Below are 56157 nucleotides of genomic sequence, written 5' to 3'. Positions count from 1 at the left end.
ATAGCCATGCACATGTCATATGTGAGTGCATTCAGTGCCTTGGGGCGGGTGAGGGTGATCCGCCCCGCACGTCCGACGATGCGAATATCTATATCACTCATATCTAGTTCCTTAACGGTTTTTCAGCATGTCGCGGGCCACGATGACGCGCATGATTTCATTGGTGCCTTCAAGGATTTGATGCACACGCAGGTCGCGCACCAGCTTTTCAATCCCGTAATCCGCCAGATAGCCATAGCCGCCGTGCAATTGCAGACATTGATCCACCACGCGGCTGCCTGCTTCGGTCACAAACTTCTTGGCCATAGCGCAATACTTGGTTGCATCAGGTGCGCCTGTGTCCAGCTTCCATGCGGCTTGACGCAGGAAAACACGTGCGGCGGAGAGTTCGATTTCCATATCGGCAAGGCGGAATTGTAAGCCTTGGAACTGGTCGATAGGCTGTCCAAAGGCTTGGCGTTCGCCCATATATTCCAGCGTTTTGGTCAAGGCCGACTGTGCGGCACCCAAGGAACAGGCCGAGATGTTCAAACGCCCGCCATCAAGGCCTTTCATCGCATATTTGAAACCTTGACCCTCATCTCCCACCAGATTTCCGGCAGGAATGTTGCAATCGTCAAACTGTACTTGGGAGGTCGGTTGGCTGCGCCAGCCCATTTTGTCCTCTAGCCCGCCAAAACTCAGACCCGCAGTGCCGTCTTCGACATAGACGGTCGATACACCACCCGCGCCGCTATCGCCTGTGCGTACCATGCACACGTAGGCGTCAGAATATCCGCCACCCGATATGAACGCTTTGGTCCCGTTGATCGAATAACCTTCGTTGGTCCGCTCTGCGCGGGTCTTCAACGCTGCCGCATCCGATCCTGAACCGGGTTCGGTCAGGCAATAGCTGAGCACGGTGTTCATCGACAAAACGTCGCCCATGATACGGGCTTTCAACTCATCTGAGGCAAAGCTGTCCAACATCTTGGCGCACATGTTGTGAATGGACAAAAACGCTGCAACGGAAGGGCACGCCATGGAGAGGGCTTCGAAAACCAATGTCGCGTCCAGCCGCGACAGGCCAGATCCGCCTGCATCCTCGGACACATAAAGCCCGCCAAAGCCCAACTCGCCGATTTGCGGCCAAAGCTCTTTGGGGATTGTTTCGGCTTTCTCCCAAGCCTGCGCATTTGGCGCGATATGCTCTTGGCCAAAGGCATAAGCCATATCAAAAATTGCTGTTTGTTCTTCGGTTAATGAAAAATCCATGTCGTCCTCCCACAGGTATCTACCGCAACGGTAGATGAAAAACCTTTCAGGAATTTGTCAAAGATACATACCCCTGAAACAGTCGGGACGGCGCGCATGTTACGCCGTCCCGTTTTTCAATTTACCCCCAATTCCAGCCTCACAGGCGCTCCCTGCACTGTGGTAGAAATCGGGGCAAACGGTAGGTCTTTATTCCATAACCGGAATAGAGAATTCGCCGCCTTCTTTGATGCCCGAGGGCCAGCGCGATGTCACGGTTTTGGTGCGTGTGTAGAACTTGAACGAATCTGGACCGTGCTGGTTCAGGTCACCAAAGGCAGATTTCTTCCAGCCACCAAAGGTGTGGTAGGCCAGTGGCACAGGGATTGGCACGTTGATGCCAACCATGCCTACGTTCACACGGTTCGCAAAGTCACGCGCCGCATCGCCATCACGGGTATAGATCGCGGTGCCGTTGCCGTATTCGTGATCCATCGCCAGTTTCAGGGCTTCTTCGTAGGTTTCAGCACGTACACAGGTCAGGACAGGGCCAAAGATTTCTTGCTTGTAGATATCCATGTCCTTGGTCGCGTGGTCAAAGAGGTGGGGACCGACAAAAAAACCTTCTTCATAGCCTTGCAGCTTGAAGCCACGGCCATCCACAACCAGTTTCGCACCTTGATCGATGCCGGTTTGAACCAGACGCTCGATGTTGGCTTTGGCAGCAGCAGTCACAACCGGACCATAATCCACGTCTTTGCCTGAAGTATAAGGCCCAACTTTCAACGCTTCGACGCGTGGGATCAGTTTCTCGATCAGACGATCTGCGGTTTCTTGGCCAACAGGTACAGCCACGGAAATCGCCATGCAGCGTTCGCCCGCAGCGCCGTAACCCGCGCCGATCAGCGCATCGGCAGCTTGGTCCAGATCGGCGTCTGGCATGATGATCATGTGGTTTTTCGCGCCGCCAAAGCACTGGACGCGTTTGCCCTGTGCACAGCCCGTGCCATAGATGTATTCGGCGATCGGTGTGGAACCGACAAAACCAACGGATTGGATTGTGTCGTCATACAAAATCGCGTCAACGGCTTCTTTATCGCCGTTCACAACTTGCAAGATGCCTTTGGGCAGGCCCGCTTCAGCGGCCAGTTCGGCCAGCATGAAGGGCACAGAAGGTGCGCGCTCGGATGGTTTCAGGATGAAGGCGTTGCCGCAAGCGATGGCAGGGGCGAACATCCACATCGGGATCATCGCAGGGAAGTTGAACGGCGTGATACCCGCGCAAACACCCAGCGCCTGACGCATGGAATACATATCAATGCCGGGGCCTGCGCTGTCGGTGAATTCACCTTTCAGCAGCTGTGGCGCGCCGATGCAGTATTCAACGACTTCAAGGCCACGCTGAACGTCACCCGCCGCATCGGGCAGGGTTTTGCCATGCTCGCTGCTCAGCGCTTCGGCCAGTTTGTCCATGTCGCGGTTGATCAGGTCAACCAGCTTCATCAGCACACGTGCGCGGCGTTGTGGGTTGGTCGCGGCCCATTTTGGCTGTGCTGCTGCGGCGAAAGCAACGGCTTTGTCCATCTCTTCTTTGGTGGCCAGCGGGCATTTCGCCTGAACTTCGCCTGTGGCAGGGTTCATCACGTCTGCAAAACGGCCCGACGTGCCTTTGACGTGTTCGCCATTGATGTAGTGGGTAAGCTCTTTCATGGGATTCTCCTGTTGCGTTGGACGTACTGTAGTATTGCAAAAACGTATGTGGTAGGGGCAAGATGCCAAAATTGCTTTGCGTTTTTGTCGGTATATGTCGGCGGTAAGGCTGGTTGCAGGTTCAGCAATAATAAAGGAGTAGCGCAAGCATGCAAAACTGGGATGACATGCGTTTGTTTCTGGCTGTCGCACGTGAGCAGAGCCTCTCGGCGGCGGGCAAGATTTTACGGCTTGATCCTGCGACCCTTGGGCGGCGTATGGCACGGCTGGAAAAGGCGATGCAGGTTGTGCTTTTTATGAAGTCGCCGCAAGGTTACGCCTTGACCCAAGCGGGTGAGCAATTGCTAGAGCGTGCAGGCGCAGTAGAGCAGGCAATGCGTGGCGCGGCTGTGGGTGATCTGGTGCAGAGCGAGACATTGAGCGGCCAAATCCGTTTGGGCGCGCCAGACGGATGTGCGAATTTTCTATTGCCTCAGGTTTGCACTGCGATCAGCCGTGAAAATCCGGGGTTGGACATCCAGATTGTGGCCTTGCCCCGTGTCGTCAACCTGACACGGCGCGAAGCGGATATGGCCATCGGTGTGAGTGCCCCGACAGCGGGGCGGTTGGTTGTACGGCAAGTGACCGAATATCAATTACACCTCGCGGCCTCGGAAACCTATCTCGCTCAGCAGCGCGAAATCTGTGGCTTGGCGGACCTCAAAGAGCACCGCATGGTGGGGTATATTTCAGATATGATCTTTGACCGAGAGCTGGATTATCTGGCTGATCTGGGGGCAGGGCGCGTTGCCTTGGCGTCAAATTCCGTCTCGGTCCAAGTGAACATGCTGCGCCAGGGGGCTGGCGTGGGGGTTGTGCATGACTTTAGTTTGCCTTTTGCCCCCGGGTTGCGGCGCGTTCTTATAAATGAGGTTAGCCTGACGCGGGCCTTCTACCTTATTCGCCATGCGGATGACGCGCGGAATGCGCGTCTGGCGCGGTTTGCGGGGCTTTTGTCCGCAGGGTTGAAGGCAGAGGTTGCACGGTTGGAGGAATTAGTTACGTGAAATCAGCACACTTGACAGATGCGGGTTGCGCCGTAACGATATGAATACTGCAACAACCGAGCATGGGAGGATGATCAATGTTGGTGTCTCATATTTTGCATTCCAAAGCGGATGACAGTGTGGAAACGATTTTGCCGTCCATTACGATCGCGCAAGCCGCACAGCTGCTATCGCAAAAACGGATCGGTACATTGATTGTGTCGCGTGATGGTAAAACAGCAGATGGCATTTTGTCTGAGCGTGACATCGTTCGGCAACTGGGCGAAGCAGGGGCCGACTGCCTGACTGCACCGGTGAGCGACATCATGACCACAGAACTGGTGATCTGCACCCGCGACGTGCGCGCTGATGCCGTTCTAAAGCTGATGACCGAAGGCCGGTTCCGTCACATGCCCGTGGTCGAAGAGGGCGTTTTGGTTGGTTTGATTTCTCTGGGCGACGTTGTTAAGGCGCGGCTGCTGGAGCTTGCTATGCATAAAGATGCGCTGGAAGGCATGATCCGCGGTCATTAACCTCTCACGTAAATACGAGCTATGCATCTTGCAAATACGCGCTATGCATGTTTGCTTGGCATTAACTTAAAGTCTGATCCAAGGAGCGCCGCCCATGCGCGTTGGCCTATACCCCGGCACATTCGACCCCATTACTTTGGGACATATTGATATTATTCGTCGTGCAGCTTCGCTGGTGGATAAACTGGTGATCGGGGTTGCTATCAACCGTGATAAAGGGCCGTTGTTCCGGTTGGAAGAGCGGGTGGCGCTGATCGAAGCGGAATGTGCGGCGCTTGCACAAGAGACGGGTATCGAAATTGTTGTTCACCCGTTTGAAAACCTGTTGATCCATTGCGCCGAGGAAGTTGATGCAACTCTCATCATCCGTGGTTTGCGCGCTGTGGCCGATTTTGAGTATGAATATCAAATGGTTGGCATGAACCGTCAGCTCAATAAAGAAATCGAAACCGTGTTTCTCATGGCAGAAGCATCGCGTCAGGCGATTGCCAGCAAACTGGTCAAAGAGATTGCCCGACTGGGCGGTGACGTCAGCAAATTCGTGACCCCGCGTGTCAACGCGGAGCTTTTGTCGCGGTTCCCAAAGAAGTAAACTTGCGGTGCAGGGGATTTAACCCTGCACCCTTTCTGCTGTCTGGCTTGGAGCTAGAGGCGCGCCAATAGGGCTGCTGTGTCGAGCATCCGGTTGGAAAATCCCCATTCGTTGTCATACCATGCCAAAACGCGGGCCAGATTCCCTTGCTGCAGATCTGTTTGATCCAGTGCCACAATAGTGCTGCGCGCATCGTGGTTAAAATCAATCGAGACAAGCTGGCGTGCAGTCACCCCCATGACGCCATGCATGGTTTTGGTGGCCTCTGTTAAGGCAGCGTTGATACCGTCAATAGTTGTGTCACGGTCCAGTTCGACCACCAGATCAACACAGGAGACGTTTGGCGTGGGCACACGGATCGCTGTGCCTGAAATGCGCCCTGAAATTTCGGGCATCACAAGGTCAAGCGCCGCAGCTGCGCCTGTGGTTGTGGGGATCATCGACAGGGCCGCAGCCCGCGCACGGTGAAGATCGCTGTGCGCTGTGTCGTGTACGGGTTGGCCGCCCGTATAGCTGTGCACGGTGGTCATATGGCCACGTTTAATGCCAAAGGCACTGTGCAACGCATGGGTCAGCGGGGCGAGGCAATTTGTCGTGCAGGAGGCATTTGAGACGATCACATCATCTGCGGTCAGGATGCCATCGTTCACGCCGTAAACGATGGTTTTCATGTCGCCTTTGCCCGGAGCCGAGATCAACACTTTGCTCGAGCCGTTTTTGAGGTGGCGGGCTGCATCCTCGCGGCTGCGGAATATCCCTGTGCATTCCAGTGCAATATCTACATCCGCCCATGGCAGCGTCTCTGCTGTGCGTTCGGACGTCACGCGAATGGGGCCATGGCCCACATCCATCATCCCGTCTCCCCACGTGACCTCACGGCCATAGCGCCCGTGTACACTGTCGAATTCGAACAAATGCGCATTGGTTTCCAAAGGGGCCAGATCGTTAATGGCAACCACTTCGATATCGTCACGGCCGCTCTCGATAACGGCGCGCAATATGTTACGGCCAATGCGACCGAAACCGTTAATTCCAATTTTGATGGTCATTTCAAACCCCATGCGGACCTATTTGATCAAACCTAGGAGCGTGCAGGGGATTGTGCAAGCCGAAGCGCGGCAGGCGGGTGGAAAGAATGATGGGGGAGCGTTGAGGCTTAGCGCCAGAAGGCCAGCCATTCGATCAGTTCGTTCATTTTCTTGGCAAGGAAAATACCATGTTCATTGCCGTAATAGATAAAATCGACAGCGATGACAGCGATGATCAGGAGGCCCAGCACAAAGGCGATACGGTTTGTCATGACGGGTCTGTCCTTTGCGAATTGCCTGCCCCTTTTAGAGCAGGCAAGGGATTCAAGCAAGGCTTAGACCAGTTTGCCCATCGCAGCAGCAACATCTGCCATGCGCACAGAGAAGGCCCATTCGTTGTCGTACCACGCCAGAACACGCACTGTGCGACCCGCGACAACAATTGTCTGGTCAGGGGCAAAGATGCAGCTGTGTTCAGTATGGCTAAAGTCGATGGAGACCTTCTTCTCGGGGTCATAGGCCATTACGCGTTTCATATGGCCTTCGGAAGCGGTTTTGGCAGCCAGATTGATCTCTTCAACGGTCACATCGCGTGAGGCGGTAAAGGTCAGGTCAACGGCGCTGACGTTTGGTGTTGGGACGCGCATGGCGGTGCCATCCAGCTTGCCTTTCAGCTCGGGCAATACTTCACCCAAGGCTTTTGCCGCACCTGTTGAGGTCGGGATGATTGCCATGGCGGCAGCGCGTGCGCGGTAAAGGTCTTTGTGGCGGCGGTCCAGCGTTGGTTGGTCGCCTGTATAGCTGTGAATGGTGGTCATCAGGCCACTTTCAATGCCTACCGCATCATTCATCACCTTCGCCAGCGGGGCAAGGCAGTTGGTGGTACAGGAACCGTTAGAGATCATCGTGTCTGACGCCAGCATCTCATGGTCATTCACACCAAAGACAATCGTGCGATCCACGTTTTTACCCGGTGCCGACAGAAGCACTTTCTTTGCGCCTTGTTCGATGTGGGTACGGGCTTTGTTGCCATCGTTAAACTGGCCAGTACATTCCAACACAACGTCACAACCGGACCAGTCCAGTTCTTCTAGGTTGTAGGTGGACATCACTTCGATGTCGTTCTGGCCAAGGTTCATATAGCCGTCATCAAGAGTGATGGTGTTCGGGAAACGCCCGTGCACAGAATCGTATTTCAGCATATGCGCTGCGGTCTCAATCGGGCCGGTGGCGTTCAGCTTGATCACCTGAATATCTTCGCGTGCAGATTGTGCGATGTGTGAAAGGGTGCAACGGCCGATGCGGCCAAATCCGTTGATGCCGACTTTGATGGTCATGAGGAGGCTCCTATGGCTCATAGTTTGAGCCTGCTATAGACGCCTGCTACCCCTTGGGGCTAGGGGCAATGCTGCGGAAAGCTTTCATGTTAGCGTTAAATGTTTAGGATAGCGGTAACATTTGACTACTGGGTCACATTGGCAATCCCCGCACACTGCACTAGCTTAGCACTCAAAGAAATACGGAGCGAATGAATGAGCGGATTGATTGCCTTGCTGGATGATGTGGCTGCCATTGCAAAAGTGGCGGCCTCCTCGATTGATGACGTCATTGGGCAGGCGACGAAAGCCTCGGCCAAAGCGGCGGGGGCGGTGATTGATGATGCTGCTGTAACGCCCAAATATGTGCAGGGTTTTGAGGCCTCGCGTGAATTGCCGATCATCTGGCGGATCACCAAAGGATCATTGCGCAACAAGCTGCTGTTTTTGCTGCCTGCGGGGCTGGCGTTGTCTGCTTTTGCGCCTTGGGCCATCGCGCCGCTGTTGATGCTGGGCGGCGCTTATCTGTGTTTTGAGGGCGCAGAGAAAATCGCGCATGTGCTGGGGTGGAGCAAAGGCCACGAAGATCATCCGGGCAAAGAAGAAACAATTTCCGATCCCGCCAAACTGGAAGAAGAAAAGGCCAAAGGCGCGATTAAAACCGACTTTATCCTGTCTGCCGAGATCATGACGATCTCGCTTGCCGCGATTCCCGATTCCAGTTTTTGGATGGAGGCCGCCACGTTGGCAGCCGTGGCCGTAATCATCACAATCGCAGTTTACGGGTCAGTTGCACTGATTGTAAAAATGGATGATCTGGGACTTGCCATGGCAAATCGCGGACGTCTGTCTGGCACCCGTGCCTTCGGGCGTGGTTTGGTCAAAGCCATGCCAGGATTTTTGCGCTTGCTGACGGTAGTTGGCACAGCCGCGATGCTATGGGTCGGCGGGTCAATTATCGTGCATGGGCTTGAAGTGATCGGTTTCGCCACACCTGCGCATATCATCAATGATGTTGCTGCTGCTGTTGCTGTGAAAGTACCCGAGGCGATGGCAGGATTTTCAGCTTGGTTGGCAAAAGCGGCGATAGACGGGGTGCTGGGAGTGGCTCTTGGCCTGTTGCTGATCCCACTGGGGGAAAAGCTGGTTACGCCATTGTGGCGCAAGGTTTTTTCCAAGTAATGTAGGAAAAGAAGTAAAAAGAAAACGTAAAACAGGCACCCGAGCGATCAGGGTGCCTGTTTTTATGTGTGGATTAGCTTTTGCGATCAACCATCTTGGCGGTCATGGTTGCAACGGCGAGGGCAGCCATGCCCAAATGTCCGTAGAGAACGTAGTTCAGAGCGATCTGGCCAAATGATTCACCAGCAAAAAGAGAGAGAATTGCGGCAACGCCGCCTGTCATAATTGCTGTCATCAAGTAGGCCATATTGTAACTCCATCGCTCGTTTAGGTTCATTGTCTAATTCTGTGCCTTAATCGTTAAGAATGAATTAATCCCGATCAAGACAAGCTTGTTTCTAGGAGGGTGGTATGGCCGAAGATGGCCCGAAATGTGGCGGAACTGGTACGAATTAAGTGTTTTACAGGATCAGACTGTTTTTTATTTGGAAACGAAAACGGCGGAACCTTGGAAAAGGTCCCGCCGATATCGTCAATCGTTTCCGATTTGGATTTAATGTGCTTATTACAGTAGGGCTTTTGCCTTTTCGGCAACATTGGCTGCCGTAATTCCGAACTTTTCAAACAGCTCTTCTGCCGGGGCAGAGGCGCCAAAACGGTCCATGCCGACAAAATCTGCTTTGCCCCATTTGCCGCGCTCACCCAGCAGCCATTGGTCCCAACCCTGACGTACGCCAGCTTCAACACCAACACGTACCGCACCACCGGGCAGAACCCGCTTGCGGTATGATTCGTCTTGCTGTGCGAACAGCTCCATACACGGCATGGACACCACACGTGTGCCGATGCCTTGGGCATGCAGCAGTTCGCGGGCTTCCATAGCGATGGACACTTCAGAACCAGTGGCGATCAGGATGACCTGACGTTTGCCCTCGGAATCCGCCAGCGTATAGGCGCCCATGGAGGTCAGGTTGTTGTTCTTATGCTCAAGGCGCACAGTCGGCAGTCCTTGGCGTGTCAAAGACAGAACAGAAGGTGTGCCTGTCTGGGTCAGGGCCACTTCCCAGGCTTCGGCGGTCTCAATTGTATCCGCAGGGCGGAACACCAGCGTGTTGGGCGTGGCGCGGCTGATTGCCAGATGCTCAACGGGTTGGTGGGTTGGGCCATCTTCGCCCAGACCGATGCTGTCATGAGTCATGACATAGACAACAGGCACCTGCATCAACGCCGACAGGCGCATTGCAGGGCGCGCGTAATCGGTGAAACACATGAACGTACCAGAATAGGGGCGTACACCGCCGTGCAGCGCCATACCGTTCATAGCAGAGGCCATACCGTGCTCGCGGATGCCCCAATAGACATAACGCCCGCCACGGTTGTCCAGATCGAACACACCCAGATCAGCAGTCTTGGTGTTGTTGGAGCCTGTAAGGTCAGCCGAGCCGCCCACAGTTTCGGGCATGATCGGGTTGATCACTTCCAACACTTTTTCCGAGGCGGCACGGGTGGCCAGCTTGGGCGCTGTTTCGGTGATCTGCTTTTTGAACGCTTTGATGGTCGCGCTCAGTTTCTTGGGGGCTTCCAGCGCCAAGGCACGGTTGAACGTTTCGCGTTTGTTGCCAGCGATTTTGGCAAAACGCTCTTGCCAATCTGCGCGAGCTTCGGACCCACGGCTGCCGATGGCTTCCCATGCGGATTTGATATCGGCAGGGATGTCGAAAGGTGCTGCTGTCCAGCCCCATGCTTCTTTCGCAGCAACCATCTGGGCGGGATCGGTCAACGCGCCGTGGCCCTTTGAGGTATCCTGCGCCGCGTGGCCCAAAGCGATATGCGTTTTGCAGGCAATCATGCTGGGCGTGTCGGTTTTCTTGGCAGCGGTCAGCGCGGCGTCGATCTGATCGGGGTTGTGGCCGTCGATTTCCTGAACATCCCATCCCGCAGCACGGAAACGCGCAACTTGGTCGGATGTATCGGAGAGGGTCACAGGACCGTCGATGGTGATATTGTTATTGTCCCACATGACAATCAGCTTGCTCAGCTTGTGACGGCCCGCAAGGGTGATTGCCTCTTGGCTAACACCTTCCATCAGGCAACCATCGCCCGCGATGACATATGTATGGTGATCCACAATCTTGGAGCCATAAGTGGCGCGCTGGATTTCCTCGGCCATGGCAAAGCCAACCGAATTGGCAATACCCTGACCCAGCGGGCCCGTGGTGGTTTCAATCGCATCCGCAAGGAAGTTCTCGGGGTGGCCCGCTGTGCGTGCGCCCATTTGGCGGAAGTTGCGGATTTGCTCGATCGGGAATTGGGCGTCGCCGACAAGGTGCAGCAGGGAGTAGATCAACATCGATCCGTGGCCTGCAGACAGGATAAAGCGGTCACGGTCAGGCCATGTCGGTGTGGCCGCATCAAATTTCAGGTGGTTCTGAAATAGCACTGTGGCAACATCCGCCATGCCGATGGGCATGCCAGAGTGGCCAGAGTTTGCTTGGGCAACGGCATCCAGTGTCAGCGCACGAATTGCGGTGGCTTTGGACCAGTGATCGGGGTTGGCTGTTTGAAGGGCTTTAAGATCCACGCGGCAGGGCTCCTGTGCAAGGTGAAATGCGTTTGCAAGGGTCAATATCAGGGTAGGGCGAAAGATCAAGCACGGCAGATGCGGGCGGCACGATGGTTTGGGTGAAGTTTCAACGGCAAGTTGCTGTTCTCAAAGGGGGGCAGTATTTTACTGCTGCTTTAGGTAGGATTGCAGGAATATCTGGCATGAACCGATTCGCGTGTTGTAAAGATCGGTGTGCAAGACAGTGAGTGAGAGAGGCATATGAGCGATATCGAAGAACTTCAGCGGCGCATCACCGCTGCAATGGATCAAGTCGCGTTTGGTTTGGCAAAATTGGGTACTGCGGCACCCGCAGGCCCCGATGAGGAAACCACACGCCTTCTGGAAGAAGAACGGACTGCCAATGCGCAGCTTCAAGAACGTGTGCGCAGCTTGCGGACCAAATCCGAAGCAGAGAATGCCGCTTTGCGTGCACAACTGGACGAAAGGGAGGCCCGTATGGGCCAACTGGACATCGAGCTGCAACGTGTGCGCCGCGCGAATGCAGAGTTGGCCAACGCCTGTGCTGCCTTACGCGATGCAAATGCCGAAGGCGTAGGTGACGCGGATTTGATCAACAAAGCGCTGCTGGCAGAGCTGGAAGGCCTTCGTGCGTCCCGAGCTGCCGATGTGGCAGAAGCATCTGCTATTCTAGCCAGCCTGCAACCGCTTGTGGATGCCGGATCAACTGCCCAGAGCCAACAGGAGGACGTGTAATGCCAGAGATCAAGATTGCTATTGGCGGACGTTATTTTGACGTGGCCTGTCAGGAGGGCGAGGAAAGCTATCTGCATTCCGCAGCCAAAATGCTGGACGACGAAGCGCAGGTTTTGGCAGATGCTGTCGGGCGTATGCCAGAGGCACGGATGCTGCTGATGGCGGGTTTGATGCTGGCCGATAAAACCGCAAGCGTCGAAGACAAGATCGCGGAAGTGCGGGCAGAGTTGGCCGAGCGTGAAGCCGAGCTTGAAGGGCTACGCAATGTTGTTGTTGAGCCTGAGCGGATTGAAGTGCCCGTTGTGCCGCAATCGGTGACGGACACTTTGGCAGAGATCGCAGCACGCGCCGAATCTCTTGCCGCTGAAGTAGACGAAAAGCTCGGCGGTTAGCCGAGCTTTTGTCAAATAACCAAGTAGGGAGGATGTAATTCCCCGTCCTCCCTAAGTAACCAGTTAAAAAACTCGTTAACTCTCCCCCTTGGCATTGCTGGGCAACAGGATGCCGAGGAGGAGTACTCGTTACTATCTCTTAACTCTTAGAAGCCGAGAACCAGTGACACACCAAGGGTGTTGTCTGTGGATTTCAGGCCCGCTGCTGGGTCAGAGTTATACTCGGTGCGATAGCTCACACGTGTGGACAGGTTGTTGGACATTTTAAAGTTCACGCCTGCATCGTTAGATACGATTGTGTTGATGTCCGACCCCAAAACATCAGTGTCCATTGTGAAGGATACAGTGTCGTTGATGCCGTGGAAGTAACGCGATGTGGCGATGAAGCCGACTTCGGTTTCAGATGTGCCGGTCACGTCTTTGAAGTAACGCACACCGGGGCCTGCTTGAACGCGCCATGTTTGGTTCGGGTTGTTCAACACACGGTAACCGGGACCAAAGCCCAAGAACGCGTCAGTTGTCGAACCGTCATACCCAACGCCAGCAGCGTCTGTCAGATAGCCGTCATATTCGAAACGCGCCACGCCAAAAGCATAGAGGCTTGGTGTGAAGTAGCGGCTACCTTCATAGGTCGCAAAGAATTTTTCTTCGCTTTTGGTGCCATTGGATTCGCCATATTCAGCAGCAAAGCCAAACAGGTGGTTCCAGTCCCCTACGCCATATGTCAAACGGCCCGCGCCAGAGACTTCGCCGGTGTCAGTATTGCCGGATGTGCCAGAAGCCGTCAGAGCGAAAGACCCGCGCCAGCCTTGTGCCACACCATTGGGGCCAAAGCGGTCGGCGTCATTGCCGCGTGCGATGTCTGTGTTTACGTCATCTGTGATGTCGTCAATCTGATCATTCAGCGCTTCAACGCCTGTGATGCGGTTTTGCGCCATTGCAGGTGCGGCAACCATGAGTGCCAGTGCAGATACAGTGGCGAATTTCATGAGAGTGTTCATAGATCATTCCCTTTCGAGAGTTTGTTCCGTCATCTGGCCTAGTGCCCTACGATCGGCAGCATCTCTGCTAAGGGTGGTCTAAATGAGTTGTTTAGATGAGTGAAATTCGAATAAATCATGTATAAGATGAGTATTTAGAATTTGTAATTGATTAGATGAGACCAGTTTGCTGCCTTCACATCAGGCTAAGCAGTTCCGTCATAGAACCTTGTTCTTTTTCAGTAGTTTGCGCGACTTGCACCAAGGCGCGGCGTGCAGCTTCGGCCAATTCGACATCAATGTCGTCGCGCCAGACGACCCACGCAGGGTAGGGGAAATGTGGTGCATCCGCCACAACATGTAGATTTCCGCTGTCCAAGCGGCGCTTGATTACACGCGCAGGTAGATATGCTTTGGCATGGCGGTTCATGATATAGTCGGCAGCCAGCGCCCCGAGACCCATGGTCAGGCCTGAATTGGTCAAATGGGGCAGGGATAATGCGTGGGCATGGGTGAATTCCGCGCCCCAATCGACAAAAACATAATCGCTCGCATCTGCTGCGGTGGCATTGGGATAAGACGAAACCATAATCAAATCATCCTCCAGCGCCTCTTCGATGATTAATCCGGGGCGCAGTTGTGGCGTGTACATCACCGCCACTTGAATAAGCCCCTCGACAAGAAAACGTGTCAAACGGTCTGGCATCCCCAATTCCGTACGCAAACTCAGATCAGGCAGATCGGCCTGCAAGCGGTCCAACCATTGGAATCCCAAGCGCGGCCAAAGCGAATATTGCGCGCCAATGGTCAAGGCACGGCTATAGCCTTCGGGAATCGCAATTTGCTGGCGCGCTTCCTCCCAGATTTTGATGAGGCTGAGAGCATAAGTTTTGAACTGTTCGCCCGCAGGCGTCAGAATCGCCCCTGATTTTGAACGGGTGAATAGGGGATGACCCAGACTGTCTTCTAATCGTTGGATGCGCAGACTGACCGCTGATTGGGTGACAAACAACCGGTCACAGGCGGCGATAAAGGAACCCGTATTTGCGACTTCGATGAAGGTTCTGATTAAGGTGATATCCATTCGGCACATCCTTGAGTAACTGTCGTTTCAAGGGGCAGTCATATGGGATTCACTGCATTCACGATAGCTGCAATCTGAACGTGGCTGAAATCTGAAGATGACAATGCGCATAAAAAAACGCACCCCAAAGTGAGGTGCGTTTCAGAATGTTATGTTGCGAAGGGGCTTTAGGCGTTGGCTTCGCGAATCTTTTCTGCAGCGTCTTTATCAAACTCAACGCCGTTTTCGGTGAACAGCGTATCCAGCTCGCCTGACATGGTCATCTCGGTGATGATGTCACAGCCGCCGACAAATTCACCTTTGACATAAAGCTGCGGGATCGTCGGCCAATCAGAAAAATCCTTGATGCCTTGGCGCAGGGTTTCATCCGCCAGCACGTTTACATCGGCAAAGTTCACGCCCATGTAGTTCAGCACACCAGCCACACGTGACGAAAACCCGCATTGCGGCATTTCTTTGGTGCCTTTCATAAACAGGACCACATCATTGCTGGCCACAGTGTCTTTGATTTGCGTGGAAGCGTCGCTCATTTGGTTTTCCTTACAGGTACGGTGCGTTTTTGGGGTGTCATCGCTTTATGCGCCACTGCGATCAGGGCCAGCGATACAAGTGATACGAATGTGGTGAGGATCAGGGGCATTATTCTGGTACCTTTGTTGTCAGGGCTAGGGCGTGAAGGTCGCCGCTGCTGCCGTCCATTTTACCTTTCAGGGCTGCATAAACAGCACGCTGTTGCTGAACGCGGTTTTTGCCGCGAAAGCTCTCGTCTACTACCATGGCCGACATATGCACGCCGTCATTCCCCTCGACCACGATCTGCGCATCGGGAAAGGTTTCGCGCAAAAGCGTTTCAATCTCGCGGGCGTCCATTGGCATGTCGGGTCTCCATTTCCGGTGTCGTTGTGTAAGATGTAGTAGGCGTAGGCGCTGCGTGCAAGGGAGCAAGATGTCTCCTTGCACATATGCGCGGATTGTCAGACCCTATGTAGGACATTCGTTGAGGAAGGCCAGACAGATGCAAATGATTTCAGGCGCCCCCGAACAGGCGCTGGCATGGATCGCAGACGGGCAGGGCGCAGCCCTTGCCACGGTGGTTAACACATGGGGATCGGCGCCGCGCCGTGTGGGCGCGCAAATGGTTGTTTCATCCAGCGGTGCCATGGAGGGGTCTGTGTCAGGTGGCTGTGTCGAAGGCGCTGTTGTGCTCGAAGCGCTGGAGGCGTTGGAAGACGGCACACCCAAACTGTTGGAATACGGAGTTAGTGATGGCGATGCTTTTGCCGTGGGTTTGGCCTGTGGCGGCACCATCCGCGTGTTGGTGGAACCTGTGGGTGCAGGCGGTATGCCTTTGGAGATGCTGCGCGATTTGGTCACTGAACGTGCGGCGCGCAGGCCCGTTGCCTATGAGGTTGCATTGGATGGCAGCCACCGTGCGTTGGTTGATGTGGGGCATGAAGTGCGCTTTCGGATGGACCGCTCTGGCATAGAAGAAGACGGCAACACCTTTGTTGCTATTCACAATCCGCCTTTGCGGCTGGTGGTGGTTGGCGGCGTGCATATCGCCCAAGCCTTGGTGCCGATGGCGCGGCTGGCGGGGTTTGATCCTATTGTCGTGGACCCGCGTGAGGCGTTTGGATCAGCGGCACGGTTCCCTGACGCAAAAGTGATCAATGATTGGCCGGACGTCGCGCTGGAAACCATAGGCGTAGACAGCCGCTGTGCGTTGGTGCTGTTGACCCATGATCCGAAACTGGATGATCCTGCGCTGCACATCGGCTTGCGTTCACAGGCATTTTACATCGGGGTGCTGGGATCAAAGCGCACCCATGCGTCGCGCTGTGATCGTCTGGCCGAGGCGGGGTTTGACGCGGCTGCAATCGCGCGCATCAACGGACCTGTTGGTGTGAACATCGGGGCATCTGGTCCTGCGGAAATTGCCGTGGCGGTCTTGGCGCAGATGATCGAAACCCTGCGCATAGCATGAGGTTTGGTCCACGCCCTACTGCTGATGCGCTTGGCTGTGTGCTGGCCCATTCCGTGGCGTTGCCCGACGGGCGCCTGCGCAAGGGATTGGTGTTGGAGGCGGACCATATCGCCACGCTTGAGGCGGCTGGGATTGCCGAAGTCATCGTTGCCGCGCTGGAGCAAGGTGATGTGGCCGAAGATGCCGCCGCTGATGCGTTGGCAGATGCGTTGATGCAGGGCAGCACAGGCCTGCGGCGCAGCAAAGCCTTCACGGGGCGCGTGAACCTGATTGCACATGGCGCAGGTGTGGCTGTTTTGGATGTCGCGGCTTTGGATGCGGTCAATGGTGGGGACCCGATGATCACGGTCGCAACCGTTCCACCGCATCACCAGTTGCGCAAAGGCGATCTGGTCGCAACGATCAAGATTATTTCTTATGCGGTGCCTCAGGTCGGGCTGGATGCTGCGGTGCGTGCTGCCAGCGGTGCCATCCAATTGGCCGCCCCTGCCTTGGACCGCGCCACATTGATCATCACCGAAATCGCGGGCGGTGCAGGTGATAAGGGCCGCGCCGCGATAGAAGACCGCCTGACCGCCCTTGATGTGGCGCTGGACGCCGTGGAGGTGGTGCCCCACCGCACCGCTGATTTATGCACTGCGATCAAACGCGCGAAAACGCCGCTGATCTTGGTTCTTACAGGGTCGGCCACCTCTGATATTCATGATGTCGCGCCCAGTGCGCTGGTGGCTGCGGGAGGCGAAATCGTCCGTTTTGGCATGCCTGTTGATCCGGGGAATCTGTTATTCTTGGGTCGGCGTGGCACGCAGCAGGTCATCGGCCTGCCGGGCTGTGCACGCTCGCCTGCGTTGAATGGGGCAGATTGGGTGCTGGCGCGGGTGGTCTGCGGCATAGACGTCACTGCACGTGATGTTGCGGCTATGGGCGTGGGGGGCTTGCTCAAAGAAATACCCTCGCGGCCGCAACCGCGCAGACCGCGCCGCTAGATAGCGGCCTCTAATCTTGTAACATATTGCGTCAAGATAAAATTTTTGTTCTCAACTTGGCGTTGTCGTGTTTAACTTGTCCCATGGATACCGAAATGGGAAGCCTAGGAGGATACGAATGACCGAAGTAAAGATGACCGTGAACGGCAAAGCCGCATCGGGCAATGTGGAGGGGCGCACCTTGCTGGTGCAGTTCCTGCGCGAAGACATGGGCCTGACAGGCACGCATGTGGGCTGTGACACAAGCCAATGTGGCGCTTGTGTGGTGCACGTGAACGGCGAAGCTGTGAAATCTTGCACCATGCTGGCGGTCGAAGCGCAAGGCGCCGAAGTTTCCACCATCGAGGGGCAAGCAGCACCAGATGGCACGTTGAACACCATCCAGCAGGCGTTTCAGGATCACCACGGTCTGCAATGTGGTTTTTGTACTCCGGGCATGGTGATGTCTGCGGCGGCGCTGCTCAAAGATAACCCAAAGCCGACAGAATCCGATGTGCGCCACTATCTAGACGGCAATATCTGCCGCTGCACGGGCTACCATAACATCGTCAAGGCGATCATGGCGGCATCCGGTCAGGACGTCAGCGCAATCGCTGGCGAATAATCAGCCAGTTGCCCGCGGGGAGGCGGGCGGCAAGCTTGGCGGAATTTTCCGCAGATTATGCTTGGTGTGTCAGGGACATGCCGTTTAGGGAGGAATTGAAATGCCAAAGGACAGTGGAATCGGCGCCAGCAGCAAGCGGCGCGAAGACATCCGGTTTTTGACCGGAGAAGGCAACTATACCGATGATATCAACGTAAACGGGCAGGCCTATGTCTATTTCCTGCGCTCCGATATCGCACATGGCACGCTGGACAGCGTAGACACTTCTGCTGCTGAAGGCATGGAAGGCGTTGTGCGCATTTTCACAGGCGCGGATTTTGAGGCGGTCGGGTCGGTCCCTTGCGGATGGCAGATCACCGACAAACACGGCGAACCAATGCAAGAGCCGCGCCATCCGGTGCTGGCCCATGGCAAAGTCCGCCATGTAGGGGAACCGATTGCCGCTGTGGTTGCTGAAACCCTTGAGCAAGCCCGCGATGCCGCCGAGGCGATTGAAGTAGAAATTTCCGAGCTGCCAGCCGTTGTGAATATGAAAGACGCGGTGAAAGCCGATGCGCCCAAAGTCCACGATGATCTGACATCAAACCTATGTTATGATTGGGGTTTCGTTGAGGAAAACAAAGGCGCGGTGGATCAGGCGTTTAAAGAGGCGGCCCATGTGACCACTCTGGAACTGGTCAACAACCGCCTTGTCGCCAACCCGATGGAGCCGCGCGTGGCCGTGGGGGATTATTCACGCGGTACGGGCGATTATACACTCTTCACCACCAGCCAGAACCCCCATGTGATCCGTCTGCTGATGGGCGCGTTTGTCTTAGGCATCCCTGAGCACAAGCTGCGGGTTGTAGCACCCGATGTGGGCGGCGGATTTGGCACCAAAATCTTCCACTATCAGGAAGAAGCATTTGTCACCTTTGCGGCAAAAGCCTGTAACCGCGCTGTTAAATGGACGTCGTCGCGCTCAGAGGCGTTTATGTCAGACGCCCATGGCCGCGATCACGTCACCAAGATCGAACTGGCGCTGGATGCGGAACACAACTTTACCGCCCTGCGCACGGATACCTATGCCAACATGGGCGCGTATCTGAGCACCTTCGCGCCGTCGGTGCCCACATGGCTGCACGGCACGTTGATGGCGGGGAACTATAAGACGCCGCTGATCTATGTGAACGTCAAGGCGGTGTTTACCAATACCGTGCCAGTGGATGCTTACCGTGGCGCTGGCCGTCCCGAGGCGACGTATCAATTGGAACGTCTGGTGGATAAGGCTGCGCATGAGTTGGGTGTTGATCCGATCAAACTGCGCCGCCAGAATTTCATCATGGAGTTCCCCTATGCCACGCCTGTCGCCGTCGAATATGACACGGGCGATTATGTGGCCACGATGGACAAGCTGGAAGAGATGGCCGACATTGGTGGGTTCGCCGCACGGCGCAAAGCGTCTGAGGCCAAGGGCAAACTGCGCGGCTTTGGCGTGAACTGCTACATTGAGGCTTGTGGCATCGCGCCGTCAAACCTTGTGGGGCAGTTGGGCGCACGTGCGGGCCTGTTCGAAAGCTGCACAGTGCGTGTGAATGCCACGGGTGGTTTGGTGGTCATGACAGGCAGCCACAGCCACGGGCAGGGGCATGAGACGTCCTTTTCCCAAGTGGTCGCCGATATGATCGGTATCCCCGAAGACATGGTTGAGGTGGTGCACGGTGATACAGCAAATACGCCGATGGGCATGGGCACCTACGGGTCACGGTCTTTGGCTGTTGGTGGCTCTGCCATGGTTCGCGCAACCGAGAAAATCATCGCCAAAGCCAAAAAGATCGCCAGCCATTTGCTGGAAGCCTCGGAAGGGGATGTCGAGCTGAAGGATGGCGCATTCACGGTCGCTGGTACGGATAAATCCGTGGCTTGGGGGGATGTGACGTTGGCCGCCTATGTGCCGCATAACTATCCTCTGGAAGAGATTGAGCCCGGTTTGGAAGAGACCGCGTTTTATGATCCGTCCAACTTCACCTATCCGTCTGGCGCCTATGCTTGCGAAGTTGAGCTGGACCCTGAAACGGGTCAGGTCACGATTGAGCGGTTCTCGGCTGCGGATGATTTTGGCAATATCGTCAATCCGATGATTGTGACAGGCCAGGTGCATGGCGGTCTGGCGCAGGGCATCGGGCAGGCATTGCTGGAAAATTGTGCGTATGACAGCGATGGCCAGTTGTTGAGCGCAAGTTACATGGATTATGCCATGCCGCGTGCGACGGATGTGCCATTCTATGATGTGGATCATTCGTGCCAGACACCTTGCACGCACAACCCCTTGGGGGTGAAAGGCTGTGGCGAGGCAGGGGCCATCGGATCGCCGCCAGCGGTGGTTAACGCGGTTCTGGATGCGATGCGGTCAGGGGGCAGTACTGTTGATCACATCGACATGCCCGTATCACCACACCGAGTGTGGGAGGCGATGAACGGTTCTGGCGTTTGAACGGGGCTGTGCCCTCCTTCAGGCCATGTGCCAAATGAAAAGTTGGAGGGCGCAAGCGCTCATGAGTTTAGAGGCAAAATGAAGCAAGGGGTCAGGGCCTGAAGGGGCTGACCACCGAGCTGAAAGGAAAAGAAGATGTATAATTTTGACGTTGAAATGCCTTCTACGATTGCGGATGCAGTCACGGCACTGGCGCGCGACGAAGCGCAACCGCTGAGCGGCGGGCAGACTTTGATCCCGACGCTAAAGGCGCGGCTGGCGGCACCCTCTGTATTGGTATCGCTGCACGGGATCGCCGAGATGAAGGGAGTGTCGGCGCAAGACGGTACTGTCACGATTGGCGGCGCCACCACGCATGCGACTGTGGCGGGCGAGGTGGCGGATGCCTATCCTGCGTTGGCATCGCTGGCAGGGCGGATCGGCGATCCTGCCGTGCGCAACCGGGGCACCATTGGCGGGTCTGTCGCCAACAATGATCCTTCTGCGTGCTACCCTGCCGGTGTCTTGGCTTCGAACGGAACGGTTGTGACCAACACCCGCGAAATCGCGGCGGATGACTATTTTCTAGGCATGTTTGAGACCGCTTTGGAAGAGGGCGAGATCGTCACAGCGGTGAAGTTCAAAATTCCTGAGGCCGCGCACTATGAAAAGCACTTGCAGCCTGCATCGCGGTTTCCGCTGGTGGCTGTGTTTGTCGCCAAGTTTGCCGATGGCGTGCGCGTAGCAGTCACGGGCGCTTCGGAAAACGGTGTGTTCCGTTGGACCGAAGCCGAGACCGCGCTGAGCGCTGATTTCTCGGTTGAGGCTGTGGCGGGTTTGAAGGCCGACGGGTCCAGCATGATCAGTGATCTGCACGGGTCAGGTGCCTACCGTGCGCATCTGGTGGGGGTGATGACCAAACGCGCGGTTGCTGCGATCAACGCCTAACCAAAGTCGCGGCCATGCAGGGATGTGTGGCCGCACGTTGGCTGAAATGAAAAATATACTGGCACAAATGCAAAACGCCCCGAACCAAAAGGAACGAGGCGTTTGAAGATAAACTGCGTTTAACAGGTTATTTGGCGGGCAGCGGGCCGATCAGCATGACCATTTGGCGACCTTCCATTTTCGGAAAGTTTTCAACTTTGCCAAAGTCTTTGGTGTCGGCTGCAACACGTTCCAGCAGCTCGCGGCCGAGGTTCTGGTGTGCCATTTCGCGGCCACGGAAACGCAGGGTGATTTTCACCTTGTCGCCGTTTGCCAGAAATTTGAAAACGTTACGCATTTTGATTTCATAGTCGCCGCTGTCGGTATTCGGGCGGAACTTGATTTCTTTGATCTCAATGATCTTTTGCTTTTTACGCGCTTCGGCTTCGCGTTTTTGCGTCTCGTATTTGAACTTGCCGAAATCCATGATTTTACACACGGGCGGGTTGGCATTGGGAGAAATCTCTACCAGATCCAGTCCTGCCTCTTCCGCCATGACCATAGCGCGCGTAGGCGTCACGACGCCGACGTTTTCGCCGTCTGCGCCAATCAGGCGAATTTCGTTTGAGCGGATGTTTTCATTGACGCGCGGGCCGGTGTCACGTTGCGGCGGTGCGTTATGGGGTCTGCGAGCGATGATGATCGTCCTTTGATAGTTGAATTACAGATTTCACAAGGTAGCCATCTGTTAGCGGTCCTTCAAGTTCAAAATCACCTTGTGTTGCTGCGATTTTGTACGTTTTCCCCTTGTGCTAGGGTAAACTGTTGCGCATTTGGGCTGTAATGGTGTGAATGTAGGCAGCCATGTTACGTTATGCCGCTACAAAAGGGGAAATATAATGAAGAATCTTGTTTGGGTTGTTGTTGCAGCTATTATCGCAGTTGGGGGCTATGTCCTTTATTCTGGTCGCAGTGTGCAAGACATTGCAAGCGATGTAAGCGCAACTGCGACATCCGCTGCAGCTGAAGTTGCGGAAACCACATCGGAAGTTGCCGAAGCAGCAGCAGATGTTGCATCTGAAGCGGCAGAAGCTGTTACAGAAACAGCAAACGACGCGGCAACAGCGACTGCTGATGCGGCCTCCGACGCTGTTGCAGCAACCACAGAAGCAGCAAACGACGCGGCTACAGCGGTGACAGAAGCAGCATCTGACGCGGTAACTGCAACAAGCGATGCAGCAACAGCCGCAACAGAAGCAGCCTCTGACGCAGTAGCTGCGACAACAGAAGCAGCAAACGATGCCGCAACAGCAGCGACCGAAGCGACTACAGCTACCGTTGATGCCGCCACACAAGCGGGCTCCGATGCAGCAGCTGCTACAACGCAAGCCGCAAGCGATGCAGCAACAGCCGTAACGGATACTGCCACAGCCGCGACAGACGCAGCTGCTGATGCTGTAACCGCGACAACAGACGCTGCAACGGCAACTGCCGAAACTGCAACTGAAACCGCCGCCGCAACAACTGAAGCTGCCGCCGATACAGCAGCCCAAGCTGCAGACGCCGCGACAGACACAGCAACAGCTGCAACTGATGCGGCTGCAGACACCACTGCGGCAGCAACCGATGCGGCGAGCACGTCCATGACCGATCTGCTGACAGTTGATGGTTTCAACATGGAAAAAGTTTCAGAAATGCTGAACAACTCCGATCTGGGTTCCATGCAGAAAACTATGCTGACTACTGGTCTGGAAGCTGCCAAAAACAACCCTGAGGTTCTCAAGGTTGCGCTTGAAAAAGTACGCGAAGCGCTTGGCATGTAAGTCAATCGACTGAAGCAAAGGAAAAGCCGCTCCATTCGGGGCGGCTTTTTTTATGGAGCACAGTTTTTATAGGGTTTTGCGGAAATCTATGTTGGATCGGGTGCCCAGGATTTGCCGCAGGCAAAGGGCGATGACAGCCAGACTGATCAGCAACCAAAGCCCGCCCCAGAATACTGTTGGGCCGCCGAACTCTGCCGCCAACATATAAGCATCCGACTGCGCGCTGGAACGTGCAATGGTATCGTCAAAAATATCATAAGGCACATAGATCAGGCTGCTCAGCCCGATCACCCGTAAAACCATATCATTTGCGCTGTGGCCCAGAAAGCGCGCCATCGACAGCAGGACCAGCCCTGTGGCAATACAGAAACCTGCGGCAAACAGATCACGCACATAAAGCGCTGTGACAAGCAGCATCAGGCCCCCCAGAAGGGCGGTAATCATTCGGTCTGCGGTGCTGCGCATCGCGAGCATCAGCAAACCCGCCCCCATCACCAGTGATCCCAGATACCCCGCCGACAGGATCACAAAGCGGCTGCCGCCACGGGTGATGGCAAAGCCACCTTGGGCGGGGGAGAGGGATATCTGCTCAACCGAACCCCCTGTCAGCCACGCGGCTGTAGCATGGGACAGTTCATGCAAAAACACGATGAGGATTTTCAGCGGGACAACCACAGGCGTTTGCCACAGGGCAAAGACAAGGGCAGTGAGGGCAAGCAATTGCCAATGGGATTTGATAAAAGTCATGCTCTGATCACGCATGCGGGCGCTGCAAATGTCAATTCACAGCGCCCGATCAATGTGTTGGGAGTGGGCGAATTTAGCCGACAAAGGCCTTTTCAACCACATAGTGCTTGGGATCAGAGTTTGCGCCTTCCTCAAGGCCGAAACCTTCCAGCACTGCTTTGATATCCGTGTTCAACCCGATGGAACCACAGACCATGGCACGGTCGGTTTCGACGTTGATGCCCTCAATGCCCAGATCTCGGAATACAGTGCCGTCTTGCAGCAGCGTGGTGATGCGGCCCATCTTGGGGCTTTGTTCGCGTGTGGTGGTGGGGTAATAGCGGATTTTTGCAAGGTTCTCGGGGCCGATCAATTCCTGCATCATCTCATCCGCCAGCAGATCATCGATCAACTTGCGCGAATAATCCAGCTCGGCGGCATTGCGGCAGGTATGGGTGACAATGACCTCATCGAATTTTTCATAGGTTTCGGGTTCACGCAGCAGCGATGCGAAAGGGGCAAAGCCAGTGCCAGTGGCGAAAAACCAGATGCGTTTGCCGGGCAGCAAGGCGTCATGCACCAAAGTGCCCACAGGTTTGGGGCGCAAAATGATCTCGTCGCCGACCTTGATGTGTTGCAAACGCGATGTCAGCGGGCCGTCTTGCACTTTGATTGAATAAAACTCCAACTCATCGTCCCACGCAGGTGAGGCAATGGAATAGGCGCGCAGCAAGGGTTTGACCTTGCCCGTTTCAGGATGCGGTTCGCCCATCAACCCGATCATCACAAATTCACCCGAGCGAAAGCGCATGGTCGCAGGGCGCGTCACGCGGAAGGAAAACAGGTGGTCAGTCCAATGGGTGACAGCGGTGACCGTCTGGGCATCGGGTAGGGTGGGAACGGCTTTGGCGGTGTCTGTGGTCACTGGTTTTTGCTCGGTCATGGTTTCTCCGTAGAGCGATGCTCCACGGTCCTTTTCTTAGACAGGGGAAAGGCTGTGCGCAATGCACACAGTTTTGTTCAGGGGGAACTGTGCGGATTAGCCGCGCAAACGGGCCTGATAATCATGCGCATTCCAATCGGCGCGGAACTGCCATTGATCCGCAGGTTGGCGGGCGGCAAGGGCTTCGTCGATCTCGACCTCGTCAAAACCGCTGCGCCGCGCCATGGCGTATTGATCGGCCAACACATGACCGCGCGCGCGCAGGCGGCCTGTGTATCCGCGCAGGCGCAGCGCCTTGGCGATGGTAAACCCGCGCCCGTCCGCAGAGGAGGGGAAATCAATGCGGATCATTTTGAGCGCCTCAGTCAATGCAACCTCTTCGGGTTGCGCATCCGAGGCCAGATCAAGGGCCGCGCAATCATTCGCTGCCCCCTCGGCGCAAAAGCCGCCTGTCCAATCGTCTGTGGTAAATCCGCTGTCGTTTACGATCACGCTCATGTTGTTGCTCCTACTCGCACCATTTTGCCGTTCACAAAGTGGATGCCGCATTCATCTTTTTCCTGACCGCGCCAGCGGCCTGATCTGGGGTCTTCGCCGTCGGCCACGGGGGTGGTGCAGGGCGCACAGCCAATGGATGGATACCCCCGCGCCACCAAGGGATGGCGGGGCAGGTTGTTTTCGGCCATGTATTCTTTCACGTCCTCAGAGGCCCAATGGGCCAAAGGGTTCACTTTGATGCGCCCTGTGCCGTCTTCCACCTCAAAGGCGGGTAGCTCGGCGCGTTGGCCGGATTGAAACCGTTTGCGGCCTGTGATCCACCCGTCAAACCCCGCCAGCGCCTTGTTCAGCACTTGGGTTTTGCGCAGATCACAGCAAGCATCAGTATCACGCTGGTGCAAGGTGTTGTCCGGGTCCGCCAGCGTTGTATCTGCGCGGATCACTTGGACCTTGCGCAGACCCAGCTTGCGGGCGACCTCGCGCTGGTATTCCAGCGTTTCGGGAAACAACAACATCGTGTCGATGAATATCACCTGCACATCGGGCTGCACCCGTGAGACCAAATGCAACAAGGCCACGCTTTCGGCGCCAAAACTAGAGACCAGCGCAAGGTTGGGCGCGGCCGCGTAGGCGCGGCGCACGATATCCGCTGCGGCGTGATGTTTGAGCGCTGTATTCAGCGCCCCCACTTGCGAGTTTAACGGATCATCAAGCGGCATTGGCTTTAGCCTCGGGGTAAAGGGCCGCCTTAAACGGGGCCAATCCAGCACGGCGATAGGCTTCTAAAAACGTCTCGCTTGGGGCTTGGCGCAGGTCCAGATAAGCCAGAACAATGCGTTCAATCGCGGGGATGATTTCATCAGCCGAAAAACCGGGGCCAGCACGTTCACCAATGGCGGCGTCTTGGGTGCCGTCACCGCCCAGCGTGATCTGATAGTTTTCCACCCCTGCACGGTCCAGACCAAGGATGCCGATATGACCGACGTGGTGGTGCCCGCAAGCATTGATGCAGCCTGAGATTTTGATCTTGAGCGGGCCTACTTCATGCTCCAGCTTCAGCTCGTCAAATCGCGTGGCGATTTCTTGGGCAATCGGGATCGAACGGGCCGTTGCCAGCGCGCAATAATCCATACCGGGGCAGGCGATGATATCAGAGATCAAGCCGATGTTGGCTGTACCAAGGCCAGCGGTCTTGAGGCGGGCATGTACTGCGGGCAAGTCAGCACGGTGCACATGGGGCAGGATCACGTTTTGCTCATGCGAAATGCGCAGCTCGTTATGGCCGAATTCCTCGGCCAGTTCCGCCATCACCCGCATTTGCGCGGATGTCGCATCACCCGGTGTCGCGCCATGCGCCTTGAGCGAGATAGACACAATCGCATAGCCTTGGGTGCGGTGGTCGCTGAGATTGGTATCAGCCCAAGCGCGGAACACCGGATCAGCGGCATAAGCCGCATCATAGGCATCAAGGGACGAGGTCTTGAACTGCGGCAGGGCAAAGTCAGCCTCAATCTGCGACAACATCTGTTGATCCACACCTGTGAATTGCGGACGGATCAACGCATAACGCGCATCCACGCGGGCGCGGATGTCCTCAATCCCGTTTTCATGCACCGTAATTTTGATCCGTGCTTTGTATTTATTATCGCGACGACCCAACAGGTTATAGACGCTGACAATCGCCTCCAGCGTTGGCAACAGATCTTCGGAGGCCACAAATTCATACAGCACTTTGCCAATCATCGGCGTGCGGCCAAGGCCCCCACCAACAATCACCTCAAAACCGCGCAAACCGTCTTTTTCAACAATGCGCAACCCGATGTCATGGGCTTTCAGCACTGCACGGTCATGGGCCGCACCAGAGACGGCGACCTTGAACTTGCGGGGCAGGAACTGGAATTCGGGGTGGTCGGTTGACCATTGGCGGATCAATTCGGCGATCGGGCGCGGATCAGCGATTTCATCAGCGGCAGCGCCTGCGAAATGATCGGCGGTCACGTTGCGGATGGTGTTGCCCGAGGTCTGGATCGCGTGCATATCCACTTCGGCCAACGCGTCCAGCATATCTGGCACATCACGCAGCTCGGGCCAGTTGTACTGGATGTTCTGGCGCGTGGTGAAATGGCCATAGCCTTTGTCCCACTTATCCGCGATATCCGCCAGCTTGCGCATCTGGCCGCCGCTCAGCGTGCCATAAGGGATCGCCACGCGCAGCATATAGGCGTGCAGTTGCAGGTATAGACCATTCATCAGGCGCAGGGGCTTGAATTCATCTTCAGTCAGTGACCCATCAATGCGGCGCTCAACCTGTGCGCGGAATTGGGCGTTGCGGGCGGTGACAAAATTGCTGTCAAAATCGGAATAGGCGTACATTATACATGCTCCTGCTTGCTTTGGGCTTGCTTGCCATGGGCGTAGTTGGACGGGCCTGTGGCGCGGAATTCTTCGCGGAAATGGGTGGTGGCGATGCCGTTGGTGGTATCGACGACGGCCAGATAGACGCCGACAACATCGGCCACTTGGGCAGAGGCTTCGAGCAGGCGGATTTCGGCGTCTGCCTCGTCGGTCAGAACCTCGGCTTGGGCCAGATCGCGGACCCATTCAGTGCCACATAGATAAATGACATCACCTTTGAGCAGATCATTGGCGGTGATAACGGATGGTTGGAACGCTTTGGCCATTATGCGAATTCCTCAAGCTTGAGTGTAGGGGTGACAGCCAGCGCCGCACGCGGGGCAAGGCCGACAAAGGTTAGCGCGGGGCCAGACATATTGGCGGCCTCCAGCGCAGCGGGCAGCGCGTCCAGTGTGGTTTCCAACACGCGTTGGTTAGTGCGGCTGGCGTTTTCGATCAACGTGACGGGGGTGTTTCTATCGGCACCGTGCATCAGCAGGCGGCCCTGAATGAAACGCGCGGATTTTTTGCCCATATAGATTGCAGCAACTTCGCCTGTCCGTGCCAGCGTGCGCCAGTCGTGATCGGCAAAGCCGCGGGTGTCATGGCCTGTCAGAAACCGAACAGAGGCGTTGCGGCCGCGTTTGGTAAAGCTTTGTCCGATGGTCGCCACAGCGGCGGAGGCCGAAGTGATGCCCGGCACAATGTGCCAGCCGATGCCATGGGCGTCCACGGCGTCAATCTCTTCGTCCAGCCGGCCAAAGATGGTGGCATCGCCAGATTTCAGCCGCACAACCTGTGCGCCTGTCTGTGCATGCTCAACCAGCAGGTCGTTGATATATTCTTGGGACGTAGACGGGCCAAAACCCTCTTTACCCACGTCAATCATTGTGGCTTCGCGGCGGGCGAGTTCAAGAATTTCAGGGGTGATCAAGCGGTCATAAATCACCACATCCGCCTCATCCAAAGCGCGGCGTGCTTTTAGGGTCAGCAATTCTGGATCACCGGGCCCACCGCCCACAAAGGCCACATGCCCTGCGCGGGCCGTTTTGGTCAGGTGTTGGTCCAACAAAGCATTCAGGGCAGGGCGCACATGCTCTTGGCCGCCGCTTATCGCTTTGGGACCGTCATTAAAATAATACGAGCGCCAGAAATCGCGGCGCGCACGGCCAAAGGGCAAGGCATCTGCTGCGGCACGAAAAGTTTTTCCGATCCGCGCCAGCGTGCCAAGGCTCTGGGGAAGGCGTTCTTCCAGATCAGCCTTGATCGCACGGGCCAGAACGGGGGCTGCGCCCTCGGTGCCGATGGCGATGGTGACGGGATCACGGTCCACAATGGCGGGGGTGATGAACTGGCTGTCTGCCAGATTATCGACGATGTTCACCAATGCACCGGCATCCTTCGCCAGTTTCGCTGTGCGGGCGTCTTCAACCGCTTCTTCGTTGGCGCCGTAGAACAAGGTGGCATCAACCACGTCTTTGGCTTCCATGGTACGGGTGATCAGCGTGAGCTGACCCGCAGTGTGCCATTGCTTTATCTCGGGGGTTGCGTCAGCTGCATACACAATGATTTTGCCGCGTGTTTTCATCAGCAGGCGCAGCTTGGCCATGGCCGCATCGCCACCGCCTGATACGATAATGCGGGCGTTGCGGGTGCTTAGGAAGATCGGGAAGTGGTCCATGGCTGCATATCCTCTGCTGTCTGAGTGATATATAGGACATTTTCCCTGTATTTCGCCATATGTCTGGATACATAAGGACGTTCGTTCTATGCTGGTCTGAGGTTGGAACATGTGTTCGGAAATTAGGAGTGAAGTGGAATGAGCGTTCGGGTGGATGAGACAGATCGGAAGATTTTGGCGGCGCTTCAAAGGGATGCCAGCCAGTCATTGGATGATATTGCGCGTGAAATCGGTTCGTCCAAGACGCCAGTGTGGAACCGGATTCGGAAATTGCGCGAAGCTGGGGTGATCGGGCAGCATACTGTTGTGCTGGATGCCGAGGCATTGGGCCTAGAGGCGTGCTTCTTTGTGCTGATCCGTACCTCCGAGCACGAAGCAGATTGGCAGGCGAAGTTTCTTAAGGCGTTGCAAGACCGCCCCGAGGTCCAAGAGGCGCACCGCCTTGCAGGCGACATTGACTATATACTCAAGGTGCGCGTCGAGAACGCCCGCGCGTATGACCGTTTCTATCAGGCACTGATATCAGAGGTGCGCGTGCATAATGTGACTGCACTGCTGTCGATGGAACAGATCAAATCCACCACCATGCTGCCGCTGTAAACCGCAACGATGAGATTTCGCATTGGCAAACGCGCCCTGCGCACTGTGGTTTTTATCGCCTGTATCGCAGGGCCGAGTTTCGCTGTCTGGCATTTTTCAACGCAGCAAGGGCTTGCGCAGCTTTCGGCGCGGGGCAGTGCCGATCTGGCGTTGGCCAGTGACCGTCTGGTGGCGCAGCTGCAACGTTACCGCGATCTGGCGGTTGTGATGGCGGATCATCCACAGGTGACGCGGGTGTTGGCAGGGGCTGTGCAGCCCGAGGACACCACGCTGTTGCAAGGCGTGGCTGACCGCGCGTCGGCGCTGGACGTGATGGTGATTGACCGTATGGGCCGCGTTTTGGCCTCTGCGGGGGATGGTGCAGGCAGTGCCAATGCGGGCAGGTTTGTGCGGCGTGCGTTGAACGGGGCATTGGGGCGCGGTTATGGGCCAGATCGGGGCGACGGGCGCAGCTATTTCTACGCGGCACCTGTTTTTAGCCCGCAAGGGCAGGTGCTGGGTGCGTTGGTGGTTTCTACGGATCTGAGTTCGGTTGATTATGCTTGGCGCGGTGATACACCGCCGGTGTTTTTTACCGATGCACGGGGGCAGGTCCAAGTCTCCAACCGATCGGAGTTGATCTTTTGGCAACATCCCGAAGCACCACCCGAACTGCGCAGCGGTAAAGGCGAGATGCCGACATTTGCGGTGTCTTACACGGGGCCGCATGAAATCTGGCGATTGGGATGGGGGCCGTATCTGCCACGTGAGGCTCTGCATCTGACACAGGATTTACCAGTCATCGGCATGACAGGTGAAGTTTTGATGGATGTCGGACCTGTGCGCAGGTTGGCCACGGCGCAGGCGGCTGCGGTGGCGGCGCTGTTTTTAGCGTTTGGCGCGCTTTTGGTGCTGGCAACGGTGCGGCGGCGGACGTTGGCGCGGGCAAATGCCCAGTTGGAAACGCGGGTGCGCACCCGCACCCAAGCCCTGCGCGACACCAATGACGAGTTGCGCCGCGAAGCCGCCGAGCGCGAGCAAGCGCAATTGGCGCTGGCCCGTGCCCAAGATGATCTGGTGCAAGCCAGCAAGATGAGCGCGCTGGGGCAGCTGAGCGCGGGCATCAGTCATGAGTTGAACCAACCGTTGATGGCCGTGCAATCCTTTGCCGAAAACGGCGTGCAATTCATCGCACGCGGCCAGCCTGATCGCGCTGCTGAAAACCTGACCCGTATTTCCGATATGACGGGGCGCATGGGACGAATTATCAAAAACCTGCGTGCCTTTTCCAAACAGGAAACCGTGCAACAGGTGCGTGTTGATCTGGGCGCAGTGCTGGCCAGTGCGTTGGAGTTGACGCAGACGCGCCGTGACGCGATGGGTGTGACGCTGAATTACGCGCCACCTCAGACGCCGTTGTGGGTGCGCGGCGGCGAGGTACGGCTGGGGCAGGTATTTGTCAATCTGTTGACCAATGCGCTGGACGCGATGGAGCACGCACAGCCCCGCGGCTTGGGCATCACTATTACACAAAACGGCCCTGTAACGGTGGCAATCTGCGACACAGGCCATGGGATCAAGGCAGCTGATCAGGTGTTTGATCCGTTTTATTCCACAAAAGAGGTGGGCGCGGCCAAAGGTGTGGGACTTGGCCTGTCGATCAGCTATGCGATTGTGCAAAGCGTTGGGGGCGAAATCAGGGCTGAGAACACCCCGCAGGGCGCATGTTTCTCGGTGACGCTCCAGCCCATGACACAGGAGAATACGCCATGACGACAATGGTTCTTTTGGTTGATGACGATGCCGCCGTGCGCGAGGCCCTATGCCAGACGCTGGAACTGGCCGCGCTGACCTGCATCGCGGTGGGGTCATTTGTGGTGGCTGTGGATCACATCACACCTGAATTTGACGGGGTGATTATCTCGGATATCCGTATGCCGGGCCGTGACGGGTTTCACCTGCTGGCGCATGCACGTGGGGTTGATCCTGATTTGCCTGTGATCTTGCTGACAGGCGAAGGGGATATTCCTATGGCCGTGCGTGCCATGGGCGAAGGTGCGTTTGATTTTCTGGAAAAACCCTGTGCCGCCAAGGATCTACTGGCTGTTGTGGATCGGGCGTTGAAAACCCGCGCACTGGTTTTGGAAAACCGCGAGCTGCGCCAATTGGTCGAGAGCGGCGATCCTGCAGCGCGGATGATTTTTGGCGTCTCGGATATGGCTCAAACCCTGCGCGCCCAAGTGCGCCGTGTGGCCCAAGCACAGGGCGATGTTTTGGTGATGGGGGCGCAAGGGTCGGGTGTCTCCAAGGTGGCCGAGGTGATCCATCTGAGTTCCTTGCGCTCTAAACGTCCGTTTATCAAACGTGCGGGCCATGATCTGGATGCGGCGGCACTGGCGGCGGCATTGGCTGAGGGCGAGGGCGGTAGCCTGTTTATAGACGAAATCGCAATGCTGCCCGCCCAAAGCCAGCTTGCCTTGATCGAGGCGTTGGATGGCGCGCCCACCACGCGGCTTATTGCGGGATCGACCCGTGATCTTGCCAGCCAGCTAGAGGCGGGACGCTTTAACGCCGACCTCTATTACCGCCTGAGGGTGATGCCCGTTCGCATTCCAGCCCTGTCCGAGCGGCCAGAGGATATTCCCGCGATGTTCAGCCGCTATGTCGCCCAAGCCGCAGAGCAAAGTGGACAACAAGTCCCAGAGATCACGCCACAAGTCGAGGCGGCGCTGATGGCCCGCGATTGGCCTGGAAATGCGCGCGCGCTAATGACCGAGGCGATGCGTTTTGTCATGGGGATTGATGATCTGATCCGTCCCACGCCCCTGCAAGTAGATGCGGGGTTGGGGTTGGTGGCGCATCTGGCGCAGGTTGAGCAATCTTTGATCCAAAGCGCGCTGCGGCGTGCTGGCGGCCAAGCAACCGAGGCGGCGGCAGCGTTGAAACTGCCACGCAAAACATTTTACGACAAATGCACCCGCTACGGGATCAAACCAGAAGAATATCGTAATTAAGATCGCGCGCTGAAGTGTGCGGATTTTCGCACAATTGGCGTCTAGGGAGTGCGAAATTTCGCACAAACGTCAAATTTACGCGCGTTATTATTTGAGGTGTGTTTCTGTAAGTATTTGATATTATTTATTTAATAGGTTTGGGTTCGAGCCACTTTGTGCACGCTTGCGATAGGCGGATTGCCCCCTAATAGTGACGCAGCGCGGCGCAAGCCGTACTGGAATCACATTCTCTGGGAGGAGACATCATGAAATTTGTAACTTCAGCCGTTGTGGCACTTTCCCTATCCGCGGGCGCGGCGATCGCAGCCTGCGACGACGGCGAAATTGTCATCAAGATGAGCCACGTCACCAACAGTGACAAACACCCAAAAGGCATCGCAGCATCGCTGCTGGAAAGCCGCGTCAACGAAGAGATGAACGGCAAAGCCTGCATGGAAGTTTTCCCGAACTCCACGCTGTATAATGATGATCAGGTTCTCGAAGCGATGCTTCAGGGCGACGTTCAGATGGCAGCGCCTTCCTTGTCCAAGTTTGAGCAGTTCACCAAAGTTTTCCGCATTTTCGATCTGCCCTTCGTGTTCAAAAACATCGAAGCAGTTGACGAATTCCAGAACTCGGACGCGGGTATGGCGATGAAAACCTCCATGGAGCGTCGCGGCCTGACCGGCTTGGGCTTTTGGCACAATGGTATGAAGCAAATGTCTGCCAACAAGCCGTTGATCAAACCAGAAGACGCAGCGGGCCTGAAATTCCGTGTGCAGCCTTCCGACGTGATCAAAGCACAGATGGAAGCGATCAAAGTAAGCCCGCAGCCGATGGCCTTCTCTGAGGTGTACGGCGCGTTGCAAACCAAAGTTGTGGACGGTCAGGAAAACACATGGTCCAACATCTATGGTCAGAAGTTTTTTGAAGTCCAAGACGGCACAACAGAAACCAACCACGGTGTTCTGGACTATATGGTTGTGACCTCCACCGACTGGTGGGAAGGCCTACCAGATGATGTACGTACACAATTGGGTACCATCGTCGAAGAAGTAACCGCCGAGCGTAACGCAGCGGTTGGCCAAGTAGATGCAGAAGCGCGTCAGGCCATTCTGGACGCAGGTGGCAAAATTGTAGAACTGAACGCCGAACAGCGTCAGGTCTGGGTTGATGCAATGAAGCCCGTTTGGGAGCAGTTTGTTGGTGACGTAGGCCAAGAAAACATCGACGCCGCCCAAGCGATCAACGCCAAACACTAAGACCTGAAGGTCTGATCTTCACCCCGCCCGAGAATTTTGGGCGGGGTGTTTTATTTGCGCTTTTGCGCAGTTCTAATTTGCAGTTCCCAATCAAGGTGCGCACCCGCGCACCCCCTTTGCAGGAGTGTTCCCATGGCACATGCCTATGAGGCGAAAACGGCGCTTGGCCGTATCGTCAATGAAATAGAAGAAACGGCGATTGCTGTGATATTGGGGGGGATGACGTTGATCACCTTCATCAACGTCGTATTACGCTATGGCTTTAACACGGGCCTGATATGGGGGCTGGAAGCGGTGACGTTTCTGTTCGCATGGCTGGTGCTGTTCGGCGTCAGTTATTCGGTCAAGGTAACCGCGCAATTGGGTGTGGATGCTGTGATCAACCTGTTTTCCCCGGCCACACGGCGTATTCTGGCGCTGGTTGCGGGGGCGGTTTGTATTGCCTATGCCGCTTTGGTTCTGAAAGGCGCATGGGATTATTGGGCGCCGTTTGCAGGGCTTGATGCCACCTCTGGCCGCTGGTTTCCAACAGGGTTCGAGAATTCGCGCGATCAGGCGTGGTATGAGGTCGTTGACCTGCCGTTCCCTGAATGGCTGCGCTGGATTGAACCGATCATGAATGAGGGCGAAACCTATGGCAAACTGCCACGCTTCATCCCTTATGCGATTTTGCCGTTTGGTATGGCGCTGCTGCTGTTTCGTTTCATTCAGGCGTTTGTACGCATCTGGACGGGGGAATCCACCAGCCTGATCGTGAGCCATGAAGCCGAAGATGACATCAAAGATGTCCAACACCTGAACGCGGGGGATTAAGCGTATGGAAGTCCTTGTTCTCTTTATGATGGTGATCGGCCTGATGCTGATGGGGGTGCCGATTGCGGTATCTCTGGGCACTTCGTCGATCCTGTTCTTGCTGGTGCTGTCTGACACTTCGCTGGCGTCTATTGCGCAGACCTTGTTCCAAGCGATGGCAGGCCATTACACGCTGCTGGCGATCCCGTTCTTTGTTCTGGCCTCGGCGTTTATGTCGACGGGCGGTGTGGCGCGGCGGATCATCCGATTTTCTATCGCGCTGGTCGGGCATTTGCCCGGCGGTCTGGCGATTGCGGGTGTCTTTGCCTGTATGATGTTTGCGGCACTGTCCGGCTCATCCCCTGCGACGGTTGTGGCCATCGGCTCTATCGTGATCGTGGGCATGCGCGAAGTGGGCTATACTAAAGACTTCGCCGCAGGCGTGATTGCCGTTGCTGGCACCTTGGGCATCCTGATCCCGCCCAGCATTGTGATGGTGGTTTATGCTTCTGCTACGGATGTGTCCGTGGGGCGGATGTTCCTTGCGGGGGTTATTCCCGGTCTGCTGGCGGGTTTCATGCTGATGCTGACGATCTACATCATCGCCCGTATCCGCAACCTGCCCAAAGGTGAATGGCATGGCTGGGGCGAAGTACGCCGCAGCGGTATCGAAGCGGGCTGGGGCCTGTTCCTGATCGTGATCATCCTTGGTGGTATCTATGGCGGTATTTTCACCCCCACCGAAGCAGCTGCGGTTGCAGCGATCTATGCCTTCTTGATCTCGTCCTTTGTCTACCGCGACATGGGGCCACTGCATGTAAAAGGCGATGGGCACAATCTGGCGCTGTGGGAAAAACCCATGGCTTTGATCACGGCCTTTTTCCACCGTGATACACGTGATACCCTGTTCGAGGCAGGCAAGCTGACGGTGACGTTGATGTTCATCATCGCCAACGCGCTGATCCTGAAACACGTCCTGACGGATGAGCAAATCCCCCAGCAAATCTCCTCGGCGATGTTGAACGCGGGCTTTGGTCCGGTGATGTTCTTGGTCATCGTAAACGTGATCTTGCTGATCGGTGGGCAGTTCATGGAGCCGTCGGGCCTGTTGGTGATTGTAGCACCTCTGGTGTTCCCGATTGCGATGGAGTTGGGGATTGACCCGATCCATTTGGGCATCATCATGGTGGTGAACATGGAAATCGGGATGATCACGCCGCCTGTGGGGTTGAACCTGTTTGTCACCTCTGGCGTGGCGAATATGCCGATGATGAATGTGGTGCGTGCCGCGCTTCCATTCCTTGCCGTGTTGTTCGTCTTCCTGATTATGGTGACCTACATCCCGATCATCTCAACGTGGTTACCAACCTTGATGATGGGGCCAGAGATTATTGTGAAGTAATCCGAGGCAAGACAGAAAAAAAAGGCGCAGGACTGCTTGGTCCTGCGCCTTTTCTATTGTGGGGTCGCCTCAGAAGTTTAGCTGTTGGCAAGGGCCGCGATGATCGGGGCAAAGTCTGTGGCCTTGAGAGAGGCCCCCCCGACAAGCGCACCATCTACATTCTCAGCTTGGAAAATCGTCGCGGCGTTATCTGGTTTGACCGAACCGCCGTAGAGTAGCGGGATCATGTCTGCGACTTCAGCACCACAGCGGGTGACCAGTTTGGCGCGGATGAAATCGTGAACCTCGATGATCTGCTCCAAGGTAGGTACTTTGCCCGTACCGATGGCCCAGATGGGTTCATAGGCGATGACGGTGTTGCTGGTGGTCATGCCGTCGGGCAGGGAGCCGGCAAGCTGGCCTGCGATGATGTCGAGGGTGTTGTTGGCCGCGTGGTCATCCAGTGTTTCACCGATGCAGATGATCGCGGTGAGGCCCGATGCCCAAGCAGATGTGGCTTTCTTGCGCACATCTGAGTCGCGCTCTTCGTGGGTGTCGCGGCGCTCGGAATGGCCGACGATGACAAAGGTGGCGCCAGTGTCCGCGATAAGGTCTGCGGAAACATCACCTGTGAACGCGCCGCTGTGCTGCATGTGGCAGTCTTGTGCGCCGATCATGATGTCAGTGCCGCGTGCGGCTTCGGTGGCGCGAAACAGTAAAGGGGCAGGCGGGCAGATCACCACTTGGGGCGGGTTTGGCGGCAGGAGGTCTTTAAGTGTTTTCAGTTCGGAAAGGCTGGCTGCGTTGCCATTCATTTTCCAGTTGCCTGCTGCCAGTTTGCGTCGCATGTGCTGTCCTTTGTTTTGATTTCTCGTTCCTATCAGTCGCCTTTGATCAATTCAACGATGGGGTTGGCTAAGGCGGCTATGACAGGGTAGGAGTTTGGCAAATATGCAAGGAGTTGGATTATGATCCCGTCTATTGATCTTGAGGCGTTGAGCAAGGGCCAACCCGCGGCGCTGGATGCGATGCGGGTGGCAGCAACAGATGTCGGCTTTGCAACCGTATATAACACCGGTCTGGCAGCGGCGCGTGTGCATGAGGTGATTGAGACCTACCGTGCATTTTTCAAACTACCTGACGCGCAAAAGAAGCCTTATGATATGGCGGGAACTGGGGCCAATCGCGGTTGGGGGGCGGCTGGGACAGAGCAAGTCGATCCTGATGCAAACCCTGATTATAAACAGTATTTCGACAGTGGTGTTGCGCTAGAGGCGGATGATCCACGCAATGAGATGTCAGTTTATGCGCCTAATATCTGGCCCACAGCTCCAGAGGGTTTTGAACGTATCATTGCGGGGTATTACGACGATGCCCGTGTCGTTGCGATGGAGGTTTTGCGCGGTGTTGCACAGTCGATCGAAGCGCCACGTGATGCGTTTGATGCAGGGTTCGAGACGCCCATGGCCTTGCTGCGCGGCAATTATTACCCCTCAAGGCCTGATTGGGCGGGGGCCAAGGATTTTGGCATTGCGACCCATACGGATTACGGCTGCCTGACATTGCTGGCGACAGACGGATCACCCGGATTGGAAGTGCGCAAACGCGGCGGCGGCTGGATCCTTGTGAGCGCCGAGCCGGGTACTTTTGTCATCAACTTTGGCGAGATGATGGAGGTCTGGACCGATGGCCGTGTGCGCGCGACCCCGCACCGTGTTGTCGGTGGTCTGGCCGAGCGGATTTCCGTACCGCTGTTCTTTAACCCGTCCCATGACACCAATGTGGCACCTTTAGGATCAGGCAAAACAATATTGGCGGGCGAACATCTGGAAGCGCGGTTTGCCGAGACCTATCTGCATCTGAAGAAATCATGAGCGCGGTCTATGAAGCAGAGGTTATGCGTGTCTGGGGCGCGAATGTGGACGGTGCACATGATGTTTGGCATTTGCGGCGTGTCTGGGCATTGGCCCAGAAAATCGCAGCCCAAGAGGGCGGTGATCTGGGGGTGATTGAAGCGGCCTGTTTCTTGCACGACATCGTGAACCCACCCAAAGACAGCCCGCAGGGGAAACAGGCGGCGGCATTATCTGCGGCCCATGCCACTGCTTTCTTATCCGAGCAAGGTATGGCGCCAGCGCAGGTGGATGGCGTAGCCCATGCCATTGAAGCGCATAGTTTTTCTGCAGGCGTGACGCCGCGCACCCTAGAGGCGCAGGTGGTGCAAGACGCCGACAGGCTAGAGGCATTGGGGGCTTTGGGCATTGCCCGTTGCTTTAACGTCTCGGGACAGATGAACGCGGCGCTGTTTCACGGCGGGAATCCGATGGCGCAAGACCGTGACTTGGATGACCGCGCTTATGCGCTGGATCATTTTGAGGTGAAATTATTGCGGGTGGCAGAAACGCTGAATACTGTAACGGCGCGTGATATGGCGCAGACGCGGGTGGATTTCATGCTTAGTTTTCGGGCACAATTACTGGATGAGGTTGCGCTTTAGCGCAGGACTTCCAAGGCTTCGCGCGCCAATGCGCAGGCTTCCTCGGGATCATCCAGATAGGCGTCGGGCAGGGTCCAGTAAGGCATGGCCGAGGTCGCCCCGTTTTTGCGGGTATAGGTCCATTCCTCGCCACCAAGCTCTGCCATTTTGTCGGCAAAGGGGCCTTTGGCAGCTTTCAGCATCAGCCGACCATCGGACATCATCAGGGCAAAGATCGTATCGCCTGAATAGATCCCCATGCCGCCGAACATGCGGCGGGTGGTCAGATCGGGGATGTCAGACAGCAATTCACGCGCGAATTCCATATCTGCTGCGGCAAGGCTCACTTGGCAAAGAGGGCTTCGTCGAATTTAATCGATTCACCACATCCACATGCTTCGGAAACGTTGGGGTTGTTGAATTTGAATCCTGATTCCAGCAGCGATGTTTCATAGTCGATTTGCGTGCCAAACAGGAACATCTGTGCCATCGGAGCGATCATCACACATGCGCCGCCTTGCTCCACAACTTCGTCGTTGGGATCGGCGTCATCCACATATTCCATGGTATATTCCATACCCGCACAGCCGCCTTTTTTCACGCCGATGCGCAGGCCAGCGTGGCCTTTGGCAGTCATCAGTTTGATGATTTGCGCTGCTGCTTTGTCGGTCATGGTGACCGCTTGTTTGCCTGGAATTCCGAACATATGGGTGCTCCTTCTACTATCCTAGATAGGCGTGCATGACTTTAATCTCAAGGGGCTAGTAACCCAGAGCGCGCATCGTTGCCATGGTGGCGAAACTGGCGCCCAGCGCCCAGCCAAAGGAGGCTAATGTGCCGATGATGACATATTCGCTCATCTTCTGGTCACGGGCGACAGTGTCAAAGCGCAAAATAGATTTGGCAGCGATGAGAAAACCAATGCCAGAAGGTTCGCCGATCATGACCATCAAAAAGATCAAGCCCCGCTCCATCAGGCCAATCATCCGGCCTGCATATTCCAAGCCATCTGGCTGTGCGTCTGATTTATAGCGGCTCATCAATTGGCCGACGGCCACGCCTCCCGCCAATGTGGCGGTGATCAACCCGCAAAGCACCAGTGCGATCTGGATCATATCTGTGGACAGCGGGGGCCACCACGGGGCCAGCAGCCATGCAGGCAACCACAAAACAGCGTAGAGCAAAACAGCAAGATGGGCGCATTGATCCAGTAAATAGGTCCGCAGCGTATCAGGTGCCCATTTGATTTTGACCGTATCTATTGCGATATGGCTCAGCGCAATGCCAAGGCTCAGCAACATCGCGCCACCTGACAGCAAGGCTGTGATCGCAAAGACATGCGCCCCATGCATCAGCATGATCCAAGGCCGTTGCTTATTCAGAACCATATGTGTGGTTTGAAACACAAAATCTGCCAGCAGATGTGCCGCGACCAAGGCGACCAGAAGTTCGATCGTGAGGAGGGGGATGATGGGCAAATTCATGTGCGATTTTGTCTTTATGTGAATTAGGTTGCTTTTTATTTATGCAACCTAATTTAGTTGCTATTTCTGGGTTTCAAATGCGCTACAGCAGTCAAGAAGCGCGGAAACACCTGCGGAATCCGCCTGTTTTTGCGTCATCTGACGGCTACGGCCAAGGCTTTGAGCGAGGGCGTCTTGTGTCGGGGCATTGGGGGCCAACAGGGCAAGAACCACTTGTGCTTGTTTCTGCGTCCAGCCCAAGGCGATACGGTCGGCAAGGGGTAGGGCTGTGCGCAAGTGTTGTGGGGCATCGGGGGCGGCCATACGTGGCGCACGTTTGAGCGTATCCAACGCGTGACCCGATTGCAAAAAGGCAGGACCGTCGGCACCAGCCAGATCATTGCCCGTCAGATGGCCCACACCGATGCCGATCCCAAAGCGCGTGTCATGGCCTTTGCCAGTTGTGCGCACGGCAGCACGCATGACCAAAGCGGCACGCATGGCATAGATAGGCGGCAGGGCCATTTGCCAACCATCGCCGCGGAACCGTGCAAATGCGGTTTGGCTATCGGGCCAGCACCCGATACCCTTTGCCGCGCTTTCCAGCGCGGCAAACACATCGCCCAATACCTGCGCGCCCATGTCGCTAGAGCGTACAATGTCGCCAGTAAATACCGCCCAGTTTTGCATATTCGCCCCTTGGCTGTCGCAGGTTTGCGCTATTTTGACAGGCCATGCGCGCAGGGGCAATGATTTATGCTGACTGTAGAGGAGGGCGGCATTCTGACAAACACGGTTCTGCGTAAGGTATGATAGTTTGTTATCGTTGCTTTGGGCCTCACCACGCAATCAGGGGCGGAACCAAAGGTCAGGTTGTGGGCAACCGGTAAACGGCGTCACCGACTTGAGGCTTGATTTCGCGCCCTTGTTCCGCAGGAAGAAGGACTTGCGTGTTGGGCACGCCAAGGTCCTCTAACTGAAACGGGGTGCCGTGATGGTATTCAAGGTGTCCACGCCCGATGATGCCAATGACCAGTGGGGCATCTGGCTGTGACACGACATCCGCGATGCGGCAGGCAAAGGCGCGGTCCCAAGTTTGCTGGGCACGTACAAAGCGGTCAAATTCGGGGTCTTGGGCAGATTGTGCTTTGCGCCCTTCACGCACACCACCCGTGATCTGGAACAGGAATTCGCGGTAGGCGGGGGATGCGGGTAGGGCGGGGGTTAGTCCCTCACGGTTCTCAACTGGAACGCCCTCCCAGCCGTCGGCACCCACTTCACTGACCAAGGCGCGGCGGCAGTTTAGGCCAATCATGGAAATCGCGTTGTCTTTGCAAAAGCGAAACAAGGGCAGGTAAAGCTCAGGATCAAACCCCCACACGGTTTTCCACTCGGCTTTTTCCAAAAACGCCTCCTCGGACAGATCCCCTGCGCTCCATTGTGCCAAAACAGGGTCAAGCCGTGCAGGGAACATTTCAAATCCCATGACGATGTCACGGCGCTGTGCGAATATCTGCTGTGAGACTTGAAGCTGCCACAGGTGATTATCAACGCGGTCATGCTGTTCGCCCAGCAGCACAACAGGGGCTGCGACCGCGTTGGCAATCACATGGCTTGCCTCCATCTGATTGCCAGTGTCAGGATCGATCCAGCCTGTAATAATTTCCTGTGCGTCTTTCATGCGGTCAGCCTTTCGGTGAGGGGCTCGGGGGTGCCAATGTTGATCGTTCGGTAAGGATACAGCGCTGTGGGCGCGTGATGGGCGACACAGATGAGGGTTGTGTCTGGGAGTTCGGCCCTGATGATGCCCAGCAATGCCGCCTCGGCTTCGGCGTCCAATGCGCTTGTGGCTTCATCCAGCAACACCCATTTGGGGCGTAAAATTAGAATACGTGCAAGAGCGAGGCGCTGGCGTTCACCGATAGACAGGCCCTCGGTGCCTTCTGTCCCTGTCTTTTCAAGCCCGCTGAGACGGTGGCCAAGGCCAACACGCGTTAGAATAGCGCGCAATTCGCTGGGGTCGATATCTGCAGGATCACCGGGATAGCAGGCAGCAGCGGCCATGCCTTCCGCAAAGACTTGTGGGGTTTGGGGCAGGAAAAGAAACTCTTCAGATGGGGCTTCGATGTGTCCGGTGCCATAAGGCCAAAGGCCCGATATGGCAGACAAAAGCGTGGTTTTACCTTGGCCCGATGCACCTGAAAGCCAAATCCGTTCGCCTTTTTCTATTCTGGTGTCTGGGACGGGACACAGATCGCGCCCGTCAGGGGTGCAAAGCTGTAAATCACGCCATGCGATGTAGCCAGTGTTTGGGATTAAGCGTTTGATGTCGCAGGGCGCATTCGGCATGGGGGCGGGGCTTTCCACCGCTTTGAACAACCCGTCCAACCGTTCTGTTACCGCCACAAATTCGGCCAGCTTGCGATAGGAGAATATGAACCAGCTTAAGGTTTGGGTCACCCGTCCGAAAGCCGAGCCGAGTTGCATCATGCCGCCCAATGTCACAGCCCCTGCAAAATAGGCAGGAAGGGCGAAAAAGGTCGGAACACGCATAATGGTTTGGTAATATGGGCGCGTGAATAGGCCCATGATGAACTGGCGGCGCAGTAATTGGTGCCAATTTTCTTGGATGCCCGAAAAACGCCCGTCCAACCTGCGCCGCTCAGCTGCTTCGCCGCGCGATTGTGCTACTTCTGTTGCGGTTTCGCGCAGTTGGATCAGAGCATGCCGAAAATCAGCTTCGCGGCGCTCTTGTGCGAAAACAATGGATTTCAGGGGCTTGCCCAACAGGTGTGTGGCAACACTGGAAATACCGACATAGATGAACGCCAGCCAGAACATGTAATGGGGGATCGAGATGTCACGCCCCATAAAGGTGAACTCCAAGGCAAAGCTGGAGAGGGACCAAAGGATCACGCAATAGGATACCAAGGCGACACTGCTGGAGATTAGATCAAGTGTTTCCTCCAAGAGATGATCAATGAATTTGCGACAATCATCCGCCACCCGTTGATCTGGATTGTCTATCGCATCGGGCGAAAGTCCGGGGCGCAAGTGCCAATAGGCCCCGTTTTCCATCCACGCGTCCAATGCGCGGTCCGTGAGGCGGTGGCGCCAATGCATCAGCAACTGCTGGCGCAACCAACGCATGACAAGGTAGGTGCCCGCCGACACTGCGGTTAACCCTGCAAATACACCGATCTGTGCCAAAGCAACATCGGCCTGCATGTTTTCAATGGCGTCATAGAAATCCTTCGACCACGCGATGAAACGGACCGAGATCCATACGCCTACGAATTGAAGCGAAAGGACAACGAGATAGAGAAGGATGCCCTTCCATGCGCCGGGCCCGCTTATGGCCCGCCACGTCAGGCCCGTTATTTGTTTTAGAATCCGGCGCATGGCGACTTAAAACTCCATTTGGTAGGACACTTGGATCGTGCGTCCTAAACCAGTTTGAAGTTCTAGAGGGCTGCCTGCCGCGACGCTGTTTGTTGCAGTTGCGCCATAGCTTGCTGCCGATGCTGGGAAATAACGGCGGTCAAAGACGTTCTGAACACCAACAGTGAACTTACCCACTTTGTTAGGTGTCCATGTCGCGTATAGGTCCAGTATTCCATATCCCGCAGGTTTGAAGGCTGTTGATTTATCTGTATCCTCAACACCCGCAGAAAATGTTCCGATGGCTTCAAGCTGCAAGTCGTATTGCGGCATGTCGTAGGCCAACCCGATCGTCGCAGTGAGCGGGGCCACATTGTGAGGTGTTTCTGCGCTGCCAGAGTTCACCCTCTGGGTGGCTTTTTGGTAGGCCGCAGAGAAATTCGCGTTCAAATCATCTTTGATTTCCCAAGAACCGGACGCTTCGATCCCCCAAATATCAACGGATGAAAGGTTGCGATAAGTGTAATCGCTTGTGCCGGGAGGATTGTAGAAGGATTGGATGAAGTTTGTATAATCTGCCTTGAATGCATTTACAGAAAAGAAGCCACGACCAAATTGGCCACGGACACCTAGTTCGATGTTTTTGACCTCTTCAGGCTTCAAGTCGGGCGCTGGGGTTAGATTGAAAAATGAACCTGGCAGTGAAGTGAATAATTGCTGCGAGGTGGGCATTTTGAAACCCTCACCATATTTGGCCCAAACCGAATATGTGTCATTGAAATGGTAAGTTGCGCCAAGGCTTTTCAGCAGCTTTTGATCGCTGCGCTTGATGGGTTCGCTTCCTGTCACAACTTGATAGTCTGCGTTGGGACGTGGGTCGAGGCTATAGGTCGCGTAGCGCAGGCCCGAGGTCAGTTCAAAGCGGTTGCCGCCAAATGTGATTTTGTCCTGTATATAGATGTCAGCACGTGTTGTCGTTGCATTGGCAAAGTTGAACCCTCCTGCGCGGGTCTCGGTGTTTATGCCCGTGGTTAGGTTATTGGTGCGGTCAATGCGCTCATAATCTGTTTTGGTACGGTCTGCATCAATGCCTAAAACAAAATCATGGCGCAGATTACCCGTGATAAAGCTACCGTTTGCCTGAACATCAATCTCAAAAAACTCTTCCGAGTAATCAAGGTTGTCATATGACATGATGCTGTCGCCTGCAGCCGAAGTAGAAAATTCGGCCCCAGTGCGGCTGTAAGAGTTGGGGGTGAACGCTAGGGTGGATTTGACGCTATCAAATATGCCGCCGCCAAGGGCCCATTCATGCTCGACGGCATAGCGTTGGCGGCTGATTTCTAACTCGCGATCGTAGGAATTGATGATTTCGCCTGTCGGTAAACCTGTAAAGCTGGAAACAACAGGGCCGCGCGTGACGCGGTGATCTACAGTTGTTGTGCGTTCCAAGGCATCTAAGGTAAACTCCAGACGATGGTTGTCGGTTGGGGTCCAGACAAGCTTGGCTAAGCCGCGATTTGAGGTAACACTGGTGGGGTCCAGTTCTCCGCAGGTGCTGGCGCCATAATCAACATTGCGCGGACAGCCCCATGCGCCGCCGTCATCACGTGCATTTGAGAGTTCGGTCTCGCTTGTGGTTTCTCGTGACAGTCCAATAAGCAGTTCAAGGTTAGGCAAGAGCTTTTGACCGAAGGTCAGCTCTACATCTGCTCCGTCGTTTGAGCTATCGTAGGCCGTTCGCACAGACCCGCCACGTTCACGTCCGTCAAGGACATCTTCGGGGTCAAGTGTTTCAAGGGCAACAATGCCACCAAGCGCATCAGCACCCCAAAGGACCGACGCGGGCCCTCTGACGATCTCAACCTGTTTGGTAAAGCTGAAATCAATATAGTCACGTGTGCCATCAATAATGCGTTCGGGCACGCGCGAACCATCCACTTGCATCTGGACCCGGTTTGCGCTGACCCCGCGAATGGTGAAGCCGCTGAATGTGTTAAACGGGTCGGTTGAGTTTGTTTGACGAAAGACTGAAACACCCGGCGTATAGCGGGTCAGTTCCTGCATATCCGTGATGTTGCGCGCCTCAATTTCGGCGCTGTCGATTACTGTGATGTTTGCTGGGACATCCAGTACCTGATCACCTTGACGGTCAGTGCTTAGAACGATTGTCCCCAACAGGTTTTCATCATCAGCGACGTCTTGTGCCAGCGCCCCGTAAGGCAGCAGGGCGGCGATGGCGACCGTGCTTGAAAGGGCCGCGATGCGGCAACGAAAGGTCATGTTTAATACTCCCAGCAAGGCAGCGATGCCTTTGGTTAACTTTTAATGCGCTGGCAGAATGCTGGCGGTTTTCGGTCGATTCCTGAAAACCTTGCCCGTTGCTAGTAATGGCGACTATTTTTGTCAAGTATTGGGGCGTGGATAATTTTTACATCGATTTCACGTCGCCAAATCCACTTTGATACGCCTTGACACCGCGATGCAGATGGTCACATTTGCGCGCAGTGGCCGTCTGCGGATATCCACACCAGCCAGCACCAAGCGAGCGACCCCCTCCAATTTACACAAAGGGTTCGCAAATGGCCGAGCAGCAAAACGATGTTATTGCATTGGAAAAAATCACTGGGACAGATGTAGCCACTGTTTTGAAAACACTTCCTAAGATGGGGAAAGTGATGGTGATCGTCCAAACGGGTCGGGGGGTGACCCACGAACGTATTGGCCCAGTGGAGAGCGTTGAGGTCACCGCAGATGGTGTGCGCTTGTCAGGGGCGTGTCACGAGAGCGTGGTTGATCCCAACGAAATTGTCGCAATTCATATTGACCGCAGTTCGGTGATGCGGGGCAAGGTTTTTCCAACGCTAAAATTCACCAATGAGGCAGGCGATGTGATGTTCTCGGTTGTGGGGATGGAGGGCACCGAGCCAATGGACCAAGCATTGTCGGCCTTTGAAACCAAGCCGATGGAAGAGGTTGACGTCAACCGCGTGGGTCCAGTTGTGGATCGCGGCACTGCGCCCGAAATCTCGGACACGGACCCAGCGATGGTTTTGTTTACCCAACTGAGCACGATGGACGCCGAGGTGAAAATTACAGCGCAAACCCCCAGCCTGACGCAGGTTTGGCGCGGTAAGGTCGAAGCTGTGAAACCATCCATGGGGTTTGTCAATGTGATGACCCCCGACTTTCACCTGCATCTGAAGGCGGGTGGCATTGCGTCATGGCAAGAGCAGGCGGGTTTGCGCATTGCTCTGAATGCTGACGGCATGCCTTGCGGTTTGACCGTCGAGGCGGCTGGCCTTTCCTGATTTTGCATTGCCGCTGGGGGATTGCGTTAAAGGTCATTTCCTTGGCGGCAGGGGCCGCGCAATTTCCGCTTTATCCAAGCCTTACTTACTGAGGAAACGAAAATGACACATCAAAGCAATGCAGTGCTCGACGTGCCTTCCATACTTACAATCAAGAAGATTAAAAACTTTGCGTTATCGGCAGGTTTGAACCTTGAGCGGGACGCTGAGGGGGTCTTGCTGCAACTGGGGTCTGGGTCGCTCAGGGTGACGGGGGACCGCAAGAAAACCAAACTGGAACTCTCGGCCAAGACGCCAGCCTTGTTGCAACAGTTGCGCGATGCAGTTGCTCTGCGGATGGAAAAACTGGAAACTGTGGTGAAATGGGAGCCTGTGGCTGGCAGCCGCCATCCTGCAAACCTGAGTATCGCTTCGGTTGTCGGGGTCGAGCGGATCAGCCCTTCTTATACACGTGTTACGATCGAGGGTGCTGACCTTGCACGGTTCGCAGAAGGGTCGTTTCATTTCCGTTTGCTCTTGGGTCCTGAGGGGGCAGGGTGGCCCGAGATTGATGCAGGCGGTGTCACCACATGGCCTGGCGGTGGGATGTCCGCATGGCATCGCCCTGTTTACACCACGCGCTCAATCACGTTTGGCGACAACGATATGGCGCGTTTGGCTTTTGATGTGTTCTTACATGATGGTGGCCGCGTCACAGAATGGACGCGCAGCCTTGCTGTCGGGACCGAGATTGCGATCACAGGCGCGGGCGGTGGTGGCAGAGCCGCCAGCGAAGTCGCGTGGCACTGCCTGATCGGGGATGAAACCGCGATGCCTGTCATCGCAAGGCTGCTGGAGAGGTTGCCTGAGAACGCCAAAGGTATCGCATCGTTGATCATTCCGGATGCCAAAGATGCCCAAAACTTAATCCACCCTGATGGGGTTTCCTTGAATTGGGTTCTGCGGGATCAAAACACCAGCCCCGTAGCGATCCTGAGTGAAATTGATCTGCCCGAACAGGACCGGTTTATCTATGTCGCTGCCGAGCGGGATGAGGTTGCTGCTGCGCGGATACATTTGAAAGACCGCGGGTTGGCCAAAGCCGAGGCCTCGTGTTTCTCTTATTGGACCGCGCCTCCGCTACAGGTCTGAGAGACTGAAACGACCAGTAAAATGCCTTGTAGTGCGCCTGACGCAGGTCAAGTTGTATCCAATCTTTAAGAAAATTACGCCAAACGAAAACCCGCGCAACTGAACCAAGTGACTGCAATTAAAAGGCAACAAAGCCAAGATATGTGAAGCATTGCGATGGTTTCTCCCCGTTTAACGGGGACGGTACAGGCCATAGGATCATCCTATGGAAAGCCTGTCTGAGTATTTCAACCACTTGGAATTCTGCTGCCAAGGTCTATTTAGGGCATGTCGGGTTAAAATGCTGCATTCCGCTGTCATCTCAAGACAGAGATTGTATGATCACAAGCTCGGCAACTTGTTCTGTTCTTGGTTTTTTGTTTTGGAAGGCATAATTTGAATGCTGCGAGTTGCGTGGAAATCTGTGCGCCATGATTGGCGCCGCTACCTGCCTGCGGTGATTTGCGTCAGTGTATCTGGCTTGCTGATGATTATGCAGTTGGCGCTGATGCTTGGCGCATTTCGCAACGTATCTGCACCCCTTTCAATGTCATCTGCTTTGCTGTGGGCAGGTCCCGCCGAAGAAACATCCTTTGACAGTGGCACCAGCTTGCAAACACCGGCATCATCTTTGCTGTGGTTGATCCCCGAAGTCGAGAGAGTTGAGCCGTTTGCATTGGCATTTTCCACAATGTCGCTGCCCGTACCACCGGGCGAAACGACTATCCCCAAAGAGCATTTTATTCAGGTTGTGGGTACGTCGATCAAAAAGGATGCCATGTTGTTTGGTGATGTCATTTCGCCTGCTTTGCGTGAAAGCCTTGCGGAGCCTGGAACAGTGATCCTTGATAAGGTCGTCGCAGGCGTAATGGGGGTGGGTATTGGGGACAACATTTTAGTGCAAAGTAAAATGATGCGCGTTGTCGGCGTGCTTGACGGGTTGCGAGGCGTCATGATGTCGACTGTGCTTACTTCACAAGCCACGGCGCGCTCCTTGCCGGGGCAAGAATCTGTCGGGGTTCCCAACTTCATATTGGTTGGGCTGGCCCCCGATGCACCAGCGGGCACAGTGGATCGCCTTATTACGGAATTTCAGACGCACCCAGACCTGCGCCTTTGGAAGAAGGATGAACTTATCACGTCAACAATGGAGCAATGGGCGCTCAAGTCCGCGATTGGTGTGATCTTTCTGTCTTCCATCGGGATCGCGCTTATCGTCACCTTGTTGGTGGTCAGCCAGTCCCTTAGCGCGGCGGTAGGGGCCTCGATCCGCGAATATGCAGCTCTGCGCGCTTATGGGTTTTCTTATCGTCGATTGCAGCGGTTGGTTCTGGCCCAAGGCGGCATTGTCGGCATTGCAGCCTTGGGCGTGACAGGGTTGGTGGCGACCCTTCTTATCGGGTATTTGCAGGGGAAAGGTGTTGCTGTCTTTGTGACGGTGCCACTTGTCTTATGGTCCGCCTGCGCCCTGATGGCCTGCGTTTTCGTGTCAAACTTGATTGCACTGCGCCGTTTGCGCAAGGCCGATCCGGCGGCGTTGCTGCGATGACCCGTGATATCGCAATCACCGCGCAGGGGGTGTCCAAATCGTTTCGAAACGGCAAGGCAACGATTGACGTGGTCCGCAATCTGGATATCACGGTTGATGCAGGTGCGTTCACTTTGATAAAAGGGCCATCTGGCTGTGGGAAATCCACGCTGCTGGCGATCCTTGCCGGTTTGACGTCACCTGATAAAGGAAAGGTTGAACTGGGGGACACAGCGATTTGGTCTTTGTCGGCGCGGAAACGCGATGCCTTTCGGTTGAAAAATATGGGGTTTATCTTTCAAGGCTCGATCCTGCTGCCAAGTTTGAAAGCTCACGAGCAGATATCCTTTGTGTTGCAACAGATGGGCGTCCCACGTGGCGAAGCCTATTCCCGCGCCTGCCAAGCCTTGTGTGATGTTGGACTGGAAGACCGCATAGACCTATTGCCATCGGCCCTTTCCGGTGGTGAAAAGCAACGTGTATCTGTTGCTTGTGCTTTAGCAAAAAAACCACGCGTGATCTTTGCGGATGAACCGACCAGTGCGCTTGACGGCGAAAATGGTGAGCGCGTTTCCTCAAAGCTGCGTGACCTTGCACAGCAAAAAGGCGTTGCGGTGGTTTGTGTCACACATGACGAGCGGCTCACACCTTTTGCTGATCGTATACTACAAATGGAAGATGGACGTTTCCTAACCTCCCAAGAAGAAAAGAAATCTCACGCATGATATATAAAGCTCTCCTTGCCCTGTGCCTGCTGCTTCCAGCGGCTGTGAACGCGCAAGAAACGCAACGGCCTTGGATAGCGGTTGCGACTGGCAAAGTCGATATTGATGGTGGCGTTATGCGATTGGCTGCCCGCCGCGAAGGATTGATCGCCGAAGTGTTGGTCACCGAAGGGCAGGCCCTTGCACGGATTGACGATTCCACTGCGCGGCTGCAAATGGCCATTTCGCGTGATGAATTACGGCAAGCCGACCTTCAGATGAACCTCGCCACTTTACGGGTCGAACAGGCGCAGGCAGAAGTATCGCGCCTGCTGCCCCTTGTCCGTGCTGACGCGATCCCTTTGCGTCAATCTGAAGAGGCGAATTGGGCCTCCAGAATTGCGGTTCTGGAAGCCACCAATGCACAAATTTCGGTTGATCTGGTGAAACGGCGGCTTGCGCTTCAGGAACAAGAGATCGAAGCGCATGTTATTCGTGCACCGCAATCTGGCGTTATTTTGCGCAGTTCAGCCCGCGTGGGCGATGGCACCAGTACGTCAACCGTGACGGAAATGTTCCTTCTTGCGCCTGATGCCAATCGGGTTGTGCTTGCCAATTTGGACGAACAATTTGTGGGGCTTGTGAAGCCGGGGCAAAGCGTGGAAATCATTTCAGAGAAAGACCGTTTTACGCCATTGAGCGGAGAGGTTTTGCGGGTTGCTGGCGTTTATGGAACACCAAGTACGCTAACGGATACCGATGTTAGAACGGTGCAGATTGTTGTGCGGATTGATGCCAGCCCTGAGATTGCAGAAGGGCTGATCCTAGGGCAGCGTATGGTTGTCAGGGTGTTACGATGAAATATGCTGGCTCTCTTATCATAGCACTTGCGCTAAGTGGATGTGCATTGCCTGATTTCGACGGGAAGCCGACAGTGGCTGTGCGTGCAACAGATCTGGCGGTTGTCGAAACACCTGTTTGGCTGTTGAACTTCGGTGACGCGGGGTTGCGCCGCATGCTGTTAGAAGCGGATGTAAATAATCTGGACGTTGCATCAGCGCGGGCGCGGGCGCGTGTCGCTGATCTGGCGCTTGCTCAGGCAGGCGCATCAGGGGGGGTGCAAATTAGCGGGGCAGGCGGGTATCTTGCCAGTGCCACAGGGGCGTTGCGGCCTGATGGGCAAAGTGGGCCTAGATCGAAGCGCAGTGATTTCAGCGCAAACATGACTGTGCGCTATGAACCTGACCTGACTGGGCGTCTTGCCGCAGCGCTGAGCAGCGCAACACTGGAGCGTGAAGCAAACGGGCTGGATTATATCGCGGCACGCCGCACCATTGCGATGGCCGTGGTGAACGGTTGGGTTGCCCTTGCCGAAGCCCGCAATCAGTCCGCCCGTGCCGATACGCGTATCAGCATGACACAAAAAACAATTCCTGCACTACGCGCGCGTGCTCAAAATGGCGAAACAACGGGCACAGAATTGGCAACGCGGCTTCAAGATTTGACAGATGCGCGCATTGCAAGAGCCGAAGCGTCAGGCCAGATCGCATTGGCGGAAGCGCGGCTGCGTGCTCTTGGTGTCAAAAAGATGCCCGCAGCGATCCCGTTGCGCAAAATAAAACGTCCTCGCATTCCTGCAAAAACGGATTTGAGCCGTGTAGGGGGACGCCCCGATGTCTGCGCGGCTTGGCTGCGGTTTCACGCCGCTGATGCTGCGCGGGCTGAAACACTCGCCAACACACGCCCGCGTATTGTCGTGACGTCTTCGCTGGCGTCCACGGCCCGAACATTGGCGGGACTCTTTAGCGGAAATGTCGCCGCGCTCTCCAATAGCGTGTCTATTGAGGGCAACCTTCTTGATGACGGAACAGCCAGACGGCAGGTCGATCAAGCCCGTATTGGCGTCGCAACGGCGGAAATTTCATGGCTGCAAGCGCTTTCGGCCGCAGAAATTGCGACTTTGGAGGCGAGTATCAATCTGCAAAGCGCAGAGGAGCGTTTAGAGGCGCGTCTCGCGGCGTACCGTTTGTTGGCGTCCGAGCTTGAAAGATCACAGGCGCGTCGTCGTGGGGGGCTCGACAGCGGGTTGGAGGTGGCAGGTGCTGAATTCGCTTTGATGTCAGCGCAACTTGAAATCGATGCAGCACGGGCAACCGCTTTTCGTGCGGCAGCACAGTGGTATGATGTTTTTGGCACTGAAACCGAGTGTCGCTTGCCATAAATTCGGTCACAAACTTAGATTGAAAATGAGGGAGCAAGGTAGGAAGATTTTAGCTGCGTCTCCCCCTCCGAAGGACCGGAAGGGGGAGGCGCAGCGGGATTTTACTCCGCAGCAATTGCGCTGTGCTGCTGGCCCTGTGGCCTAATGTTGCTCTGCACATTTCCAGTCAAATCCGAAGTGGTGGCTTTCAGGGCTTTTCTCCCTACAAAGGGGCGCGCCCTTTGCGCGTAAGCTTTGCAGGCCATTGAATCTTGCAGATCAGGGAACAGCGTGAACAGCTCCGCACGCGCGTCCTGATCCAGCGCTTTCAACGCCATTGGGCCGGGGTAGAAGCTTTCGGTTGCAGCATTTTCGGCAAAGATGATTTGATGCGTATCGAACATCAAATGTACGTAACACACCGATTTCTTACCTTGCATAATCCGCACACTTGGCAGCGTCTCGGCCAGATGTTTCGCCCGCGCCAGCTTATCTCCTTCAATCAACATACCATGCTGTTGTGACACAATAAGCGGCTTGGTGTTCCCCAAAACATGCGCATCGATCAAAACTGGGCGGAGATTTTCAGCGGCTGATAATGCCTTTTCGTCCAGTCTGCGCATCCCGATCCAACGGATGGGCTGTGGGCCATTGTCGGCCGTGTTGACCAGATCACCAACGCGCAGAGTTTCAATCAACCGATCCCCATCGGGCGTACGGATTGTCGTGCCTGTGGTGAAACAGGTGACATTGGTGTTGTCAAAGGTCAGGTCTTGGGCATCAACACCCGTCAACGTCAGTGTATTCGCCCCGCCAAGCGCGACTTTACCTGAGTAATCCACATCAGTATTCGAGTGGTTCAGAACACCATCGTCAGCTTGGTCCGCACGCAGGTCGAAAATATTGTCATAGTAATCTGATAGATCAACAAGGTCGTTGTTGCTCTGGTCGCCATCATCGAGGGCGCCAGTATTGCCTGTGTTAAAGTCGCCAATCGTGTCGTTGCCGCCGGAAACGATAAAGGTGTCGTCACCGGTGCCGCCATAAATCATGTCGTCGCCGGCACCGCCATCAAGAGTGTCATCAGAGGTGGCTTCCGTCAGGCTGATATTGTCCAATATCAGTGCTGCGTTATTGACTTCTGAAACTTCCGAATCCGCCAGTGTGATCGACAATGTTGCAATATCTACTGTCGGCGTGAAGGTGATTGTTACCGTTTCCATCGTACCAGAGTTGAAATCAGTAGTGATCTCGGCAGAGCCCAAAAGCACAGCCCCATCGGGGATATCATCAGTCGTCCAACCTTCGGGTTCTCCACCGACAATTCCAGCCATGGGGTTTCCATAGATCAAAACAAAAGTGGGTTCACCCAAAGGTGCCGAGTTAGTTGCTTCTCCAACTGCCGCATCCAGCTTGATTGTATAACTGGTCCCCGCAACCAGAGGCGTCGCTAGATCCTGCGATATACCTTCACCATATCTATCATCGGGACTTTTGACCAACGTCACATAGTTTGTTCCGTCTGTCGGTGCCGCTGTATTCGACCAAGGAACTTCATATCCGCCTTTTTCACTCACGTCGGGCGAACCGTTATTCCAACTGTACCAATCGGGGAGCGAGTCGCCTTGGCTAAAGAGGGAAGGCTTAAAGCCCTCAAACGATCCATCAGCAAGGAGCTCATCCGTGGAACCACCCGAAGTATCACCATAGATAACATCGTTACCTTCGCCGCCTAGGATAGAGTCATCACCGGAACCGCCATGAAGTGAGTCATCTCCCGCTTGGCCATTGATGGTGTCGTTATCAGCACCACCAAACACAGTATCGTTGCCCTTGCCTGCGTAAACTCTATCTTCATCATTGCGGCCAAAGCTATCACCCGCGTCAATCATGTCGCCTTCGGGATCACCAATGTAGTTGGCGTCAATCAGATCATCGCCCGCTGTGCCATCGACGATGAAGTTTGGCATCGGGATGCCAATCGCCGCCAGTTGAGCAGGGGTGGCCAAATCAACCGGAGCTACTTGATTGAGCGTGAGGCTTTCCCCGTTCGGGAAGGTCAAAACTGCATTGCCAGATCCATCGTCGCTAACGGTGACGTCATGCACATTGACCAGTGCTCCTTTGGCATCGGTCAAGCCGCTTACATCAACTTGGTCGTGTCCTGTGTAGGTGTCAGTAACCGGATCATAGACGGGCGCTTCAAAGCCGCTGATGGTGTCGTTCCCATCGTCATCGGCCAATACAACAGTGTCTTGCGCACCATCATCTGCACCGATGTCAAAGATATCGTCGCCCGCGCCACCCGCGACAACATCGGCACCAGTCCCTGTTGAGACATTCTGGGAACCGGTTGAGCCAATGACCGTATCGTTCCCTTCACCCAACTGGATGCTTTCAATCTCGACAAAATTCAGGTTGTGGGTGTCAGTGGTAATCGTGCCTGCTTCTTCACCTGTATAAGTTAGGACATGGTTAGCAGTCATATAGGTGTAGTCGATCACATCTCCGGTGGTTTCGCCTGTTTCACCGCCGACAACGGTATCGTCACCATCTCCTTCAAACATTGAAAAAATAGTGTCATCGCCACTGCCGCCGATAAGCATATCCGAGCCTTGATCGCCGGTGATAAAGTCGTTGCCGTCACCGCCATCGACATAGTCATCATCTTCTTCACCAAAAAGCCAGTCATCGCCCTCACCGCCGAGCAGGGTATCGTTTCCAATCCTGCCGGTGAGATTGTCGTGGCCACTTCCACCGACCAATGAATCATCTCCACCTTCACCGTCCACGATGTCATCGCCTGCGCCTGCAATTACGATGTCATTGCCCCCACCACTTTCGACAGTATCATCACCGTCCCCGGCGTGGATGAGATCGTCATTGTTGTTGGCAAGGTTATCACCTGCATCAACCCTGTCGCCTTCTGGATCGCCAGCATAACCGGCGACAATATTGTCGTCTCCGGTTGTACCCTCGACAATGTAGTTCAGTGGAACCGCGGGAATGCCTATAGCCTCCAGTTCATCTGCACTGTCCAGCGCGCTGGACAGAACGCCAACCAACGTGATGCTTTCCCCGCCAGTGAAGGTCAGGATAGCGTCGCCTGTGCCGTCACCGTTGGTGTCTGTCACGGTCACATCGGCGGTGTTGATCGGCGTTGTGCCACCATCCGATGTGAGACCGGAGACATCCAACTGATCGACGGTCGTACCGTCTCCGCTGTGGTACATGCTAAAACCTTGGACGGTATGCGCACCCGACCCGTCGGCCAGAACAACGGTATCACGCCCGCCGCCCAGAATGATGTTCTCGATCTCGGCGAATTCAGCAGTCGAAGTGCCGTCAGAAACGGTGCCCGACTCGGCATTTGCATCGGTGAGGTCAACAGTAACGTTCGTTGTCAGGCCCGACAGGTCAAGCGTATCGCCCAGTGTTTCACTGGTTTCGCCGCCGACAATTGTATCATTACCAAAACTGTCGCTCAGACGGATGACGTCATCGCCGGCCTCGCCACCTATGGAGTCGTCGGTAAGCGGTGCGTCGATCCCACCTATTTGACGTAATTCCACGGTAGCAGATCGTTGATCTGGCTTTGTTTGTGGCCTGCAACGATGGCTGTGAG

At 55.5% G+C, this 56157-nt stretch carries 55 protein-coding genes (1 of these 55 only partly in view); 26 read left to right on the top strand and 29 right to left on the bottom strand.

Features of this window, described 5'->3' with window-relative positions:
* From GGR95_RS11305 to GGR95_RS11295, 3 genes are all read right to left on the bottom strand, one after another.
* Nucleotides 1-101: the beginning of a 3-hydroxyisobutyryl-CoA hydrolase gene (locus tag GGR95_RS11305; RefSeq protein ID WP_184565887.1), read on the bottom strand. Its footprint begins 943 nt before the window's first position; the window shows 101 of its 1044 coding nt (coding positions 1-101); its start codon is at nt 99-101; its stop codon lies off the left edge, out of view.
* 10 nt (nt 102-111) lie between these two features.
* The gene (locus GGR95_RS11300; RefSeq protein ID WP_184565885.1) at nt 112-1254 is read right to left on the bottom strand and encodes an acyl-CoA dehydrogenase family protein; all 1143 of its coding nucleotides are present in this window, start codon (nt 1252-1254) and stop codon (nt 112-114) included.
* A 189-nt stretch (nt 1255-1443) separates the two neighbouring features.
* Nucleotides 1444-2943 (bottom strand): CoA-acylating methylmalonate-semialdehyde dehydrogenase, encoded by a 1500-nt coding sequence (locus GGR95_RS11295; RefSeq protein WP_184565883.1) that lies wholly within the window; start codon nt 2941-2943, stop codon nt 1444-1446.
* 149 nt (nt 2944-3092) lie between these two features.
* On the opposite strand from GGR95_RS11295, the gene GGR95_RS11290 reads away from it, so the two are divergent.
* The 3 genes from GGR95_RS11290 (at nt 3093) to coaD (ending at nt 5093) form a co-directional block, all read left to right on the top strand.
* Nucleotides 3093-3989, top strand: a complete 897-nt coding sequence (locus GGR95_RS11290) for a LysR family transcriptional regulator (protein ID WP_184565881.1) — start codon at nt 3093-3095, stop codon at nt 3987-3989.
* A gap of 77 nt (nt 3990-4066) precedes the next feature.
* Nucleotides 4067-4501 carry a CBS domain-containing protein gene (locus GGR95_RS11285; RefSeq protein ID WP_184565878.1) on the top strand — a complete coding sequence of 145 codons (435 nt, stop codon included), beginning with the start codon at nt 4067-4069 and terminating at the stop codon, nt 4499-4501.
* A 94-nt stretch (nt 4502-4595) separates the two neighbouring features.
* Complete coding sequence (coaD, locus tag GGR95_RS11280; RefSeq protein WP_184565875.1) at nt 4596-5093, top strand: pantetheine-phosphate adenylyltransferase; 498 nt, start codon at nt 4596-4598, stop codon at nt 5091-5093.
* 53 nt (nt 5094-5146) lie between these two features.
* Here coaD and gap (GGR95_RS11275) read toward each other — a convergent pair whose 3' ends face one another.
* The 3 genes from gap (GGR95_RS11275) to gap (GGR95_RS11265) form a co-directional block, all read right to left on the bottom strand.
* Nucleotides 5147-6142 (bottom strand): type I glyceraldehyde-3-phosphate dehydrogenase, encoded by a 996-nt coding sequence (gene gap / locus GGR95_RS11275; protein ID WP_184565873.1) that lies wholly within the window; start codon nt 6140-6142, stop codon nt 5147-5149.
* 107 nt (nt 6143-6249) lie between these two features.
* On the bottom strand, nt 6250-6393 hold the full coding sequence (locus GGR95_RS11270; RefSeq protein WP_184565871.1) for a hypothetical protein: 144 nt from the start codon (nt 6391-6393) through the stop codon (nt 6250-6252).
* Between the two features lie 63 nt (nt 6394-6456).
* Entirely contained in the window at nt 6457-7458 is a 1002-nt protein-coding gene (gene gap, locus GGR95_RS11265) for a type I glyceraldehyde-3-phosphate dehydrogenase (RefSeq protein WP_184565869.1), read from the bottom strand.
* Between the two features lie 195 nt (nt 7459-7653).
* Between gap (GGR95_RS11265) and GGR95_RS11260 the strand changes: the two genes are divergently transcribed.
* Nucleotides 7654-8619 (top strand): DUF808 domain-containing protein, encoded by a 966-nt coding sequence (locus GGR95_RS11260; RefSeq protein ID WP_184565867.1) that lies wholly within the window; start codon nt 7654-7656, stop codon nt 8617-8619.
* Between the two features lie 73 nt (nt 8620-8692).
* On the opposite strand, the gene GGR95_RS11255 is transcribed toward GGR95_RS11260, so the two are convergent.
* On the bottom strand, nt 8693-8866 hold the full coding sequence (locus GGR95_RS11255; RefSeq protein ID WP_184565865.1) for a hypothetical protein: 174 nt from the start codon (nt 8864-8866) through the stop codon (nt 8693-8695).
* Between the two features lie 258 nt (nt 8867-9124).
* The gene (gene tkt / locus GGR95_RS11250) at nt 9125-11140 is read right to left on the bottom strand and encodes a transketolase (RefSeq protein ID WP_184565863.1); all 2016 of its coding nucleotides are present in this window, start codon (nt 11138-11140) and stop codon (nt 9125-9127) included.
* Nucleotides 11141-11383: 243 nt separating this feature from the next.
* Here tkt and GGR95_RS11245 point away from each other — a divergent pair, with 243 nt between their 5' ends.
* Both GGR95_RS11245 and GGR95_RS11240 read left to right on the top strand, forming a co-directional pair.
* Nucleotides 11384-11878 carry a hypothetical protein gene (locus GGR95_RS11245; protein WP_184565861.1) on the top strand — a complete coding sequence of 165 codons (495 nt, stop codon included), beginning with the start codon at nt 11384-11386 and terminating at the stop codon, nt 11876-11878.
* Entirely contained in the window at nt 11878-12270 is a 393-nt protein-coding gene (locus tag GGR95_RS11240; protein WP_184565859.1) for a cell division protein ZapA, read from the top strand. Before GGR95_RS11245 ends, GGR95_RS11240 begins: the two co-directional genes overlap by 1 nt.
* 146 nt (nt 12271-12416) lie before the next feature.
* On the opposite strand, the gene GGR95_RS11235 is transcribed toward GGR95_RS11240, so the two are convergent.
* The 4 genes from GGR95_RS11235 to GGR95_RS11220 form a co-directional block, all read right to left on the bottom strand.
* Complete coding sequence (locus tag GGR95_RS11235; protein WP_184565857.1) at nt 12417-13271, bottom strand: DUF481 domain-containing protein; 855 nt, start codon at nt 13269-13271, stop codon at nt 12417-12419.
* A 175-nt stretch (nt 13272-13446) separates the two neighbouring features.
* On the bottom strand, nt 13447-14334 hold the full coding sequence (locus GGR95_RS11230; protein WP_184565856.1) for a LysR family transcriptional regulator: 888 nt from the start codon (nt 14332-14334) through the stop codon (nt 13447-13449).
* Between the two features lie 167 nt (nt 14335-14501).
* Nucleotides 14502-14864 (bottom strand): Grx4 family monothiol glutaredoxin, encoded by a 363-nt coding sequence (grxD, locus tag GGR95_RS11225; protein ID WP_184565854.1) that lies wholly within the window; start codon nt 14862-14864, stop codon nt 14502-14504.
* A 109-nt stretch (nt 14865-14973) separates the two neighbouring features.
* Nucleotides 14974-15210: a BolA family protein gene (locus GGR95_RS11220; RefSeq protein WP_184565852.1), complete on the bottom strand. Its 237-nt coding sequence runs from the start codon at nt 15208-15210 to the stop codon at nt 14974-14976.
* Between the two features lie 139 nt (nt 15211-15349).
* Here GGR95_RS11220 and GGR95_RS11215 point away from each other — a divergent pair, with 139 nt between their 5' ends.
* From GGR95_RS11215 to GGR95_RS11195, 5 genes are all read left to right on the top strand, one after another.
* Nucleotides 15350-16318, top strand: coding sequence for an XdhC family protein (locus tag GGR95_RS11215; protein WP_184565850.1), 969 nt, complete (start codon nt 15350-15352; stop codon nt 16316-16318).
* Nucleotides 16315-17304: a molybdopterin-binding protein gene (locus GGR95_RS11210; RefSeq protein WP_184565849.1), complete on the top strand. Its 990-nt coding sequence runs from the start codon at nt 16315-16317 to the stop codon at nt 17302-17304. Before GGR95_RS11215 ends, GGR95_RS11210 begins: the two co-directional genes overlap by 4 nt.
* A 118-nt stretch (nt 17305-17422) precedes the next feature.
* Nucleotides 17423-17908, top strand: a complete 486-nt coding sequence (locus GGR95_RS11205; protein WP_184565848.1) for a (2Fe-2S)-binding protein — start codon at nt 17423-17425, stop codon at nt 17906-17908.
* Between the two features lie 100 nt (nt 17909-18008).
* Nucleotides 18009-20381, top strand: coding sequence for a xanthine dehydrogenase family protein molybdopterin-binding subunit (locus GGR95_RS11200; RefSeq protein ID WP_184565847.1), 2373 nt, complete (start codon nt 18009-18011; stop codon nt 20379-20381).
* Between the two features lie 135 nt (nt 20382-20516).
* Complete coding sequence (locus GGR95_RS11195) at nt 20517-21308, top strand: FAD binding domain-containing protein (RefSeq protein ID WP_184565846.1); 792 nt, start codon at nt 20517-20519, stop codon at nt 21306-21308.
* Between the two features lie 127 nt (nt 21309-21435).
* Here GGR95_RS11195 and infC read toward each other — a convergent pair whose 3' ends face one another.
* On the bottom strand, nt 21436-21897 hold the full coding sequence (gene infC, locus GGR95_RS11190; protein ID WP_425506401.1) for a translation initiation factor IF-3: 462 nt from the start codon (nt 21895-21897) through the stop codon (nt 21436-21438).
* A 289-nt stretch (nt 21898-22186) separates the two neighbouring features.
* On the opposite strand from infC, the gene GGR95_RS11185 reads away from it, so the two are divergent.
* Entirely contained in the window at nt 22187-23110 is a 924-nt protein-coding gene (locus tag GGR95_RS11185) for a translation initiation factor 3 (RefSeq protein ID WP_184565845.1), read from the top strand.
* Nucleotides 23111-23176: 66 nt separating this feature from the next.
* Here GGR95_RS11185 and GGR95_RS11180 read toward each other — a convergent pair whose 3' ends face one another.
* The 7 genes from GGR95_RS11180 to cysG all read right to left on the bottom strand — a co-directional run bounded on the left by GGR95_RS11180 (nt 23177) and on the right by cysG (nt 29352).
* Nucleotides 23177-23857: a M50 family metallopeptidase gene (locus GGR95_RS11180; RefSeq protein WP_184565844.1), complete on the bottom strand. Its 681-nt coding sequence runs from the start codon at nt 23855-23857 to the stop codon at nt 23177-23179.
* A gap of 73 nt (nt 23858-23930) precedes the next feature.
* A complete protein-coding gene (locus GGR95_RS11175) occupies nt 23931-24779 on the bottom strand; it encodes a ferredoxin--NADP reductase (protein ID WP_184565843.1) in 849 nt (282 codons plus the stop codon).
* 96 nt (nt 24780-24875) lie between these two features.
* The gene (locus GGR95_RS11170; RefSeq protein WP_184565841.1) at nt 24876-25277 is read right to left on the bottom strand and encodes a DUF934 domain-containing protein; all 402 of its coding nucleotides are present in this window, start codon (nt 25275-25277) and stop codon (nt 24876-24878) included.
* Complete coding sequence (locus tag GGR95_RS11165) at nt 25274-25996, bottom strand: phosphoadenylyl-sulfate reductase (protein WP_184565839.1); 723 nt, start codon at nt 25994-25996, stop codon at nt 25274-25276. Before GGR95_RS11165 ends, GGR95_RS11170 begins: the two co-directional genes overlap by 4 nt.
* Nucleotides 25986-27650 (bottom strand): nitrite/sulfite reductase, encoded by a 1665-nt coding sequence (locus GGR95_RS11160; RefSeq protein WP_184565837.1) that lies wholly within the window; start codon nt 27648-27650, stop codon nt 25986-25988. The genes GGR95_RS11165 and GGR95_RS11160 overlap by 11 nt, the downstream gene beginning before the upstream one ends.
* Complete coding sequence (locus GGR95_RS11155) at nt 27650-27958, bottom strand: DUF2849 domain-containing protein (RefSeq protein WP_184565835.1); 309 nt, start codon at nt 27956-27958, stop codon at nt 27650-27652. Before GGR95_RS11155 ends, GGR95_RS11160 begins: the two co-directional genes overlap by 1 nt.
* Nucleotides 27958-29352 (bottom strand): siroheme synthase CysG, encoded by a 1395-nt coding sequence (gene cysG, locus GGR95_RS11150; protein ID WP_184565833.1) that lies wholly within the window; start codon nt 29350-29352, stop codon nt 27958-27960. Before cysG ends, GGR95_RS11155 begins: the two co-directional genes overlap by 1 nt.
* Nucleotides 29353-29490: 138 nt before the next feature.
* Between cysG and GGR95_RS11145 the strand changes: the two genes are divergently transcribed.
* From GGR95_RS11145 to GGR95_RS11120, 6 genes are all read left to right on the top strand, one after another.
* Entirely contained in the window at nt 29491-29952 is a 462-nt protein-coding gene (locus tag GGR95_RS11145) for an Lrp/AsnC family transcriptional regulator (protein WP_184565831.1), read from the top strand.
* A gap of 9 nt (nt 29953-29961) precedes the next feature.
* Nucleotides 29962-31704: a sensor histidine kinase gene (locus tag GGR95_RS11140; protein ID WP_184565829.1), complete on the top strand. Its 1743-nt coding sequence runs from the start codon at nt 29962-29964 to the stop codon at nt 31702-31704.
* Nucleotides 31701-32945: a sigma-54-dependent transcriptional regulator gene (locus GGR95_RS11135; protein WP_184565827.1), complete on the top strand. Its 1245-nt coding sequence runs from the start codon at nt 31701-31703 to the stop codon at nt 32943-32945. Before GGR95_RS11140 ends, GGR95_RS11135 begins: the two co-directional genes overlap by 4 nt.
* A gap of 245 nt (nt 32946-33190) precedes the next feature.
* Complete coding sequence (locus tag GGR95_RS11130) at nt 33191-34186, top strand: DctP family TRAP transporter solute-binding subunit (RefSeq protein ID WP_184565825.1); 996 nt, start codon at nt 33191-33193, stop codon at nt 34184-34186.
* Between the two features lie 132 nt (nt 34187-34318).
* A complete protein-coding gene (locus GGR95_RS11125) occupies nt 34319-34999 on the top strand; it encodes a TRAP transporter small permease (RefSeq protein WP_184565823.1) in 681 nt (226 codons plus the stop codon).
* A 4-nt stretch (nt 35000-35003) separates the two neighbouring features.
* Nucleotides 35004-36380 (top strand): TRAP transporter large permease, encoded by a 1377-nt coding sequence (locus tag GGR95_RS11120; protein ID WP_184565821.1) that lies wholly within the window; start codon nt 35004-35006, stop codon nt 36378-36380.
* Between the two features lie 77 nt (nt 36381-36457).
* Here the strand turns inward: GGR95_RS11120 and tpiA are convergent, their stop codons facing one another.
* Nucleotides 36458-37207 (bottom strand): triose-phosphate isomerase, encoded by a 750-nt coding sequence (tpiA, locus tag GGR95_RS11115; RefSeq protein ID WP_184565819.1) that lies wholly within the window; start codon nt 37205-37207, stop codon nt 36458-36460.
* 120 nt (nt 37208-37327) lie between these two features.
* On the opposite strand from tpiA, the gene GGR95_RS11110 reads away from it, so the two are divergent.
* Together GGR95_RS11110 and GGR95_RS11105 are read left to right on the top strand one after the other, a co-directional pair.
* Nucleotides 37328-38233 carry an isopenicillin N synthase family dioxygenase gene (locus GGR95_RS11110; protein WP_184565816.1) on the top strand — a complete coding sequence of 302 codons (906 nt, stop codon included), beginning with the start codon at nt 37328-37330 and terminating at the stop codon, nt 38231-38233.
* Nucleotides 38230-38856, top strand: a complete 627-nt coding sequence (locus GGR95_RS11105) for an HD domain-containing protein (protein WP_221384858.1) — start codon at nt 38230-38232, stop codon at nt 38854-38856. Before GGR95_RS11110 ends, GGR95_RS11105 begins: the two co-directional genes overlap by 4 nt.
* Here the strand turns inward: GGR95_RS11105 and GGR95_RS11100 are convergent.
* The 7 genes from GGR95_RS11100 to GGR95_RS11070 all read right to left on the bottom strand — a co-directional run bounded on the left by GGR95_RS11100 (nt 38853) and on the right by GGR95_RS11070 (nt 45962).
* Nucleotides 38853-39182 (bottom strand): TfoX/Sxy family protein, encoded by a 330-nt coding sequence (locus GGR95_RS11100; RefSeq protein ID WP_184565814.1) that lies wholly within the window; start codon nt 39180-39182, stop codon nt 38853-38855. The genes GGR95_RS11105 and GGR95_RS11100 overlap by 4 nt on opposite strands.
* Nucleotides 39179-39541 carry a HesB/IscA family protein gene (locus GGR95_RS11095; RefSeq protein WP_184565812.1) on the bottom strand — a complete coding sequence of 121 codons (363 nt, stop codon included), beginning with the start codon at nt 39539-39541 and terminating at the stop codon, nt 39179-39181. The genes GGR95_RS11100 and GGR95_RS11095 overlap by 4 nt, the downstream gene beginning before the upstream one ends.
* Before the next feature lie 55 nt (nt 39542-39596).
* Complete coding sequence (locus GGR95_RS11090) at nt 39597-40319, bottom strand: DUF3307 domain-containing protein (protein ID WP_184565810.1); 723 nt, start codon at nt 40317-40319, stop codon at nt 39597-39599.
* Nucleotides 40320-40379: 60 nt separating this feature from the next.
* Nucleotides 40380-40988: a hypothetical protein gene (locus GGR95_RS11085; RefSeq protein ID WP_184565808.1), complete on the bottom strand. Its 609-nt coding sequence runs from the start codon at nt 40986-40988 to the stop codon at nt 40380-40382.
* A 178-nt stretch (nt 40989-41166) separates the two neighbouring features.
* Nucleotides 41167-41979, bottom strand: coding sequence for a ChaN family lipoprotein (locus GGR95_RS11080; RefSeq protein ID WP_184565806.1), 813 nt, complete (start codon nt 41977-41979; stop codon nt 41167-41169).
* Nucleotides 41976-43700: an ABC transporter ATP-binding protein/permease gene (locus GGR95_RS11075; RefSeq protein WP_184565804.1), complete on the bottom strand. Its 1725-nt coding sequence runs from the start codon at nt 43698-43700 to the stop codon at nt 41976-41978. The genes GGR95_RS11080 and GGR95_RS11075 overlap by 4 nt, the downstream gene beginning before the upstream one ends.
* Before the next feature lie 6 nt (nt 43701-43706).
* Nucleotides 43707-45962, bottom strand: a complete 2256-nt coding sequence (locus GGR95_RS11070) for a TonB-dependent hemoglobin/transferrin/lactoferrin family receptor (RefSeq protein ID WP_184565802.1) — start codon at nt 45960-45962, stop codon at nt 43707-43709.
* Between the two features lie 299 nt (nt 45963-46261).
* Here GGR95_RS11070 and GGR95_RS11065 point away from each other — a divergent pair, with 299 nt between their 5' ends.
* From GGR95_RS11065 to GGR95_RS11040, 6 genes are all read left to right on the top strand, one after another.
* Nucleotides 46262-46990 (top strand): ChuX/HutX family heme-like substrate-binding protein, encoded by a 729-nt coding sequence (locus tag GGR95_RS11065; RefSeq protein ID WP_184565800.1) that lies wholly within the window; start codon nt 46262-46264, stop codon nt 46988-46990.
* A 102-nt stretch (nt 46991-47092) separates the two neighbouring features.
* The gene (locus tag GGR95_RS11060; protein WP_184565798.1) at nt 47093-48121 is read left to right on the top strand and encodes a siderophore-interacting protein; all 1029 of its coding nucleotides are present in this window, start codon (nt 47093-47095) and stop codon (nt 48119-48121) included.
* Nucleotides 48122-48500: 379 nt separating this feature from the next.
* A complete protein-coding gene (locus tag GGR95_RS11055) occupies nt 48501-49649 on the top strand; it encodes an ABC transporter permease (RefSeq protein WP_184565796.1) in 1149 nt (382 codons plus the stop codon).
* Nucleotides 49646-50353, top strand: a complete 708-nt coding sequence (locus GGR95_RS11050; RefSeq protein ID WP_184565794.1) for an ABC transporter ATP-binding protein — start codon at nt 49646-49648, stop codon at nt 50351-50353. Before GGR95_RS11055 ends, GGR95_RS11050 begins: the two co-directional genes overlap by 4 nt.
* Entirely contained in the window at nt 50350-51192 is an 843-nt protein-coding gene (locus tag GGR95_RS11045; RefSeq protein WP_184565792.1) for an HlyD family secretion protein, read from the top strand. The genes GGR95_RS11050 and GGR95_RS11045 overlap by 4 nt, the downstream gene beginning before the upstream one ends.
* A complete protein-coding gene (locus GGR95_RS11040) occupies nt 51189-52553 on the top strand; it encodes a TolC family protein (RefSeq protein ID WP_184565790.1) in 1365 nt (454 codons plus the stop codon). Before GGR95_RS11045 ends, GGR95_RS11040 begins: the two co-directional genes overlap by 4 nt.
* A 101-nt stretch (nt 52554-52654) precedes the next feature.
* On the opposite strand, the gene GGR95_RS11035 is transcribed toward GGR95_RS11040, so the two are convergent.
* Nucleotides 52655-56104 (bottom strand): Hint domain-containing protein, encoded by a 3450-nt coding sequence (locus tag GGR95_RS11035; protein WP_184565788.1) that lies wholly within the window; start codon nt 56102-56104, stop codon nt 52655-52657.
* Nucleotides 56105-56157 lie beyond the last annotated feature (53 nt).

Origin of the sequence: Sulfitobacter undariae (genome assembly GCF_014196805.1) — a bacterium.
Classification (GTDB): domain Bacteria; phylum Pseudomonadota; class Alphaproteobacteria; order Rhodobacterales; family Rhodobacteraceae; genus Sulfitobacter; species Sulfitobacter undariae.
Note: the sequence above shows the minus strand (reverse complement) of the source record. Positions and strands in the feature narration are given on the sequence as shown.

What these genes read in the sequence shown, in the direction of transcription:
- GGR95_RS11120 (WP_184565821.1), top strand. Translation starts at nt 35,004, where the DNA reads ATGGAAGTCCTTGTTCTCTTTATGATGGTGATCGGCCTGATGCTGATG.
- cysG (WP_184565833.1), bottom strand. Translation starts at nt 29,352, where the DNA reads ATGGACCACTTCCCGATCTTCCTAAGCACCCGCAACGCCCGCATTATC.
- GGR95_RS11055 (WP_184565796.1), top strand. Translation starts at nt 48,501, where the DNA reads ATGCTGCGAGTTGCGTGGAAATCTGTGCGCCATGATTGGCGCCGCTAC.
- GGR95_RS11235 (WP_184565857.1), bottom strand. Translation starts at nt 13,271, where the DNA reads ATGAACACTCTCATGAAATTCGCCACTGTATCTGCACTGGCACTCATG.
- GGR95_RS11140 (WP_184565829.1), top strand. Translation starts at nt 29,962, where the DNA reads ATGAGATTTCGCATTGGCAAACGCGCCCTGCGCACTGTGGTTTTTATC.
- GGR95_RS11050 (WP_184565794.1), top strand. Translation starts at nt 49,646, where the DNA reads ATGACCCGTGATATCGCAATCACCGCGCAGGGGGTGTCCAAATCGTTT.
- GGR95_RS11170 (WP_184565841.1), bottom strand. Translation starts at nt 25,277, where the DNA reads ATGAGCGTGATCGTAAACGACAGCGGATTTACCACAGACGATTGGACA.
- GGR95_RS11065 (WP_184565800.1), top strand. Translation starts at nt 46,262, where the DNA reads ATGGCCGAGCAGCAAAACGATGTTATTGCATTGGAAAAAATCACTGGG.
- GGR95_RS11045 (WP_184565792.1), top strand. Translation starts at nt 50,350, where the DNA reads ATGATATATAAAGCTCTCCTTGCCCTGTGCCTGCTGCTTCCAGCGGCT.
- GGR95_RS11080 (WP_184565806.1), bottom strand. Translation starts at nt 41,979, where the DNA reads ATGAAAGACGCACAGGAAATTATTACAGGCTGGATCGATCCTGACACT.
- GGR95_RS11145 (WP_184565831.1), top strand. Translation starts at nt 29,491, where the DNA reads ATGAGCGTTCGGGTGGATGAGACAGATCGGAAGATTTTGGCGGCGCTT.
- GGR95_RS11215 (WP_184565850.1), top strand. Translation starts at nt 15,350, where the DNA reads ATGCAAATGATTTCAGGCGCCCCCGAACAGGCGCTGGCATGGATCGCA.
- GGR95_RS11180 (WP_184565844.1), bottom strand. Translation starts at nt 23,857, where the DNA reads ATGACTTTTATCAAATCCCATTGGCAATTGCTTGCCCTCACTGCCCTT.
- GGR95_RS11105 (WP_221384858.1), top strand. Translation starts at nt 38,230, where the DNA reads ATGAGCGCGGTCTATGAAGCAGAGGTTATGCGTGTCTGGGGCGCGAAT.
- GGR95_RS11060 (WP_184565798.1), top strand. Translation starts at nt 47,093, where the DNA reads ATGACACATCAAAGCAATGCAGTGCTCGACGTGCCTTCCATACTTACA.
- GGR95_RS11175 (WP_184565843.1), bottom strand. Translation starts at nt 24,779, where the DNA reads ATGACCGAGCAAAAACCAGTGACCACAGACACCGCCAAAGCCGTTCCC.
- GGR95_RS11295 (WP_184565883.1), bottom strand. Translation starts at nt 2,943, where the DNA reads ATGAAAGAGCTTACCCACTACATCAATGGCGAACACGTCAAAGGCACG.
- GGR95_RS11155 (WP_184565835.1), bottom strand. Translation starts at nt 27,958, where the DNA reads ATGGCCAAAGCGTTCCAACCATCCGTTATCACCGCCAATGATCTGCTC.
- GGR95_RS11195 (WP_184565846.1), top strand. Translation starts at nt 20,517, where the DNA reads ATGTATAATTTTGACGTTGAAATGCCTTCTACGATTGCGGATGCAGTC.
- GGR95_RS11300 (WP_184565885.1), bottom strand. Translation starts at nt 1,254, where the DNA reads ATGGATTTTTCATTAACCGAAGAACAAACAGCAATTTTTGATATGGCT.
- GGR95_RS11270 (WP_184565871.1), bottom strand. Translation starts at nt 6,393, where the DNA reads ATGACAAACCGTATCGCCTTTGTGCTGGGCCTCCTGATCATCGCTGTC.
- GGR95_RS11230 (WP_184565856.1), bottom strand. Translation starts at nt 14,334, where the DNA reads ATGGATATCACCTTAATCAGAACCTTCATCGAAGTCGCAAATACGGGT.
- GGR95_RS11075 (WP_184565804.1), bottom strand. Translation starts at nt 43,700, where the DNA reads ATGCGCCGGATTCTAAAACAAATAACGGGCCTGACGTGGCGGGCCATA.
- GGR95_RS11165 (WP_184565839.1), bottom strand. Translation starts at nt 25,996, where the DNA reads ATGCCGCTTGATGATCCGTTAAACTCGCAAGTGGGGGCGCTGAATACA.
- coaD (WP_184565875.1), top strand. Translation starts at nt 4,596, where the DNA reads ATGCGCGTTGGCCTATACCCCGGCACATTCGACCCCATTACTTTGGGA.
- GGR95_RS11135 (WP_184565827.1), top strand. Translation starts at nt 31,701, where the DNA reads ATGACGACAATGGTTCTTTTGGTTGATGACGATGCCGCCGTGCGCGAG.
- GGR95_RS11090 (WP_184565810.1), bottom strand. Translation starts at nt 40,319, where the DNA reads ATGAATTTGCCCATCATCCCCCTCCTCACGATCGAACTTCTGGTCGCC.
- GGR95_RS11040 (WP_184565790.1), top strand. Translation starts at nt 51,189, where the DNA reads ATGAAATATGCTGGCTCTCTTATCATAGCACTTGCGCTAAGTGGATGT.
- GGR95_RS11210 (WP_184565849.1), top strand. Translation starts at nt 16,315, where the DNA reads ATGAGGTTTGGTCCACGCCCTACTGCTGATGCGCTTGGCTGTGTGCTG.
- GGR95_RS11200 (WP_184565847.1), top strand. Translation starts at nt 18,009, where the DNA reads ATGCCAAAGGACAGTGGAATCGGCGCCAGCAGCAAGCGGCGCGAAGAC.
- GGR95_RS11245 (WP_184565861.1), top strand. Translation starts at nt 11,384, where the DNA reads ATGAGCGATATCGAAGAACTTCAGCGGCGCATCACCGCTGCAATGGAT.
- gap (WP_184565873.1), bottom strand. Translation starts at nt 6,142, where the DNA reads ATGACCATCAAAATTGGAATTAACGGTTTCGGTCGCATTGGCCGTAAC.
- GGR95_RS11185 (WP_184565845.1), top strand. Translation starts at nt 22,187, where the DNA reads ATGAAGAATCTTGTTTGGGTTGTTGTTGCAGCTATTATCGCAGTTGGG.
- GGR95_RS11125 (WP_184565823.1), top strand. Translation starts at nt 34,319, where the DNA reads ATGGCACATGCCTATGAGGCGAAAACGGCGCTTGGCCGTATCGTCAAT.
- GGR95_RS11160 (WP_184565837.1), bottom strand. Translation starts at nt 27,650, where the DNA reads ATGTACGCCTATTCCGATTTTGACAGCAATTTTGTCACCGCCCGCAAC.
- GGR95_RS11110 (WP_184565816.1), top strand. Translation starts at nt 37,328, where the DNA reads ATGATCCCGTCTATTGATCTTGAGGCGTTGAGCAAGGGCCAACCCGCG.
- GGR95_RS11205 (WP_184565848.1), top strand. Translation starts at nt 17,423, where the DNA reads ATGACCGAAGTAAAGATGACCGTGAACGGCAAAGCCGCATCGGGCAAT.
- GGR95_RS11070 (WP_184565802.1), bottom strand. Translation starts at nt 45,962, where the DNA reads ATGACCTTTCGTTGCCGCATCGCGGCCCTTTCAAGCACGGTCGCCATC.
- GGR95_RS11285 (WP_184565878.1), top strand. Translation starts at nt 4,067, where the DNA reads ATGTTGGTGTCTCATATTTTGCATTCCAAAGCGGATGACAGTGTGGAA.
- tpiA (WP_184565819.1), bottom strand. Translation starts at nt 37,207, where the DNA reads ATGCGACGCAAACTGGCAGCAGGCAACTGGAAAATGAATGGCAACGCA.
- GGR95_RS11130 (WP_184565825.1), top strand. Translation starts at nt 33,191, where the DNA reads ATGAAATTTGTAACTTCAGCCGTTGTGGCACTTTCCCTATCCGCGGGC.
- GGR95_RS11255 (WP_184565865.1), bottom strand. Translation starts at nt 8,866, where the DNA reads ATGGCCTACTTGATGACAGCAATTATGACAGGCGGCGTTGCCGCAATT.
- GGR95_RS11095 (WP_184565812.1), bottom strand. Translation starts at nt 39,541, where the DNA reads ATGTTCGGAATTCCAGGCAAACAAGCGGTCACCATGACCGACAAAGCA.
- grxD (WP_184565854.1), bottom strand. Translation starts at nt 14,864, where the DNA reads ATGAGCGACGCTTCCACGCAAATCAAAGACACTGTGGCCAGCAATGAT.
- GGR95_RS11290 (WP_184565881.1), top strand. Translation starts at nt 3,093, where the DNA reads ATGCAAAACTGGGATGACATGCGTTTGTTTCTGGCTGTCGCACGTGAG.
- GGR95_RS11220 (WP_184565852.1), bottom strand. Translation starts at nt 15,210, where the DNA reads ATGCCAATGGACGCCCGCGAGATTGAAACGCTTTTGCGCGAAACCTTT.
- GGR95_RS11240 (WP_184565859.1), top strand. Translation starts at nt 11,878, where the DNA reads ATGCCAGAGATCAAGATTGCTATTGGCGGACGTTATTTTGACGTGGCC.
- GGR95_RS11085 (WP_184565808.1), bottom strand. Translation starts at nt 40,988, where the DNA reads ATGCAAAACTGGGCGGTATTTACTGGCGACATTGTACGCTCTAGCGAC.
- gap (WP_184565869.1), bottom strand. Translation starts at nt 7,458, where the DNA reads ATGACCATCAAAGTCGGCATCAACGGATTTGGCCGCATCGGCCGTTGC.
- GGR95_RS11260 (WP_184565867.1), top strand. Translation starts at nt 7,654, where the DNA reads ATGAGCGGATTGATTGCCTTGCTGGATGATGTGGCTGCCATTGCAAAA.